Here is a 57671-nt window from a genome sequence, read left to right as displayed (position 1 = left end):
TTAAATGAGTTCAATTTATGGAAGAGAAAAGGGCAGAGCTAACTAGATTGCCAGCTCTAACATCATGAAATAGTTAGCTTTTAAAAACTACCCAAACTTCTCCTGAAAATAATCTTCAACATCTTCTTTGATGTCTTGGTAGTCATCTTCTTCTAATTCGAGAGCATTAAGCACTTTGTCTTTAATAAACGGCCAGTCAGGATCGGCAATAAAGCGTTTCTGCGTATGCACAAGGTTTTCGGCCATCTTTAGCGTCGCGAGGGTCATGTGCTCTTCGTCTGTGTGCTTTTCAGTGAAATACTCAGCATCGTGATGGCGTAAAATAAGCTGACAAGTGCTCTTTGGCAGGTGCCAACTGCTTGCTAAGAAATACCCAATCACCGCATGGTTGGTTTTGTAGGCTTCTTCTTCATGCTGCACTAGGTTTTTATCATAATCTCGATTAGCGGCGCCGAGTACTTTTACATAGTCGTTATACTTTACGGCAAGCGCAGGAATGCCGGCATCATGGAATAACCCAAGCATATGTAGGTTTTCGGTCGGTACTTTGGATTTTATTTTCTTGCCAATTAATGTTGCAACATCAGCAATTTCTGTCGCCGTATCCCAAAAGCGCTCAAGTTTAATACAGCAACTTTTTTGATCGAATGCTTGTTTTAGCAAGAAACCGCTAACAAGTGTGGCAATACTGTTTAAACCTAAAAACATCACTGCTTGGCGAATATCAGTAATGGTTCTAGCAAGGCCATAACTCGGAGAGTTAATCACTTTTAATACGGCCGCTGAAGTCGCAACATCGGTTGAGATTAAATTTGCGATGTCATTTAAATCTGGCTCTGGATCTTTGAGCGTTTGCTGAAGCTGAGTCAGTAGTTCTGGTTTAGGAGGAAGATTAAAACCAGATTTAATGTCTTTAAGCACTGAATCATCAATATCTATCATGGTAAGTCGGATCCTTTTAATGATTTGTGCGTATTGTAGTGGAATTCTTATTCTTAAATATTGCGATAACGCAAAAAAATAATTTTATGGTTATTAACTAAGCGGATCGTATGGCCTTTGGGGACGTTATCTTGCTTGAGAGTAGCAATCTAAGTTAAGGTTAAGTAATTTTGTTTTATTGGATGAAAGCATGACTCAACAAGCGAATACGGCTCAGCCAACCGGTGCTGTGGCCAAGTTTCTTAATGGCATTGAGCGGGTAGGTAATAAACTGCCAGATCCAGCCATTATCTTTTTATCTGCCATGTTACTTATATGGTTACTCTCTTGGTTATTTTCAAGTACGACTTTCGATGCAATCGATCCGCGTACTGGCGAAGCAATCGTTGTACACAACCTGTTAAGCGGTGATGCCCTGGCAGGTTTCTTAGCCTCAATGGTTAAAACTTTCACAGGCTTCGCACCATTAGGTGTAGTGCTAGTAGCTATGTTAGGTGTGGGTGTTGCTGAGCACTCAGGCTATATCAATGCTGGCTTAAAAATGATGCTTAAGCGCACGCCGCAGGCATTACTAACGCCGTCAATTATTTTAATCGCGATCGTGAGCCACACAGCCACTGATGCAGGTTATGTATTGGTTATTCCAATTGCGGGTGTAATTTACTATGCCATGGGCCGCCACCCTCTAGCGGGTATCGCAGCCGCATTTGCAGGTGTAAGTGGTGGCTTCAGTGCTAACTTCGTACCGTCTGGTATTGACCCATTACTACAAAGCTTCACGCAAAGCTCTGCACAAATCATCGACCCAACGATTGCGGTAAACCCACTAAACAACTGGTTCTTCACCTCAGCGTCGAGCGTATTTATCATCCTACTTGGTTGGTACATTACTGATAAAATCATTGAGCCTCGTTTACAGGCTACTAAAGTAGATGGCGATACTGACAACCTACCTTCTTTTGATGAAGTCACTTCTAAAGAGCGTAAAGCATTCTTGGTTGCATCTTCAGTGATGATTGCGGGTCTTGCATTATTAGCTTATGCATCAAGCGGTGAAGACTCAGCACTTCGCAGTCCGAATGGGTCACTGACTGATTTTAGTGCACCGCTTATGCAATCAATTGTGCCACTTATCTTCTTACTATTTTGGATCCCTGGTGCCATCTTTGGTTTCATGGTTGGTACTTTTAAGTCATCGAAAGACATGATTGATGCCATGAGTAAAGCAATGGGCAGCATGGCTTACTACATTGTTATGGCGTTCTTCTGTGCCTTGTTTATCTCTGCGTTCAGCCAGTCAAACCTTGGTGCATTATTGGCAATTGAAGGTGCGGAAGTACTTAAAGCACTTGCTTTACCAAGTTACATCACTGTGATTGGTATCATTTTCTTAACTGCATTTGTTAACTTATTTGTTGGCTCAAGCTCTGCAAAGTGGGCGTTACTAGGTCCAATCTTTGTGCCTATGCTAATGCAACTCGGTATTTCACCAGACTTAAGCCAAGCGGCTTACCGTGTTGGTGACTCAAGCTCAAACATCATCACACCGCTTATGCCTTACTTCCCGCTGGTGGTTGTATACTGTCAGAAGTATGTGAAAGACACAGGCATCGGTACATTGATTGCGATGATGCTACCTTACTCAATTGCTTTCTTAATCGGTTGGAGCTTGTTCTTACTGGCTTATTGGGGTCTAGGTATTCCACTAGGTCTGCAATCAAGCTACACCTACCCAGGTTAAAGTTTAAGAGATAAAAAAACGCGCCAATAGGCGCGTTTTTTGTGGCAATAATACTTAGAAAGTTTCAGGGCTATGCTAAGGTTAAGCAGAGAATAAAGGAAGGTGTATGTTTTATTGGATTTTAATTGTTATTTGCTGCGCATTGTCTTTCAAGAGCTTTGCAAGTACCCATAAAGTAGATGTAATAGCGATTGATTACCCACCCTTTATTACGCAGTCAGAGCAAAGCTATGGTATCACCAATGAGCTTTTAGAAAGAAAATTAGCAAACCTAAAACTTATTAAGTTACGTCCTCGATTTCTAGCACCTGCAAGAGCGCAAACTCAGCTGACTAAATCGGATTGGTGTCTAAGTTTTTACCCGCCGGCACCGAGCGAATTTATTGAACGCATTCCCCTCAGTGAAGATAAAGTTTTGCTCGGTTTTATTAGCAAACAACAGCAGGTTGCTTGGCAAGATTTCAAATACTTTAATCACAAACGTTTAGCCATGTTACGAACAACGATTACCGAAGGTATACAAGGGCAATTAAAGCAAGCTGGTGGGGTTATTGTGCCAGTAGAGACAGTCGAGCAGGGCATTAATTTGTTGCTAAAGGGACGTGTTGATTTTGCGTTTACAGACAATATGAGCTTTTTGGAAAAGCAAAAAACCAATAAAGAATATGCTCAGCTCGTTTTTGCAAAAACGGCCTTGCTAGAAGTGCAATTAGGCGTGTATTTCAATACCCAATGTAAATATGCGGGGCTACTTGCCCCACATCTTCGTAAATTAGAAATCAAAAATTAGAAATGCCAAACAACATGGAGTTGCGGTGAAGACTCAGTGATATCTGTGCCAAGTTTGTTACGCCACCATTGCCACTCAACGCCAAGCATAAGCTGTTTTTCTTTGCCCATTAAAGCATGGCCTATATCCCAGCGCACAGCAGGCTGAGCTAAGATCCAACCTTTTACATCATTGCCAAATTCATCTTCACGATTGGCAATGTATTCCACATGACCGGTAAAGTAAAACTTATGTTCTGCGATATTAAATGGCATGCCCCAAGCAACATCGAACATCCAGCTGTCACTTTGAGTAGGCGCGCCGCCTTTTGCAACGCCTTCACTGTCATCAATATACGCCGTAAAAGTCGTTGAAAGAAAATCAAATCCTGATGCCTTCCAGTTTAACTTTACGCCCGGTAAATACTTAATGACTTTAGCATCGCCAGACACATTAATACCCGCCACAAAGCTGGCACTTTGCATTGCTGAATTCACATTTGGTTGCCACGCTTTTGGCATTAAGAAGCTTGAATACCACTCGCCATAAAAGTCGTTGTTATTAAAGCCGTCATCTAAATCATCTTTAGTAAAGTCGATAAAAAAGAAGTTATCACCATAGTCATATCCAGATGCATGCTGCACGGAATAAATTTGTGTTTGCGCACTTTGCTGACTAAAAGGGTTTTTTACATCGCCAGAGTTAAAGTGAAATTGCGTGTCGCTCCAATTCGCCGCAGTAGCAGAAAAAGAACTACATAGTGTGAGTGAGGCTAATAAGCGGGTGTTTTGATTCATAATAAATTATTCGCAGAGGGTGGATGATGTGAATTATATACCCAAATTACTTCAAGTGACGAGGTTCAGCGAGAATTGATTGGCTTTAAGACAAGAAATCTATTTGATGATTCAGTGGTTCTCACTCAAAAATAGATGATGCAGTATGAAAGTCAATCAAACTCGTCCAAAGAAGCGCTTATTCACTTATGTTAAGTATAAAAAGAGTATTGAAAGTAGAGAGGCATTGCAATTTCTAGAGCTAATAAGAAGCGCTCTGAACATTGTTTTTGAGGTATTTTGGGTATACATATAGCCCCAAAGAAATTGGGGCTATAAATCAAGAAAAGTGGTTTTTATTGGTCTTTATGCTTTATTTCTGCGCAAGCAGATAACAGCGACTGCTGTGAATGCCAAAATGAAGCAATAGAAAGATGACGTTGAGACATCCCACGGACTGATCTTGAAGGTCGCGCCAAGTAATAATGCTTGCGCACCATAAGGCAATGACCCTTGCATTACACAAGCAAAAATATCGAGTAAGCTTGCTGAGCGTTTCGCAGAAATTTTTCCATCTTCAGCTAGCTTTTTAGCCACTGGGCCTGCAACAATGATACTTACTGTATTGTTAGCAATACACAGGTTAGAGGTAAGAACTAATGCAGCGATGCCTAATTGATCAGCTACTTTACGGTGAAACTTCGCGATAAACGCCGTTAAACCTTGGATCTTATGTGCCAGATAATCAAGACCGCCATTTACACGGATAAACTCAGACAGACCGCCAATGAACATAGATAGCAAGAAAATCTCTTGCATATCACTAAAGCCTTTATAAACGTCTTTCGCGAAACTGCCGACTTCATAATTAGCTGTAAAGCCCATCGCTGCGGCGAAAATAATGCCACTAAATAGCACCACGAATACATTTAGACCCGCAACAGCCAGCACTAAAATAAACGCATAAGGTAGTACTAACAACCAATCAAAGTCTTTAGTTTCTACAGCCTGTGGTTCAGGAGTTAAGAAAGTCAGTAGCGCGATAGTCAAAATAGCTGCAGGGATGGCAATCTTTAAGTTTTCTTTAAACTTATCTTTCATTTCACAGCCCTGCGTGCGCGTTGCAGCAATGGTAGTGTCAGAAATAATCGATAAGTTATCACCAAACATTGCACCTGAAACTATGGTACCCGCCATAAGCGCTGGGTCGATACCTGTTTTCAGTGATACGGCATACGCAATCGGACCGATAGCACCTATGGTACCCATTGATGTGCCCATCGCCGTTGACACTACGGCAGCAATTAAAAATAGACCGGGTAGTAACATTGAAGGTGGAATAAGCGATAAACCGGCATTTACAACTGCATCAACACCACCGGTTGCGCCAGCAACAGAAGAAAACGCACCTGCAAGTAGGTAAATTAAACACATGGTGATGATGTTTGAGTGACCTGCACCTTTTATAAAGGTTTCAACACTGTCATTGATTGGTTTGCGGTTAACCCAAAATGCGATAACGATTGCAGGTAAAATTGCTACAGGTGCAGGCAACTGGTAGAACGCATAATCTACGCCTTGCGATTGTAGGTATAAGCCTGCACCTAAAAAGAGTGCCACAAAGGTTAGTAAAGGCAGTAGCGACAACTTGGCTGCTACCTTGTTTACAGACGCCTGCATGTAAACCTCATATTAAGAAATAGTTATTTTTATTATGCAACCATTGTTCACACAATTACGTGCATAATTCAAGCGATAAAAAGGATGTGTGAATGTATAGATGGCTAGATGTTTTGTCAAACTTAATCCATGAAAAAAGCCCTAAGATGCGACTTTAATCTTTTATCTGTAAATTAGTGGATAGCTGCATAACAGATAAGGCTAGGAAGGCTTTTTGAAAAGCACAAATCTATTTAAATGAACCTTAACACTTATTGCTTATCTCGTTTTATGACTTAACTATTAACTTCTAAAACTTTATTGCATTCCATGCCGATTTCGTCAGTTAAAGTAGTTATTACTCTTTTTAGCATTATATGGACCTAATTTAAGTACGGAGGCTAACTTTAGTTTCAGCGAAAACATAATATATGAAATTTTTAAAGATGATTTATGGCTACAAACTCTGTATAAACACAGAAAATTTGAATGGGGATGAATATGACTAACATCGCAATTTTTGGCGCCAATGGCCGAATGGGCAAAGTGTTGTGTGAAGCAGCGCTTATTTCAGGTAATACTTCACTCGCGGCGGCTTATGTACGTGACCAAAATGATTTAATCGGCACTAAAGTGCAGCATTTTATTAATCAGGGTGAAACGGACGTTGCTTTCTCAACAGAAGCTGTGATTGCCGAAAACGTCGATGTAGCCATTGATTTCACTTTACCTGCGGGTATGAAAAAGCACTTAGCAACAGCGCTAGCGCGTAAAACGCCTTTAGTGATTGGCACAACAGGTTTAACCGCTGAAGATATGACAGAGCTTGAACAAGCGGCGAAACATATTCCAATCGTGTTCTCTCGTAATTTCTCTGTGGGTATTAACTTACTAGAAAACCTTGTAAAACAAGCTGCAAAAACGCTGAGCGATGATGTAGACATTGAAGTGTTCGAGTTGCACCACAGACATAAAATCGATGCCCCATCGGGGACTGCTTTGATGATTGGTGAAGCGATTGCACAGGCCAAAGGCTGGGATCATGATGAAGTTGCTATCTTTGATCGTAGTCAAGACGAACATGAAAAATCTCAAAAAGAGATTGGCTATTCAGTGATGCGTGGCGGTGACATAGTAGGTGAACATACGGCTTATTTTGCTGCAGAAGGCGAAAGACTTGAATTAACCCACAAAGCAAGCTCTAAAATGACCTTTGCTAAAGGCGCTGTAAGGGCTGCAGCTTGGTTAAAAGACAAGCCAGTTGGACTTTATACTATGCAAGATGTGCTAGGATTTAGATAGAAAAGTTACTTTTTTAACCGTTTCAAGTAAAAAAACAGTTAAAGGGGATATTTTTAATTTTTTAAGGTTTTATCATAGACCTTTCTCAAGTTTTCATCTAAAATACTTGGAATTTGCCAAATTTTCATAAGTGGCGTGTTACCAAGCGCTTTTTAAACGGGTATTCCGGCTTTGTTGGCTGGGTCCCGTTTTTTACCATTAGGAGGTTAACTTGACTAAATCCGCTCTGTTAGTCCTAGAAGACGGCACAGTGTTCCGCGGTACAGCTATCGGTGCTGACGGTATGTCAGTTGGTGAAGTTGTATTCAACACTTCGATGACTGGTTATCAGGAAATTTTGACTGATCCATCGTACGCAGAACAGATCGTAACTCTGACTTACCCACATATCGGTAATACGGGTACTAATAGCGAAGATGAAGAAGCGAACAAAATCTGGGCGAAAGGCCTAGTAATTCGTGACTTACCTTTGCTTGCTAGTAACTTCCGTAACGAGCAATCACTAGATGATTACTTAAAGCAGCGCAATATTTTAGGTATCGCAGATATCGATACACGTAAGTTAACGCGTATTTTACGTGACAAAGGCGCGCAAAACGGTTGTATCATCGCTGGTGATATTGACGAGCAAAAGGCACTAGAAGCTGCACAAGCTTTCCCGGGCCTAAAAGGTATGGATTTAGCCAAAGTTGTGTGTACAAAAGAGCAGTACACATGGAACGAGACAAGCTGGACGCTTGGCGAGGGCTTTAAAACACTTGCAGATGAAGATGCAAAATTCCACGTTGTTGCTTATGACTTCGGTGTGAAGAAAAACATCCTTCGTATGCTAGTAGACCGTGGTTGTAAACTAACAGTTGTTCCTGCAGAAACCTCCGCTGCAGACGTGTTAGCATTAAACCCAGATGGTATCTTCCTTTCAAATGGCCCTGGTGATCCAGAGCCGTGTACTTACGCTATCGAAGCAATCAAAACTTTCCTTGAAACAGACACGCCAATTTTTGGTATCTGTTTAGGTCACCAGCTTTTAGCCCTAGCTTCAGGCGCGCAAACGGTGAAGATGAAGTTTGGTCACCACGGTGGTAACCACCCGGTTAAAGACCTAGACCGTAATGTTGTGATGATCACTGCGCAAAACCACGGTTTCGCAGCGGATGAAGCAAGCCTACCAGAAAACTTACGTGCTACTCACGTATCGTTATTCGATGGCACATTACAAGGTATTCACCGTACTGATAAGCCAGCATTTAGCTTCCAAGGTCACCCAGAAGCGAGCCCAGGTCCTCACGACGCTGCGCCACTGTTCGACCATTTCATTGAACTAATGCAAGCACGTAAAGCGTAATTAGAGCGGAGTAACCATGCCAAAACGTACCGACATACAAAGTATTCTAATTTTAGGTGCAGGCCCGATCGTTATCGGTCAGGCGTGTGAGTTTGACTACTCAGGCGCGCAAGCTTGTAAAGCACTTAGAGAAGAGGGTTACCGAGTTATCCTAGTTAACTCAAACCCTGCAACTATCATGACTGACCCAGAAATGGCTGATGCGACTTATATCGAGCCAATTCACTGGGAAGTTGTTGAACGTATCATTGAAAAAGAAAAGCCAGATGCAGTCCTTCCTACTATGGGTGGTCAGACTGCGCTTAACTGTGCTCTTGACCTAGACAAGCACGGCGTACTTGCAAAGCACGGCGTTGAGCTAATTGGTGCAACAGCAGACGCAATCGACAAAGCAGAAAACCGTGAGCGTTTTGATGCTGCGATGAAGGCAATTGGCCTTGAGTGTCCTCGCGCAGAAATTGCACACTCAATGGATGAAGCGCGTGACACGTTAACGCGTATCGGCTTCCCATGTATTATTCGTCCTTCTTTCACCATGGGTGGTACCGGTGGTGGTGTTGCTTACAACATGGAAGAATTCGAAGAAATTTGTACACGTGGTCTTGACCTTTCACCTACAAGCGAGCTTCTTATCGATGAAAGCTTACTAGGTTGGAAAGAGTACGAGATGGAAGTTGTTCGTGACAAAAACGACAACTGTATCATCGTATGTTCTATCGAGAACTTCGACCCAATGGGTGTTCACACTGGTGACTCAATTACAGTAGCACCGGCACAAACGCTGACTGACAAAGAATACCAGCTAATGCGTAACGCATCGATGGCAGTTCTTCGCGAGATCGGTGTTGAAACAGGTGGTTCAAACGTACAGTTTGGTGTAAACCCAGCTGACGGCCGTATGGTTATCATCGAAATGAACCCGCGTGTATCTCGTTCATCTGCACTTGCATCCAAAGCAACAGGTTTCCCAATTGCGAAAATCGCTGCAAAATTAGCAGTAGGTTACACCCTAGACGAGCTTCAAAACGACATCACAGGTGGCGCAACACCTGCATCGTTCGAGCCGTCAATCGACTACGTTGTAACTAAGATCCCTCGTTTCAACTTCGAAAAATTCGCAGGTTCTAACGACCGTCTAACGACTCAGATGAAGTCGGTAGGTGAAGTTATGGCAATCGGCCGTAACCAGCAAGAGTCACTTCAAAAAGCACTTCGTGGCTTAGAAGTTGGTGCAACAGGTTTCAATCCAGTTGTCGCACTAGATGATCCTAGCGCGAAAGAAAAAATCGTTCGTGAATTACGTGAGCCAGGCGCAGAGCGTATTTGGTATGTTGCTGATGCAATGCGTCACGGCATGAGCGTTGAAGATGTATTCGAGTTGACTAAGATTGACCGTTGGTACCTAGTTCAAATCGAAGACATCATCAAAGATGAAGCTAAAATCGTTGAAGGCGGCATGGCTGGCCTTAACAAAGATTTCTTACGTCGCTTAAAGCGTAAAGGCTTTGCTGATGCGCGTATCGCGGAACTATTAGGTGTGAGCGAATCAGAAGTACGTAAAAAGCGTCATACGCTAGAAGTTCTTCCTGTATACAAGCGCGTAGATACGTGTGCGGCAGAATTTAGCTCAGACACAGCTTACATGTACTCATCATACGATGAAGAGTGTGAAGCGAACCCATCAGACAAAGACAAGATCATGGTTATCGGCGGTGGTCCTAACCGTATCGGTCAAGGTATCGAATTCGATTACTGTTGTGTACACGCAGCCCTTGCAATGCGTGAAGATGGTTACGAAACGATTATGGTTAACTGTAACCCTGAGACAGTTTCTACCGACTACGACACATCAGACCGTCTATTCTTCGAGCCTATCACGCTAGAAGACGTACTAGAAATCGTTCGTGTTGAAAAGCCAAAAGGCGTTATCGTGCAATACGGTGGTCAAACACCACTTAAACTAGCGCGTGAACTTGAAGCGAACGGTGTACCAATAATTGGTACTTCGCCAGATGCAATCGACCGTGCAGAAGACCGTGAGCGCTTCCAGCAAATGGTTGAGCGTTTAGACCTTCTTCAGCCAGAGAATGCAACGGTTACTTCACTAGAAGAAGCAGTGGCTAAGTCTCAAGAAATCGGTTTCCCACTGGTTGTTCGTCCTTCATACGTACTGGGCGGTCGTGCGATGGAAATCGTATACGACGAAGACGATTTACGTCGTTACATGACTGAAGCGGTACAAGCGTCTAACGAAGCGCCAGTACTACTTGACCGTTTCCTAGATGACGCGATTGAAATCGACGTAGATGCTATCTGTGACGGTGAGCAAGTTATCATTGGTGGTATCATGGAGCACATCGAGCAAGCAGGTGTTCACTCAGGTGACTCAGCATGTTCACTACCAGCTTACTCATTAAGCCCTGAAATCCAAGACCGCATGCGTGACCAAGTAACGCGCATGGCGTTAGAGCTTGGCGTTGTGGGTCTAATGAATACCCAGTTTGCTGTTAAAGATGGCGAAGTATACCTAATCGAGGTTAACCCTCGTGCAGCGCGTACTGTACCATTTGTATCTAAGGCAACGGGTGTTGCACTTGCTAAAGTAGCTGCACGTTGTATGGCGGGTCAGTCACTTGCAAGCCAAGGCGTAACGAAAGAAATCATTCCTCCTTACTACAGCGTAAAAGAAGTGGTACTTCCATTCGCTAAGTTCCCTGGCGTTGACCCAATGCGTGGTCCTGAAATGCGCTCAACAGGTGAAGTAATGGGTGTGGGTGACACATTCGCTGAAGCATTCGCTAAAGCACAGCTTGGTGCAGGTAACGTAATGCCACGTGGTGGTCGTGCGCTACTTTCAGTTCGTAACAGCGATAAGAAGCGTCTCGTTGAGCTTGCTCGAACGATGCGTGAATTAGGCTTTGAACTAGACGCAACTGGCGGTACTGCGAAAGCATTAGAAGACGCAGGTATTGAAGCTCGTCGTGTAAACAAAGTATTTGAAGGTCGTCCTCATATTCTTGACCGTATCAAAAATGGTGAATACAGCTACATTGTAAATACTACGGAAGGTCGTCAAGCAATCGAAGACTCTAAAGTACTTCGTCGTGGTGCACTACAGGGCAAAGTGAACTACACAACAACGCTTAATGCTGCATTTGCTAATTGTAAAGCAAACTCTGCAGATGACCGTGCAACGGTTTCTTCAGTACAAGAGCTACATAAGCGCGTAAATTAATTGTCGAAGCATTGCCTAGTCTATGCATCGTGATATAGACTTAGTCAATTAATTGAAATATTAAAGCCCGGTTTTACCGGGCTTTTACTTCTGTACTTCTGGGAAAGAATGACAATGCAACAAACTCCGATGACAGTACGTGGTGAACAACTACTACGTGAAGAGCTAAACGAATTAAAAACAGTTCGTCGTCCTAAGATCGTGGCTGACATTGCGGAAGCCCGTGAACACGGTGACTTGAAAGAAAATGCTGAATACCATGCTGCACGTGAAGAGCAGGGGTTCTGTGAAGGTCGTATTCAAGAAATTGAAGCAAAACTGTCGACTGTACAAATCATTGACGTTACTAAGATGCAAAATAACGGCAAAGTTATTTTCGGCTCAACAGTGACAATCGTGAATTGTGACACAGACGAAGAAACAACTTACAGAATTGTTGGTGATGATGAAGCAGACATCAAAAATAATCTTATCTCGTTTAATTCACCGATTGCGCGTGGCTTAATTGGTAAAGAATTAGATGATGCAGTAACTATCAAAACACCAAACGGTGACGTTGAATTTGAAATTATTGAAGTTGAGTATATCTAACTTTGATTACTTCTTGCTCTGCATACTTTCAAAAGCCAAGCATTCGCTTGGTTTTTTTACGCCTGTAATATCGTGTAATTGCAAAATTTGCATGATAATTTAAAGTTAAAGTACAAAAGAAAGGTTCAATCATTTTAGGGATTAAAGCTGTCACTTATAGTGTCGGAATTGCCTATTAAAGTCTGTATGGATACAGAAGATAGAGCAATGTAGCAGTATTTGCCGAGAACAACGAAATAGCAAAATTGTACTTTGCTAAAAATTGGTTTTCTTTGCTATGTACTGCTCACTTGATTAAAACAATTTGCGTAACAGGGAGCGTTAGTTATGGTTGCGAATACTCATCTTCGATTTACACTACAACATCAGTTTTTCGATAAGCTGCTCGACAAAATATCTAGTTTGATTTCATTTGAATCCCTTACTCACCCTCATCAAAATAGATTCATTAATCAACGCCAAGATAAAAATGGCTGTAGTAGTAGGGTACTTCATGGCGGGAAGTTTTATAAAACATTGCATAGTGCTGATGAGTCATATGAGGCTTTATTGATAAGCGATCAAACTGAACATTGGTTTGCTTCGCTTGATGAAATAAAGTCTTTTTTAAATCAGCATAATATGAATGCCACTTTTATTGAGCTTGCGCCAAACCAAACGGTGATACCAAGTTTTCAAAAAACGAATATGAATTTAGTGACAGCTTCTTTGCTGTTGCAATGGTTTAACTTTGGTCCATTTGGTTTTCATATTGAATGGCTTAAAGAAATGCCGAATTATAATGGCAGTTATATTACTAGGGCATTACTTTATCTAGATAAAAGCTTATCTGAAAAAGAATGGTTACTTGGTTATGGGCTACATTCGAACATAATGCCTATTTCAGGCAATCAGCCTGCAATACACCAAATCATGAACAGCTTAGACATATGCCGACCAGTTTGTATTTTGGATGCGCATTTACCGATAGCTTATATTAATGACATCACAGCAGCTCTGGTTTTTAATGAGCTAAAAAAGAAAGGGGATTCACCCTATACAGATTTCACTGCGTTTAAGAACCAATTAGATGAGCAAGGAGGGCTGTTTGATAAGGAATTACTGTGGCTGATTGATGTTTTTCCAGAAGAGCAGTTACAGCAGCAAGTATCTCATTTGCTCTCCACCATAGATGATACTTTGTGTAAAAGTGAAGAAGCAGGGTTCAGTTCGATATTGGTGAATGACACAAACACATTCTCTAGAGCGATTATTGATTATTACCAAGACGACTCATTGCCTGTAAAAATAGTGCGTGTTGAGCCAGCAACTGATAGCGACAACTATAAGGTTAAAATGGCCCCAGAGTATCCAATTGAGCCTTTATCCCCTTTTAGAGAACTTTTCTCGGTGATGAAAGGCAAAGGATGGAATAAAGAGCAACGCAGCAGTATGCAAGCCTTTTGTACTGCGGCTTCAGGGAGCGAGGGAGATTTTCAAAGTTACCTTGTTTTGAATGAAGACCCACTTGATGCCTATAAAGAAGATTTACTGTCAATTCAGGTACTAGGTAAGACAGATACATTTGAAGGGATCAGTTAACCCCTTCAAGTGTGTTGACGTTACCAGGTACCTGTATTTTCCATATCTACCCATGGCTGTTGAGGTGGTAAATAGTCACCTTTTTGTAAAAGCTCGATAGAAATACCATCTGGTGATTTAACAAATGCCATATGGCCGCAACGAGGTGGGCGATTTATTGTGACACCTGCATCCATGAGTTTTTGGCAAAGCTCATAAATATTCTCAACTGAAAATGCTAAATGTCCGAAATTCCTGCCGCCTGTATATTCTTCAGAATCCCAATTATAAGTTAGCTCAATCGTTGGGCTAAAAGTTTGTTTCGCTGTTTCAAGCTGGCTAGGTGCCGCTAAATAAACTAACGTAAACCTGCCAGCTTCACTGTCATAACGTTTCACTTCATGAAGGCCTAATAGATCACAGTAGAATGCGAGTGATGCGTCTAGGTCTTTAACGCGCACCATAGTATGTAAAAATTCCATCATTGCTCCTAATCAACTTTATGACAGACCTCATTAAACGAATAAAGTCTCAGGTTGGTTTGAAAAATCAGTTAAATGTTCTAAGTTAAATTAAATACGAAGCGTAGCTTAACGGACTATACTTATCTAGGGTAGCCCATATGAGTATGCAAGGGATATAAATGGCCAAATTAACCATTACCAGTGATAACAATGTCATAGATAGCATGACTGATATTGTTGCATGCTTAAATACCAGTGACTCAATTCAGAGATTTCTACTCGACATTCATTGTATTTTACAAAAAGTGACTTATGCCGATAATTTCTATGTGGTGTTATTCAAAAATAATGGTGAGCTGTCTTTTCCGTACTTTCATGATGTCAAAGACGATATTCGGGCAGAAGATTTAGAAGATATTAAGTTTGAACAAATTAAAAAGACACTTACAGCCTATGCGTTAGAGCAAAAGACAATCTGTAATTTTACTGATGTAGAAATACAGCAGTTAATTGATGCTGGCACATTACAAGTGCTAGGCACAATTCCTCAGCAGTGGCTTTGCTTTCCACTGAAAAATCGAAATCACTTTCTCGGCGCCTTCATAATTCAATCCTACCGTCGTAATGATGAATACTCTGGCGTTATTGTTGATGTACTTTACACCATTAGTCATGTCATATCTTCTGCGCTAGATGCATTTAATAACCAACAAGCGTTGCTCGAAGCCAATCAAACCTTGCAAGATTACCAAGCCGAATTAGAAAAGCATGTTGCAGCCAGAACACAAGAGCTTCAGCAAAGCTTAGAAGACTTGCAACATGAGGTCGAGAAAAGCGAAAAGCTGCAATCACAACTAGAATATGAATCTCTACATGACAACCTCACAAACTTGGCGAATCGGAAATACCTATTCAAAGAGCTGTCACGGTTAGCCTCTAAATCTGAACGAAACAAAATAGAAGTGTATGTGTTGTATCTAGACTTAGATGATTTTAAACCGATAAACGATGAGTTTGGTCATAAAAGTGGTGATTTGGTTTTAAGAACTGTTGCACAAAGGCTGACCAGTGAAGTGAGAGGGTATGATTTGGTTGCCAGAATTGGTGGTGATGAATTTGTGGTCTTACTGATGGAGCCGTTACACTTTGGTGTGCTTGAACAGCTTTGCCAACGATTACTACGTAGCATTCAACAGCCGATACAATTAGAGTCTGAACAAGTCGTTAATTGTGGCTGTAGCATTGGTGTGGCAGGGAATTATACTCAACAATTTACCGCTGAAAATTTACTTCATCAAGCTGATCAGTCTTTGTATGCAGCTAAGAACAAAGGCAAAAACCAAGTTCACTTTGCCATGAGTCATGAGCAATAGGTTTAACTTGCTTTATCTTTTAGTTGCTTTAGGATCAAACTCAAACGTTTTTTAAATACCTTGATATGATCCTAAGACTGTTACTTCTATGTTGTTTTCTCACTCCAAGCCTAGTTAAGGCGATAGAGGTATTAGACCTTTATGAGAGTACGCTCTACATCGATGATAAAACGCGTGCCAGTCGCGTTGATGCCAGTAAAGCGGCGCTTAATAATGTGATCAAAAAGCTTACAGGTAAGTCTGAAGTAAACTCTCACCCTTTAATCCGCCAAGCGATGCGCTCTATTTCTGACTATATGTTGAAGTATGAGTATCTAGAAACGCGTGATGGTGAACTACAGATCAAAGTAAAATTCGAAGCGCAAAAAGTCGAAGAGTTAGTTCAAGATGCAAATCTACCTTTATGGGGTAATAGGCGACCTAAAATTGCCATTTGGCTTGCGATTGAAGATGGTTTTCGTAGAGACTTCGTGACCCAAGAAAGCTACCCTCAATTAGAACGTCTTATTTATGATACGGCCCAGGATTGGGGCGTCCCAGTGGTTGTGCCACTAATGGATTTAGAAGATAGAAGCAAAGTCGGTATAGCTGAAGTGTGGGGCAATTTTTCAGAACCAGTTGAAATTGCGTCGATGCGTTATCAAGCCGAGCGCGTGATCACAGCAAGAATGTTCAAACCAGAAGCCAGTGATTTCTGGCAACTTGAGTGGCGCTATACCGATGCTGAATTATTTGAATCGAATCAATTGGTAGGCGACAAGCAGCAGGTACTGATTCAAATGGTTAATAATTTTTCTGATGCTTTGGTTAAGCAGTTTGCTATTGATCCAAATAAAACTTACGCATCAGCAAGCTCAGTACTTACAGTCGATAAACTCTCTGACTTTGTGACCATAGAGCAGGCGAGAAGGCAGCTTATTAGTATCAGTACCGTTGTTGAAGTGGACGTCATCGAACGCACGAACGATGCGGTAAAGTTTTTAGTTGAGCACACCTCTGATGTCACAGACTTAGTTAAAGCGATAAAACTCGAGCGAAGCTTTACACCGTTTGTAGACCCAAGAGCTTTTTATCAACTTGAAGATAGCCACAACCTCAAGTATTCATGGGTAGGCGAATAATGCAACTAGAGCCAATGCAAATGGCTTTGCCAGTAACTTTACCTGATGATGAAACATTCAGTGCCTATTTTGGTGGGGAAGAGTCTCTTGAGGTGAACCACTTAAAGGCGACATTAGAAAATCGCAATGAAGATTTTCAGTTTACTTATTTATGTGGCTTAGCTGATTCAGGAAAATCTCACTTACTCTATGCTACTTGCATTGCGGCACAAGAGTTAGGCTTATCGACTATGTTGTTGAGTCTTAGAGAAGTGATCAGTTTTGGCCCAGAAGTACTCGATGGTTTAGAGTCTTTAGATGTACTGTGTATCGATGACGTGCACTTAGTTGCTGGTGTTGATGTGTGGGAAAAAGCGCTATTTAACTTTTTCAATCGTTTTAATGAAAAAGGTAAGTGTTTAGTGGTCACGGCAGATTTACTGCCAGACATGCTACATATCAATTTGCCTGATTTAGAGTCTCGTCTAAAGTGGGGCACAACTTTCCAAATTCGCTCTATGAGTGATGATGATAAAGCAGAAGCATTAGTTAAACGCGCTAACATGCGCGGTCTTGAGTTAACCGATGAATGTGCGCGCTTTTTACTAACCAGATTAAGCCGTGATATGCGCACTTTACTCGATATTTTAGACAGACTCGATCATGCATCCATGGCTGCACAAAGAAAACTCACAATTCCTTTCATAAAAGCCACTTTAAAACTGTAGAAGGGCTAGAATCCAGCCCTTGCTTTCAGTTATCATTGTCGATTAATAAACAGCAAATTACCTCAATAAAGATCAGGTAGAAAATGAACTTAGAGAATATCTTAGCCGAAGCGCTTGAAGCCGTCTCGAGCGCGAGCGAAATTGCGCATCTAGAAGATGTACGTGTAAAATACCTTGGTAAAAAAGGTGAGATCACAGGTCTTTTAAAGACTTTAGGTAAATTAGCACCAGAAGAGCGTAAAGACGCAGGTGCTGTGATCAACAAAGCGAAAACGCAAGTACAAGACGCAATTAACGAAAAGAGAGAAGCACTGGTTGCTGCTGAGCTTGAGAAGAAACTAGCCGCAGAAACAATTGATGTGACTTTACCAGGTCGTGTAATGCCGACAGGGGGCATTCACCCAGTAACTCGTACAATTGAAAGAATTGAAACTTTCTTTGGCGAGTTAGGTTTTGCTGTTAAATCTGGTCCTGAAGTTGAAGACGACTTCCACAACTTTGATGCACTGAATATTCCTGAGCATCATCCAGCACGAGCTGATCACGATACTTTCTATTTTAACCCTAAGTTGGTTTTACGTACGCAAACAAGTGGTGTGCAGATCCGTACTATGGAAACTGAACAGCCGCCACTACGTATTATCTCTCCTGGCCGTGTTTACCGTAACGACTACGACCAAACACATACGCCAATGTTCCACCAAGTTGAAGGCCTAATGGTTGATACTGATGTGAGCTTTACTGAACTGAAAGGTATTTTGCACGACTTCCTTCGCAACTTCTTTGAAGAAGATATGGAAATCCGTTTCCGTCCATCTTACTTCCCGTTCACAGAGCCTTCTGCTGAAGTAGACGTAAAAGGTAAAAACGGTAAATGGTTAGAAGTATTAGGCTGCGGTATGGTGCATCCAAACGTACTAAAATCTGTTGGCATTGACCCAGAAAAATACACAGGCTTTGCATTCGGCATGGGCGTTGAGCGTTTAACTATGCTTCGCTACGGTGTGAACGACTTACGTGCGTTCTTCGAAAATGACATGAAATTCCTAAACCAATTCAGATAAGAGCGGAAGAAATATGAAATTTAGTGAAAAGTGGTTACGTGAGTGGGTAAATCCAGCTATCGATACCGAGGCTCTTTCTGAACAACTTTCAATGGCTGGCCTTGAAGTTGATGGTGTAGACGCTGTTGCTGGTGACTTCAATGGCGTTGTAATTGGTGAAGTGGTTGAGTGTGGTCAACACCCTGATGCTGACAAATTACGCGTAACAAAAATCAATGTAGGTGAAGACGAGCTGCTTGACATCGTATGTGGTGCAGCAAACTGTCGCCAAGGTCTAAAAGTTGCGGTTGCTAAGGTTGGTGCAGTATTACCGGGCGACTTCAAAATTAAAAAGGCAAAGCTTCGTGGCCAACCTTCTCACGGCATGTTATGTGCATTAGAAGAGCTAGGCATGGCTGAAAGCTCTGACGGTATTTTAGAGCTACCAGCAGACGCACCAATTGGCCAATGTATTCGTGAATACTTTAACCTTGATGACGTAACGATTGATGTTGATCTAACGGCTAACCGCAGTGACTGTTTAGGCATTAAAGGTCTTGCGCGTGAAGTTGGTGTATTGAACAGCCAAGACGTGACTGAAGTTACAATTACAGCCGTTGAGCCAACAATTGAAGACACGATTAAGATTGAGCTAGTAAACAGCCAAGCTTGTCCTCGTTACTTGGGCCGTATCATTAAAGACATTAACCTTGAAGCGACAACACCGCTTTGGATGGTTGAAAAGCTTCGTCGTTCAGGTGTACGTTCAATTGACCCGGTTGTTGACGTGACAAACTATGTGTTACTAGAGCTTGGTCATCCAATGCATGCATTTGATTTAGCAGCTATTGAAGGTGGTATTAAGGTTCGCAACGCAAACGAAAATGAAGAGCTAGTGTTACTTGACGGTAATATGGCAAAACTTAACCCTTCAACGTTACTTATCGCTGATGAAAATAAAGCGTTAGCAATGGCGGGTATTTTTGGTGGTGAAGGCTCTGGCGTTAAAGAAGGTACGCAAGACATTTTACTTGAGAGCGCTTTCTTCGCACCACTGGCGATTGCAGGCCAAGCGCGTAGCTATGGCTTACACACAGATGCATCACACCGTTATGAACGTGGTGTAGACCCTAAACTGCAACGCGATGCTATGGAACGTGCAACAGCACTACTACTTGAGATTGTAGGTGGTGAAGCAGGTCCAGTTGTTGAAGCTGTATCTGAAGCAAATCTTCCAGTTGAGAAGTCAGTAACATTACGTCGTGAGCGTTTAGATCGCGTGATCGGCTATCACATTGAAGATACTAAGGTAACAGATATCCTAACTCGCTTAGGATTAACGGTTGAATTTGCAAACGATACTTGGAATGCACAAGTGCCAAGCTACCGTTTCGATATCAGCATTGAAGAGGACTTAATCGAAGAAGTTGCGCGTGTATTTGGTTATAACAATATTCCAAATGTAGCACCGACTGCAGCGCTTAAAATGACGACGCACCAAGAAGCTAAGCTTCCAGTTGCTAAATTCAGAAATGAGCTAGTTGCACGTGGCTACCAAGAAGCAATTACGTATAGCTTCGTAGACCCTAAAGTACAGCAGCAGCTTCACCCACAGAGCGATGCATTAGTATTACCACACCCAATTTCGATTGAAATGTCGGCAATGCGTGTAAGCTTACTAACAGGTTTAATCAATACGGTTGTATATAACCAAAACCGTCAGCAATCACGTTTACGCTTCTTTGAGCATGGCTTAAAGTTCTTAAAAGATGAGACTGCAGAAAACGGTGTGAGCCAAATCGCGGTTCTTGGTGGTATCATTTACGGTAATACCCATAACGAGCATTGGTCAATCGAGTCTAAGCCAGTTGATTTCTTTGACGCTAAAGGCGATGTAGAAGCGCTTATCGCTTTAACAAATGATGTAAGTCGTTTCTCGTTTAAAGCTGAAGCAAATGATGGTCTTCACCCAGGTCAATCTGCTGCAATTTACCTTGATGACAAGAAAGTTGGTTTTATTGGTGCTGTACACCCTCAGCTTCAAAAGTCTCTTGGTTTAAATAATGCGGCGTTTGTGTTTGAAATTGAAGCAGATGCATTAGCTACTCGTAAGCTGCCAGAAGCGGTTAGCGTCTCAAAATTCCCATCAAATCGCAGAGATATTGCTATTTTAGTTGCGGATGACGTAAAAATAGGCGATATTTTAAATAGCATTGAGAAAGTTGGCGGAAATCAATTAGTTGACCTAAACTTATTCGATGTGTACAAGGGCAAAGGTATTGAGCCGGGCTTTAAGAGCCTAGCGATTGCTCTAACATTGCAAGCTGCTGATAAAACGCTCGAAGAGAATGATATCAATACGCTTGTAGAAAACGTGGTGGCAGAACTTGCCAACAAATTTAATGCATCGTTGAGGGACTAGATATGGCGCTTACTAAAGCAGACATAGCTGAACACCTATTTGAAAAATTGGGGATGAACAAAAAGGATGCCAAAGACATAGTTGAAGCGTTTTTTGAAGAAATCCGCTCAGCGCTGGAAAAAGGAGAGCAGGTAAAGCTTTCTGGTTTTGGCAACTTTGATCTAAGAGACAAAAAAGAGAGACCAGGACGTAATCCTAAAACTGGAGAAGATATTCCAATCTCTGCGCGTCGTGTTGTAACTTTCCGCCCTGGGCAGAAGTTAAAGACACGTGTAGAAGTTGGAACAAGCAAAGAATAGCTTATCTAGTCTCACCTGATTTATAAAGAAAACCCTAGCGAAAGCTGGGGTTTTTTATTTTTTAAAAGCTAGAAGCTAAAAGCTAGAACATAGAGTAACGAGCTATAAGAGTTAAATGACTAGAAAAGATCTAAAATTCGGACATAAAAAAACGCCCCATATAGAGGCGTTTTCAATATTTATTGATAAATTAATCAATCAGGTCTTCAACACCAACGATCAACCAAGGTGCATCACCTTGAGTCTGGCGCTCTAAGTGCCAAATCTCATGAATTGGCTCTTCTTGATTGTCACCAAGGTCACGGTATTTACCTTTAAACATAATGCTCACTTCCCAAACATGTGGGTGCGTGTCTGCACGAACAAGCTGTGCATCAACAAACATTACTTCAGTTGCAACACTGTCATGTTGTTCACGCTCAGCTTTAAATTCTTCAACTAATGCTGGGCTTAGGTACTCAGACATTTTGTTGTAGTCTTTGTCATTCCACGCTTGTTGTACTGTGTGGTAGTGGTCACGTGCGCCTTGTAAAAAGCCGTTAACATCAAAATCTTTAGGCAGGTTAAATGGCACATCATTTTGCTGTCCGAAACCACCTGAAGACTGAAGAGGCTGCTGCGATTGGAATTGCTGTGGCTGCTGTTGGAATTGTTGCTGCTGACCAAACTGAGGGCCACCTGCCATTTGTGGCTGCTGGCGCTTTGCCATCATGCCTTTGATCAGCTTGAAAATAACAAATGCGGCAATCGCTAGTAGGATCATTTCTAAGAACTGGAAGCCTTCAAAATCATCACCCATCATAGCAGCAATTAAACCACCTGCTAATAAACCACCAAGTACACCGGCCATGATGCCTTTTTTACTTGATTTACCAGCGGTTTTTGCAGGTAAGCTTTTTGTATCAACTTGTTGTTTTTGCTGAGTAGTTGAAGTGCTGTGCGTTTTTCCTGATTTCTTTTTACCGAACTTCTTACGGGCTTCAACATCGAAGCTAGTTGCGAATAAAAGTGAGATCAGTGAAAAAATAACGAGAAAGTTTTTCATACTATTCCTATTAAACTGAAATTTTGGTTAGTTTAAATAATGAATAGTTAAAGTTAAATAAAATTTTATAAAAAAGTGCTTAAAGACAGTTTTAATCGAATTAAATGTCAGCAAATATGGAATCTAGTAACACTCAGTGAGCCCCATATCGACGATCCGATCTGTTTCACCACTGTTGTTGAATTGATATAGGCTTTTATTGATGTCGCCCAGCAATGTTCGCCAGCGAGAAGATTGCTTGCTCAATGCAAAATAGAGGTTATTGTACTGAAGCGAATGGGTTTCTCGCTCTATATTTCGCAACAGAGTCGCTTTTTCTGGTCGTGGCAGTTCAGAGTAACTGACGGTGAATTTAAGCACTTTTGGGTCGCCAATGATGAGGTCAACACGTTTGCCAACTAATAGTTTGACCAATTGTAAGTCGTCGACAGCTTCAATTATAGTAAACTCATTGTTGTCCATCATGGCATCAAACTCAGGGGTATTTTGATACCCTCTGACAACTCCAATTTTTTGCCCTTTAAGTGACAGTAAGTTTCCGGTAAACCTATCAGCATCGCCTTTGCGTTTTAAAAAGCCAATCTCCCCGCCAGGAAAGGGGTTTGAAAGCGCGAGGAGTTCTCGCCTAGTTTTGCCCTCAACAGTGTCTGAAGGGGCTGAGTCTTCAATGTAGTACTCTGGCATGAGAATATCTGCTTTGCCAAGCTCTGCGGCTCTTACAGCCCTTGCCCAAGGTAAAAACTCAACATAAACGCTATACCCTTGTTCTACCAGCAAAGCCACTGTGAATTGGTACACCCAACCTTTATTGCACAACTGGCTACCAATATAAGGCGGCCAATCAAGTGTTACGATGTGAACAGGGTCTGAGTCATTAGCATTAAACAGCAGGCCATTTTTGTAAGTTTTGCCTTGTACCACCTGATAGATGTTATCTTTGAAATAGCCAACATTCATACTGGCTAAAGCACTGGCACTAAAAAAGAGAAATAAAAAAATCAATAGTCGCATGAAGGTGTTAGTTTGATAAAAACTTAATTCTAAGTTTAGGAAGCCAAGATGAAAACGCAAAGGCAAAAACGAAGAAAGCCGACAATAGTCGGCTTTCTTATGTGCTAAAGAGTCAGTAATTCGATTACTGAACTAATTCTTGATCGCTGAACTTGTCTGCAAATAGAGGGCTTGATAGGTAACGCTCTGTTGCACTTGGTAAAATAACAACAATGTTCTTATCAGCGTTTTCAGGCTTCTCAGCAAGGCGTTTAGCTGCAACAACAGCAGCACCTGAAGAAATACCCACTAGGATACCTTCATCACGCATTAGCTGATGTGCCATTTCAATTGCATCTTCATTTGAAACTAGCTCAGTACCGTCAATAAGTTCTAGATCAAGGTTACCTGGAATGAAGCCCGCACCAATACCTTGGATTTTGTGAGGACCAGGCTTAACTTCTTCACCTGCAAGTGTTTGCGTGATAACTGGAGAATCTACAGGCTCAACCGCGATAGCTTTTACATCAAGACCTTTCTCTTGCTTTAGGTAACGTGTAGTACCAGAAATAGTACCGCCCGTACCAACACCCGCTACGAAGAAGTCAACTTTACCTTCCATCGCTTCAAAAATTTCAGGGCCAGTTGTTTCGAAGTGAATTTTCGGGTTAGCCGGATTCTCGAATTGCTGAAGTAATACGTATTTTTCTGGATCGCTCGCTAGGATCTCGTTCGCTTTTTCGATAGCACCTTTCATGCCTTTAGCGCCTTCAGTCAGAACTAAGTTAGCACCTAACGCTTTAAGTAGCTTACGACGCTCAAGGCTCATTGTGTTTGGCATAGTTAGGGTTAATTTATAACCACGAGATGCGGCAACAAACGCAAGTGCGATACCTGTATTACCAGATGTTGGCTCGATGATTTCTTTGCCTTCAGTTAAAGTGCCTGCTTTTTCAGCTTCCCAGATCATTGAAGCGCCAATACGACACTTAACACTGAAGCTTGGGTTACGTGCTTCAACTTTAGCGAAAACGTTACCACCCGTTACACGGTTTAATTTAACGATCGGAGTGTTGCCAATAGTTAGGCTATTATCTGCAAAGATTTTAGACATTGTGTGCTCTTTCATGATCTAGATTAAATTAGTGTTCACTTTACTGAGGTCGGGCAAAAACAGAAGGAAAGATTGGCTATAAGATATATCAAATATGCTTATAGCCGAAAAGTATAAAAAGTTTGTTTTATATGCTTAACATTACATTAACCAAGCATAGCTAAACTTCATAAAGAAAGTCTTTGAATCCTTTGTAATTTCTTTTAATTCATCATCTTGATAGCCACTATCAGAGAAGCCGGCAAAGAACACGGTTTGAGGGTTTAACTTATAAGAATAAAGTAGCTGTGTGCTTAATCCTTTATAAGTGGCATCAACCGAGTCAATGTAATTACTTGGGTTGCGTTCAATGTCTGTTTTAATCACAGCTAATCTTAAATAGCTATTTAAATTAAACTGATAGGTCATTCGTACATCAGTCAAATTGGCAGTGAATACATCAGCCCCATCAGCTTCTAATGTTTGATAAGTATGTCTGAATCGCAGTTCAAAATGCTTGCCTAAATTCAAATTAATGACAGGACGTACCCTGAACTGTTCACCTAGACGGTTGTTAGCAAGGTCAACTTTGTTACCAGTGCTAATATTAAGGCTGGTAAACACACCAGATACCGGCTTCATTTCCATATAGGTCCACAGGTTGTTTTCGGTGAACAAGTCTGTGTTTCCGTCAATGGCAAGACTCGCTTCATTATGGCGAATACCGGTGCGTTTTCTGTGTTCTACACCTGTGTTAATACGGCTTTGCAGTGGACCATTGATAGAGAAGTTAGTTTGTACTTCTTTCTCTAACAACTCGTCATTGTCGTTATGCGTAATGTCCCAATCAGTGTACCAATTTGCACGGTTCCACCAAGTATTCTCATCGCCATACCAACGATACTCGTAGCCAGCTAAAAACTTATTGAAGTCGATTTGTGACATAAAACCTAAATCAGAACGCAGGCCTTTATCTCGGTATTGATAGCTGGTAAAAGCACGCCAATGCTTTTCGTTATGCTCATAATTTAATAAGTAACCCATACCTTTAGTATCTTCTTCATTAAGCACACGCAAAGTGCTTTCATTTAAATCACAGTCTGAGTCTCTGTCGCATTCTGGCTGAGATGGCTTTTGACAGTCACCTTGTTCACCATTACACAATTTATCAACAAAAGCTTGCGTATAGTCGGTATCAGAAAGCAACACCTGTGCTTTAAAAATATCGTTATTGGTAAGCTTATACTTGCTGTCTAAGCTAATCACTTGGTTACTGTAATCCTTGCTTTGCCTTGCCGTTGTTGTCGTACCAATGGATAACGCATTATTAAAGTCATAGCGGTATCTTAATGCTAGGTTCTCGCTTTTTTGGTCAAATGAAACAACGCGCGAGCCTAAGTTGCCCGGGATCATTACATTTAGTTTTTCATCGTTAGCGATGAAGGCACCAACAGTATGACCCTGCTTATTACTGGTAAACTTCACACCATAATCTGGCGCAGCAATATTTCTGGTATGGATCAGGTTTAAATGTGATGAGAAGTAGTCAGAATTATCTAAAAAGAAAGCACGCTTTTCTGGAAAGAACAAACTAAAGCTATTGTTGACGCTGAGCTGGCCTGTATCGGCTTCTACTTGAGAAAAGTCAGGGTTCAGAGTGGCGTTAAGTGTCATATCAGGGGTGATAGACCATTTTACATCTAAGCTTGGCTCGACATTATCCTCATCAATCCATTCACCAGTCTCATTACCATCTATATCTCTAGTTTGTTGTTTACTTGCAACCAGTGATGGAATAAGTGCAAAGTTGTTGCCTTGTTTGGCTTGCTCAAAGCCGGTGTACTCAGGCATTTGGCAGATCCAACAGTTATTGGCATGTTCAATCTGCATACTCGAAATACGAAGACGTTGATCTCGTGGGTAGAATCTTAAAAACTCCATAGCCATGGTTTTTGTGTCTATACTGTCATCAAAGTTCAAAACCCTTAAAGGAATTTCAACTTCCACGTAATAGCCACCATCATGGATGGTACCAGCGCTATCCCAAATGCCATTCCAAGAGCTGTTTTCGCTTTTCGTTAGTTCATTTTCGATAGAGTCTTGTTGCACACCAAGCGGATTAATAAATAATTGGTAAGCACTCAAGCTATTGTTGAATGAGTCAATTTTGATACCAACGAGGTCATCGTTCCATGCACTATCACGGTCTCGATAGAAGGCGCGGATAAGTTCAGGGTTTGGATCTTTTGCATCGAAAGCAATGAATAATGAGGTACCATTTTCAAATACGTAAGCCGTTGTTTCAATTGGACTCGCAATGTTTTCTTGCGGCCATGTAACATTGTTAATGGTTATTTTTTTAGCTTGTTGCCAAACGGCTTCGTCAAGTTTGCCATCTATTTCAGCCTTAGCGTTAATAAAAGGCAGTGATTCAGAAGCAATTGATTGACTAGAAGCAGCGAGAAATGCTGCACTGATAATAGGCAGAGAAGTTTTTAACATTATTGCGGTAATTTATAGCACCAGAAATTAGCATAAATTAAATAGCACTCGAGGTTTGTTAACAATGCATAATCGTTAGAGGCACCTTTTTTTAAGTTAAGTGCGTACAGAATGTACCTGATTTGGTAATAATGATGAAGAATAACGAATTTATAACAAATTCTCTGTAAAACATGTTAAAACGGCGCATCGTTTTTATCAGGGATAATTTATGTCGTTAATTTTGAAGTTACTTGCCGGTATCGCCGCAGGTATTGTGGTGGGCTCATATTTACCTTTACCGCTAGTAGAGCTACTTTACACATTTAAAGTGATTGTCGGTCAATTAATTAGTTTTACCATTCCTTTAATTATCTTGTTTTTCATTGCCTCAGGTATTGCAGGTTTACCTAAAGGTGCAGGGCACTTATTAGGTAAAACAGTCGGTTTTGCTTATGGCTCTACTATTTTAGCGGGTACTTTAGCCTTTTTGTTAGTAAACGCATTTGTGCCATTTTTTGAAGGTACAACGACTTATCAAGCCGTTCAGGCGACTGAATTAAAAAGCTTCATTAACATTGAAATTCCCCCTTTAATGGGCGTAATGACAGCACTGGCAGCTGCATTTATTTTTGGTATTGGTATTAGTCAACTTGCATTGAAAGACTTACAGAATGTGGTTGATCAAGGCCGTGATGTTATTGATGCCTTACTTGCGAAAGTGATTATTCCAGCTCTTCCTTTTTACATTGCGGGTGTATTTGCTGAAATGGCGGTTGCAGGCACCGTAGCTGATACTTTAAGCACGTTTGGTATTGTTTTAGTTGCCGCAGTTGTTATGCACTGGTTGTGGTTATCTGTTTTATTCATTGGTTCGGGTATTTTGTTAAAGCTCAGCCCAATTGAATTAGTCAAGAACATGTTACCGGCTTACTTTACTGCGATAGGTACTATGTCTAGTGCGGCGACAATTCCTGTATCTTTACGAGCGAGTAAGGCCAATGGCGTAAAAGATGAAGTTGCTAACTTCTCTGTGCCTTTATGTGCAACTATTCACCTTTCTGGCTCAACGATTACGATCGTGACTTGTGCGATGGCGGTGATGTTATTGTCACCAGAGATGTCAATGCCAAGCATTACCAGTATTTTGCCATTTATCTTTATGTTGGGTGTGGTGATGATCGCAGCGCCTGGTGCGCCGGGAGGAGCGGTAATGTCGGCTCTGGGTTTACTGACTTCAATGCTTGGTTTCTCAGAGGGGGCTGTTGCGCTTATGATTGCACTGTACCTTGCACAAGATAGCTTTGGTACGGCTTGTAATGTCACCGGCGATGGTGTGATTGCCTTATGGGTAAATAAGTTCTCAGAGCAGAGTAAATAATCTAACAATTATTCGTTTTTGAACACTAAAAGGTCAGGAGTCAAATTCTGGCCTTTCTTGGTTCTTTAGTATGGTTTTTTAACTAATACAAAAGTTTAATCGTTATTTTTTACATAATTATGTGTTAACCTCGAATTGCTATTTATACCAGCCCTTTTAATTAAGTGATCTATTTTGAGGCAAGGAAAATTGTCGATAGCGAGACTAAAATTTTGCTATTTAGTTGTTCTAAATAAGAAATTTTTAACGAAGCTAGCGTCAGTTTTAGTCCCTCAAAATCATTAAGCATTAATGAGGGTTGGTATTATGTGATTGCGATTACCAAATTTTCTGTGAGGGTGTGCCATTGATTAATGTGTTATTAGTTGATGATCATGAGTTAGTTAGAACCGGCATCAAACGAATTCTCGATGATGTTCGTGGCTTTAAAGTCATCGGCGAAGCTAAGACGGGTGAAGAGGCAGTTAAATTCTGTCGTGATAATAACCCTGATATTGTATTAATGGACATGAATATGCCGGGGATTGGCGGTCTTGAGGCGACGAAAAAGATTTGTCGATACAACCCTGATATTAAGGTAATTGTATTAACGGTTCATTGTGAAGATCCGTTCCCAAGCAAAGTGATGCAAGTGGGTGCACAGGGCTACTTGACCAAAGGGACGGGCTCTGACGAAATGATCAATGCGATCCGTGCAGTAAATTCAGGGCAGCGCTATATTGCGCCTGAAATTGCACAGCAAATTGCGCTTGCGCAGTTTAGTGGTCGTAATGATGAGAACCCATTTCAGTCTTTGTCTGAGCGTGAACTGCAAATCATGCTGATGATCACCAAAGGCGAAAAAGCCCAAGATATTGCAGACAGACTTAACTTAAGTTCGAAAACAGTGAACAGCTATCGTTATCGAATGTTTGAGAAATTAAATGTTGGCGGTGATGTAGAGCTGACACATTTGGCCATTCGCCATAAAATGATCGATATAGATACATCGAACTAATCATTTTTAATGGCAGTATTTGATTCAAAAGCCTTTTTAAAAACATTATCTACAGAGCCTGGTGTTTATCGTATGTACGATGCGCAGCATCAGGTTATTTATGTTGGTAAGGCGAAAAATTTAAAAAAACGTGTTTCGAGTTACTTTCGTAGCAACATTCCCGACGCTAAAACCCGAGTATTGGTAAGTAACATTGCCAATATAGAGGTAACGCTCACCAATACTGAAACCGAAGCACTGCTTCTAGAAAATAACCTCATTAAACAGTATCAACCTAGATACAATATCTTGTTAAGAGACGACAAGTCTTATCCTTATATTTTCTTAAGCGGGCATAAGCACCCTAGATTGGCTTTTCACCGAGGTAGTCGAAAACAAAAAGGGGATTACTTTGGCCCTTACCCGAGCAGCGCAGCTGTGTCTGAAAGTTTGCGCTTAATGCAAAAGATTTTTCCTGTTCGTCAATGTGAAGACGCATATTATCGAGCCCGCAGTCGTCCGTGTCTGCAATACCAATTAAAGCGTTGTTCTGCGCCTTGTGTGGGTAAAGTCTCTGATGGTGAATATACAGAGCACGTTGAACTGGTAAAACAGTTCTTGTCAGGCAAATCACACCAAGTTATCGCGACTTTAGTTGAAAAGATGGAACAGGCCAGCATGGCCTTGAACTTTGAGCTCGCGGCAAAAGTGCGAGATCAAATTGCGATTCTAAGGCAGATGCAAGAACAGCAGTTTGTGGCGGGTAACCTAGGTGAAATAGACATTATTGGTTTCCAGCAGCAAAACGGCATTTGTGCCATTCATTTATTAATGGTGCGAGACCACAAAGTACTGGGGAGCAAGACCTACTTCCCTAAAGTGCCTATAGATTCGCAACAAGACGAAATCGTCACTTCATTTATTGGGCAATATTATGTAGGCGCGGGCACGCAACGACAGATCCCAAAAGAAATCGTGTTGCCTTTTGAATTACAAGATCAAAACGAACTCATCAATGCGCTATCGCAACTGGCAGATAAAAAAGTGGAGCTAAAGGCATCGGTGCGTTCTGAACGTGCACAATACCTCGCACTTGCAAATAAAAATGCACTCAACAGCATTGTTGTAAAACAAAACGCGCAAGATTCGATAACTAAACGCTATGCACTTTTAAAAGAAGCATTACAGCTGAGCGATATCAATCGTATGGAGTGTTTCGATATCAGTCATACTATGGGTGAAAACACCATTGCTTCATGTGTGGTATTTGATGGCAGTGGACCAAATAATAAAGAATATCGTCGCTACAACGTCACGGGGATCACACCTGGTGATGACTATGCTGCAATGGCATTTGCCTTGAATAAGCGCTATGGCAAGTTAAAAGATGAAGAAAAAATTCCGGACGTTATCTTTATAGATGGCGGTAAGGGGCAGCTCAACAAAGCAGAAGCATTTTTTGAAGATTGGCCGTACAGCAAAATGCCATTATTAGTTGGTGTTGCGAAAGGCACAAGCCGAAAGCCCGGTCTTGAGACCTTACTAATAGATGGCGGCAGACGAACCGTAAATCTGGATTCTGATTCACCTGCTTTACATCTAATTCAGCATATACGTGACGAATCACACCGGTTTGCCATAGCAGGACATAGAAACAAACGGCAAAAACAGAGAACTCAATCTCTGTTAGAAGAAATAGAAGGAGTAGGGCAGAAACGCCGACAAGCCTTGTTAAAATACTTAGGTGGTATGCAAGGTGTAAAATCGGCTACTATAGCGCAGTTAAATCAAGTGCCTGGGATCAGCCAAGATATGGCTGAAAAGATATTTAATCATTTGCATGACAAAGCCTAATTGTTCATGCAACACTATAAAAAAAGATACACAAAGTAGTTATGTGGAATATTCCTAATACCTTAACAACATTTAGATTGTTACTTATCCCTGTTTTTGCAGTGGTGTTTTATTTGCCTTACTCATGGGCTTTTTTTGCTGCCGCCTTTATTTTCTGGCTAGCATCGGTAACCGATATTCTTGATGGCTACTTGGCACGAAAACTCGATCAATCAACGCCTTTTGGGGCGTTCTTAGATCCTGTTGCAGATAAAGTTATGGTCAGTGTGGCTCTGGTTGTTTTAGCCACTCACTATCAAAACATCTTTATTACTTTGGCTTCGCTTATCATTATAAGCCGCGAAATTGTGATATCTGCACTGAGAGAATGGATGGCCGAGCAAGGCAAGCGAGGCAATGTGGCAGTGAGTAATATGGGTAAGTTTAAAACCGCCGCACAAATGTTAGCCATTATTGGTTTGATTTGGCAATATGCGCCTTGGATGACCATCTTAAGCTATGCCCTTTTGGCAATTGCAACGCTATTAACTGTGACGTCAATGCTGGCATATTTGAATGCGGCAAAGTCTGAATTGATTAAATCTTGATATTTTACGGCTATATAGGCAGCAGTTTAGATAAAAATTGAGCAAACGATTAAAAACATTCATTTTTTATATTGACGCATTATTAAAGATCTGTAGAATGCGTCCGTGTTGAGAGGGCAGTATGCCTCAAAACGATAAAAGAAGTGAGTGAATAGCTTGCTTTGGAATGCGAGTATAGCTCAGCTGGTAGAGCGCGACCTTGCCAAGGTCGAGGTCACGAGTTCGAACCTCGTTACTCGCTCCAACTTTTATACGTCGGCGGAATGGCAGAGTGGCCATGCAGCGGATTGCAAATCCGTCTACCTCGGTTCGACTCCGGGTTCCGCCTCCATTTCTCAACACTCCACATGCGTAAGCAGCCCGATGCCCGGGTGGTGGAATTGGTAGACACAAGGGATTTAAAATCCCTCGTCAGTAATGACGTGCCGGTTCAAGTCCGGCCCCGGGCACCATTGGTTTTAGAATCAATTGATGCGAGTATAACTCAGCTGATAAAGCGTAAAGGCGAGACCTTTATTTCTTTCAGTTGAATTAAAAAGCAACATGGAACGCGAGTATAGCTCAGCTGGTAGAGCGCGACCTTGCCAAGGTCGAGGTCACGAGTTCGAACCTCGTTACTCGCTCCAATTTGATTTTATCTGCAACGCAAAACCCGATGCCCGGGTGGTGGAATTGGTAGACACAAGGGATTTAAAATCCCTCGTCAGTAATGACGTGCCGGTTCAAGTCCGGCCCCGGGCACCATTGATTTTAGAATCAATTTGATGCGAGTATAGCTCAGCTGGTAGAGCGCGACCTTGCCAAGGTCGAGGTCACGAGTTCGAACCTCGTTACTCGCTCCAAATTGGTTTTAATGTTAAAGATTTATGGAACGCGAGTATAGCTCAGCTGGTAGAGCGCGACCTTGCCAAGGTCGAGGTCACGAGTTCGAACCTCGTTACTCGCTCCAACCTATCTTTAGCTTAAAAATGTTAAACGGAACGCGAGTATAGCTCAGCTGGTAGAGCGCGACCTTGCCAAGGTCGAGGTCACGAGTTCGAACCTCGTTACTCGCTCCAACTTAACATTTACTCTAAATAATTTAATGCGAGTATAGCTCAGCTGGTAGAGCGCGACCTTGCCAAGGTCGAGGTCACGAGTTCGAACCTCGTTACTCGCTCCAATTTATTTGGAACATTCAGGCGGAATGGCAGAGTGGCCATGCAGCGGATTGCAAATCCGTCTACCTCGGTTCGACTCCGGGTTCCGCCTCCATTATCGAAAGATAACTCTCCACATGCGAAAGCAGCCCGATGCCCGGGTGGTGGAATTGGTAGACACAAGGGATTTAAAATCCCTCGTCAGTAATGACGTGCCGGTTCAAGTCCGGCCCCGGGCACCATTTATTCTCTCAAAGCTTTTATTTTTAATCCTTATAGAACTATTACTTTCTAACTTTCTAACTTAATCTCTATCGCATTTTAGACAATAAAGAAGGCGCTTAACGCACCTTTTAAAACTTATTCAAAGTTATCAATTATTCGGCATCGGCCATAATACCCCAACCATCGCCATAGCCTTCATGTGAATTGGCAATGCTTTCTAGGTATTGTTCAGTTTGGCTTAACAGCTGATGATCTGGCACCATTTCAACCGTTGTTACAACTTCCCATACACCTGTGTCTTTACACTTTTGTAGTTCGGTCTTTGGCGCAAGCTCATCTTCAGTAATTGCCTTAGCAAAAGACTCAGCTTGATCTTTTTGTTCAAATAAAATGAAAAAGTCGACCATGTGCATTTGGTTTAAATTAATGCCTTCAGCAGCCATTTCAGCTAATAATTGGCCGTTATCGTCATCAGGAAATTGCATAGTGTTACCCAGTATTTTTAACTATGTGTATTGTCGGTGAAATTAGCAAAAATAAAAAGCTTTAAAGCGAGATTTATTGTTCATCTGTTGTTGATTTGAAATATGCTACACTGGCGCTTCGGTATGGGAGGGAAGTATTTGAAACTGTTTGCGATTGTTGTTATTTATTGGTGTTTAACTTTTTCTTTACCAACACAGGCTGAACCCCAATGGCAAGTTGAGGTCATTGAATTTGGCGAAATGCCCGATGAGCTTAGTAAAAATATCAATGGCACGTTGAAGCCGTTACTCAATCAACCTTTTACACAGTCGTTAGAAAACAAATTACTTTCTCAGACCGAGCGAGCTTTACAGGCGCTTGGTTATTACCAAGCAAATATTACCTTATCACGTGTAGAGCAAAGCAGTACCCTCAAAATCGATGCAGAGATTGGCGAACCTATTCGTTGGAAATCGATTCAAATTGAAATAAAAGGCGAGGCCAATAAAGACTCATTTTTGCAAAAAGTGTTATCTGGCATTCCTATAAAAGCAAATGACATCGTAAATCATGACAATTATGAGCAAACAAAAAGTGTTCTTGAATCAAACCTGATCTCGAAAGGGTATTTTGATTTTAAATGGCTTAGTCATCGCCTAGAAATTCATAAACAAAAAAACTTTGCAGCAGCTAAGCTAAAACTAGACTCGGGCAATCGTTATCGTTTCGGCAAAATTGAAGTGAGCAGGCAAAGTCTGGCAAAAAAATATATTCAATCACTCGCACCATTTGATGAAAACACCTTATACGATGAAACTTTACTGTCTGAATATAACCTAGCACTCAATAAGACACCGTATTTCAGCGCCATTAAAGTGTATCCACAGTTACAAAATCGCAAGAATAATCTAGTGCCTATTCGCATTGAAGTGGTCGATAAGCCCGCCAATACGTTTGAAGTGGGGGGCGGTTTTAGTACCGAGATAGGGGCAAAAGCACGATTTAAATGGTCAAAGCCTTGGATCACCGAAGATGGCCACTTTTTTGATGGCAATTTATTTGTTGCTGAGAAACAACAGCGTGTCACAGGCAGTTATAGTGTTCCCGTGAGTAACCCTAACGATGATTTATGGCGAGTGACATCCGGTTATGCCCTCGAAGATGAATTGACAGAGGGGGTTAATAGTAAAATTTGGAATTTACAGCTGCAACGACAATGGTTAACTAGCAGTAATTGGGTACGCACCGCTTTCTTAAAAAGAGAGCATGAAACCACAACACAAGATGGCGAAACCGATAAAACAGAGATGTTAATTCCAGGTATTAGCTATGCTAAAAAGCAAGCGATAGGTGGTGTCACGCCTTCTTGGGGGCAACAAACCTTGATCACGTTAGAGTTTGCCAGCGATGATTTAATTTCTTCCACAACTTTGTTTAAAGCACACTGGGAACAAGCATGGCTGAGAAAGTTTGCACTTAAGCATTGGTTTATTGCAAGGCTAGATGCGGGTGCCATTGTCACTGACGACATTAACGAGGTGCCATTTAACTTACGATTTTTTGCCGGGGGCGATCAGAGTATTCGAGGTTTTGCCTATCAATCTGTCGCGCCTTATGAAAAGGGCAAAATTGTCGGTGGTAAATACCTTGCAACGGCTTCGGTAGAATATAACTATCAATTTATGCCAAATTGGCGACTGGCTTTATTTGTTGATTCGGGCACTGCAACCAATGACTTCTCAGAGTCATGGGCCGTGGGTGCGGGTTTTGGTTTTCGCTATATTACACCTGTAGGGCCTATTCGGTTAGATCACGCTTGGGGGCTCAGTAAAGAAAGTAAAAGCACACGTCTAAGTATTATTATTGGGCCGGAGATTTAATGCGCTTACACCCCATAACAAAAAGAATTTTAAATATTGGTTTAGGCACGCTGGTTTTTTTATTTTGCTTAGTGTTTACCAGTGTTGGACATCAAAGCCTTTTATGGGTTTTGAATAAGTCGGTCGATGGCTTAAATATTAAACTCGAGCAAGGTCGTTTACTCGCAGGTGAAAGACTCGATATCACTTGGCGCAGCGAAGGGCTAAATTTATCACTGAGCAATTTTAGGCCGAAGCTCAATTGGTTTACTTGTGCCACAGTGTGTGTAGAAATAACCGCTGACATAATAGATGTAAAACTTGCTAACTCGCCTACAGATAAAGCCTCTGAAGAAATTGCAGTAGAAACAAAAACAGAGCAAAGCGAAGAGCAAGAAACTGGCTTTGCATTACCTTTGAATGTCGCCATCGCTAAGTTAAATGTGGCTAATATCAAGTTTCAGCAAGGCGACTTGAACGTTCAAATATCGGACATAAAATCATCAGCTCAATTAATCGACGCTGCAGCAAGGTTGCATGAGACTTCAATAAAGCGCATTCATATTATTGATAAAAGAGAAAAAGAACAAGAAAGCCAAGCGCTTACTGAGTTGGCGGCCTTGCCAGCTATTGTTTTACCAGACGGTCTCGATGTTCGAGTATCACAACTGGCTCTGGGGTCTTTTGAGTACGAAACGCCAGTTGGCTCACAACACATTAAAAATTTTAATGTCGCGGCAAATATCACCTCTCAACAACTTGAGTGGCAAAATCTATACTTAGAATATCAGCAGTTCGTTTTACGCAGTTTTGGTGAGCTGAAAGCCGAAGCTATCAAGCAGCCGTTAGCGTCAATAAAATCAATTACTACGCTGACCACAGAAGAAGAACTCGTCAGGTTACATTTAAGTGGCAACTTTTCAGATTTAAATATTGATTTAAAGGCCGAAGGTCAACATCAGGCTGCCGTGTTAGGTAATCTAAATCTTAACCAAACAAACTGGCCGTTTGATGTATCGGCGCAGGTCAACAATCTTCCTTTTTCGTACAAAATTCGCGGACAAGACTACGATGCCTTGATGGAACAGGCTCGAGTTCAGCTCATAGGTAATGCCGATGATTATCAGTTGAAGCTTGATGTCATTGCCGAGCAAAAAGAGCTTACAGAGCTCAGTGCAAAAGTGTCGGGAAAAGGCAGATTAACGGCAATTTCAGAGCTTGCTGGTCGTTTGAACGCGTCAGAAGGCAGCGCCAATTTGACCGGCAAGCTGGCGTGGGCCGAGGGCGTTGATGCGCAATTACGCATAGTGATGGACGCGTTGCCGCTGTTTTTTATCGACCAGCAGTCAGTGTTAAACGGCTCAATGAGTGTGTTGGCTAAACAGCAAACTGAGGGGTGGCAAATTGATATCCCCGATGTTGATGTCGATGGCAAACTTTCAGAGCTCCCTTTAGCACTCGATGCTAGTTTTAGACTGAACGAACAGCTGTTTGGTCAAGTCGATAAGCTAAAAATGCAACTCGGTTCGAGCAATTTGCAGTTATCGGGCTCACTTCAACAAGAGCTAGATTTATCTGGGCGCTTTGCTATTGCACATAACAGTCTTTCACATAACACCAAGGCTTTTCTGCCTTTTGATGTTGATGCGCGAGGCGAGTTGCAGATTAAAGGCGACCATCATCAACCTAAAATCAGCTTTAACTCAACGATTTCAAAGTTCGAAAATAACGACATTAGCCTCAAAGGGGGCAAGCTCGATACCAGCGTTGATTTGGCCAATAACTGGCAAACAGAGACTTTATTATCCATTGAGCAACTCGCAGTCCTAAAACATCAACTAAATCATATCGAGTTGCGTTTCACGGGCAATCAAATTTCACATCGTGCTCAGTTATCAAGTCGCGGAGACGTAAACTTAGAGCTAGATATTCTAGGAGGTATAAACGCACAAGCCTGGCAGGGCGAAATCGCATCAGGGCAAATTATTTATAAGCAACTTGAGACAAGTTTAAAGCATCATTCAAAGCTGAAATATGCCAGTGCGCAGCAATGGCAAACCGGTAAAATATGTGGTGAGTTAAATCAGTCACCTTGGTGCTTGCAAGCCGAGCAAAAGGCTAAGCAAGGGCAGTTTGATATGAACATCCAAGGCTTTGATTTAGCATCACTACAAACCTTTTTACCTGAACATCTGAAACTAGATGGTAAAACCAGCATCAATTCAGCACTGTCATGGCGTGGTAAAAAGCTCAATGCGATCAATGCAAAAGCGAGTTTGCAAACCGTTGCTGTCGCCCTAACTGAAGTTAATTCTGAAGCCAATAGCGATTTTCAAGGTGAAGCAATAGTCCCGATAGAACAAATCGAGATTAACCTTAGTGGAGACAGCCAAGCTATTTTAGGGCGCTGGCAACTCGTCTCGTCATTATTAGGTGATGTGTCTGGTGAAGTGGCTGCACAAGTGCAAGACAATCAATTGCATTCACCAACTGCAAAAGTTGAACTGCATGCACTGGCTTTAAAACCAATTGGCGAATTGGCAAATCGCTTTTTACCGCAACCAATTAGTCTTGACGGGCAGTTATCTTCAAAACTGGCCTTATCGGGTGATATAAAACAACCCAATGTCGTGGGTGAGATAAACATATCTTCATTTGGCATAGAACAGGCAGCACTGCCAGTCAGTTTTGTCGACTCTTCACTGAAACTCGATTTGAATGGCCAAACAGCCAGTTTAAATGGCGCATTAAATACCAATGAAAATGGCTTACTCAATCTTGTCGGTAAGCTCGATTGGCAACAGCAATTAAGTGCTGATGTATCTGTTTCTGGCGAGCAAATAAGAGTCAGTCCGCAACAAGATATGAGCTTCGCCATCTCTCCAGACTTGTCTTTAAAGTTTAAAGATACGCACTTGTCGTTAACGGGGCGTGTCGATATACCACAAGGTCGCATTAAAATTTCGCAACTGCCTAAACAAGTGACTACGGTTTCGGATGATCAGGTTATTGTTGATGCACAAGTTCAAGAGCAGGGTAGTCTTCCGTTTTCCTATACTCTTGATTTAGATGTCGCGCTTAAAGACGATTTTAGAGTGTATGCTTTCGGCCTCGATAGCTATGTATTTGGCCAGATAAGTTTAGATAAAACCCCTGATACCCCTTTACTTGCCAGTGGTGAGTTTGGCTTGCGAGAAGGCGTTTATCAAGCGTTAGGTCAAGACTTACTCATTCAACAAGGCCAAATTGGCTTTAATGGGCCGCTATCGCGTCCTTATCTGAATGTAAAAGCAATACGTAACCCTGAAGTAACCGCCGATGATGTTATTGCGGGAATAGAACTAACGGGTAGTGCGAGTAACCCAAGTCTTAACATATTCTCACAACCATCTATGGACCAAGCCCATGCGTTATCGTATTTATTAAACGGCCAGCCACTCGATAAAAGTGAAAACAATAACAACGCTCTACTGTCTCAGATATTGCTGGCGCAGAGTATTAATTTTAGTGAAAGCTTTATTAACAAAGCGGGTAAAAAAATCGGCATTGAAGATGTCAGCGTGAGTGCTAAAGGCAGTGGTGATGACACGCAAGTTGAATTATCCGGCTACATTACCCCAAGCGTGCAAGTAAGTTATCGCGTAGGAGTGTTCGAAGCCATGAATGAAATTGCCATTCGTTACAGGGTGTTCACAAAATTATATATTGAAGCGACTAGTGGTTTATACGATAGTATAGATCTACTCTATCAATTTGATTGGGATCCTGAATGAAGTGGATTGTAGTCCTATGTTTTAATGCCTGTTTTTGTTTCTCAGCCTGTGCCGAGCAAACCGTGCGTATTACTTCTGGGGCTGATCCTTATGTCATTGAACTTTTGAAGCATGCTTTAAGCTATCAAAGAGAAGTACATACGCTAGACTTTGTTGAAAATATCCCGACTCAAAATCGCGCGATCCGTTTATTAGGTGACAAAAATGGCATTGACGTATTCTGGTCAGTCACCTCTGATGAGAGAGAAAAGCAAGCGTTAGCTGTTAGAGTGCCTATAGTTAAAGGGCTACTTGGGTATCGTCTTGGGGTAATAAAAAAGTCTCGTTTAGACTATTTTGCAAAATTAAAAACGGATGGTGAGCTTCGGGGGTTAAGTTACGGTCTTAGAGCGGACTGGCCAGATACGGTTATTTTCAAAGACAATGATTTCAATGTTTTAGAGTATTCCCAAGAAAATGCAGGCTATGAGTTACTAGAAGCCTCACGTATTGATGTTTTGCCCATCGATGCCTTATATGCCAACGACATTTCTAATATGACAAACTTAACAATCGCTCCAGCGCATGTTTTCTATTACACTTCAGCAGTTTACTTCTTCGTTAATAAAAACAATAAAGCTTTATATCAAAAGCTTAAGTCTGGCTTAGACAAAGCCATCGAAGATGGTTCGTTTGATACTTTATTTAATCACTACTTCGAGAGCGAGTTGACAGAATTAGCATTAGATAAACGACAAAAAATTACCCTCGTAAATACTTTACTCCCTGCCAGTGCTCCTATTCATACAAAAAAATACTGGTATAACCAAAATCAAGGAAAATAAAAACATGCTTTTACGCGCTTTTGGCCTAACAGCTTGTGTATTGCTCGCTGGTTGCAGCAGCACGCAAAATACAGACTCTGCAACGAACAAACCTGAAGTTCGCTCACCAAGTACCATTATTAGCTCTGCATCTGCCGATGTATGGCAGCAAGTAAGCAACGACGATGTGTTAAGAATTGATTTACCAACAGGCCATGTTTACGTACAACTTAACCCACAACTTGCACCGGGCCATGTCGACAATATAAAAAAGCTTGCGCGAGAAGGGTTTTATGATGGCTTGAATGTGTATCGTTTTGTTGAAAGCTTTGTGGCACAAGGCGGAGATCAGTCAGGTGAAAAACAGCCAACTCAAGGCAGTAAAGGCATTACAGGCGAAATGTTCTTAACCACTGAAAACCCAATTGAGATCACCCCAATTAATGCGGTTGATGGGTACGCAGATAAAACGGGTTTTTTGAATGGCTTTGCAGTGGCGCAAAATAGCGATGGCAAAAAGACTTGGATGACTCACTGTACAGGCACATTTGCGATGGCAAGAAGTAATGAAATCGACAGCGGTGGTACAGAGTTCTATATTACGTTAGCACCTCAGCGTTATCTTGATAAAAACACCACGGTATTTGGCCGAGTGCTTGAAGGTATGGAGCATGCTCAGCGTTTATTACGCACACCTGAAGAAGGGCAGCCGTTTAACCCAATCAGCCAAGTGCGAGTGTTAAGTGATATTGCGGGTGAAGATAACAGTGCTTTTACGGTGTTTGATACCAGCTCAGAAGATTTTAAAGAGTTGATTGAATCTCGTAAAAACCGCCCAAGCGACTGGTTTATCGATAAGCCAAATCATACAGACGTTTGCTCGGTATCTATCCCGACCAAACGCCTGAATTAAAGGTGATTAACCTGAACTTTGGTTAAGAGATTTACGAATACTTTGATAATCAGAGGTAACTCTTTTCTAAGTCTGCAGCCGGAGACTTTTAGGGATAACAAGGCGAATTTACGCGTCAATAGCTGGCCTATTGCAAGTGAATTCAACAATGTTAGCGTTAAAAGTAGCGCTGGAGATAGATTTATTATCCAGAGTCCAGGTTAATTTTTTACTGACGGTTTGTACGAATGTGATAAGCCGTCTTATCGTTTTCGCTGCTGCGGTAAGGGTTAATGTCTAAACCGCCACGTCTTGTGTAGCGTGCATATACTTCTAACTTGCTCGGCTTTAATTCACGCATCAAGTCACAGTAAATTCGCTCCACACACTGCTCATGAAACTCATTGTGATCTCTAAAAGAAATCAGATACTTAAGCAGTGATTCTTTGCACACAGGCTTACCCGTGTAACTTATCACTATACTTGCCCAATCAGGCTGAGAAGTAATTAAACAGTTCGATTTAAGTAAGTGACTATGCAGTGTTTCGGTCACTTCATTACCATCTTTTACCACGATTAAGCCATCTTGTGGGCTGTAGGTATCAACTTCGATATCAAGCTCATCAATACACTCGCCCGGCATGGCCGTGAATGGAATACAGGCAAAGTCGTCAGCTTTGAATAACGTCACTGCGACGTCAGTCTGAGCTGCTTTGCTTAAATCTTTGGTTAAAATAGTTTGTACTTCGTCAAAGCTGGCAAACTTAGTTTGATTAAAACTATTTAAATATAGCTTGAACGACTTAGACTCAATAATATGCGAGCTTTGGCATGGGAACACAAATGTTGCCACAGCCACTTGCGGTTTACCTTTGGCATTCAGCCAAGATAGCTCATAGCCAGTCCAAGTATCTTCCCCTTTAAATGGCAAGTTCTGCTCATCTACCGCGATTTGGTCACGGTTTAGCTTTCTTGCAATCGGGAATAATAAACTTGCATCGTATTGCGACGCGTATTCAGTCGTTTTACCTAACACTGACGCTTTCAGCTCAGGTGCATTGTTGTAATCTGTCATGTTTTATCAATAGTGGTTACAATGGTGCGTATTATAGCGTATCGCACACAGGTTAACAGTATGACAATTAAGCCGCTTTTATCAGAGCTTCACGACAAGTTTCAATCTCACTATCAGCAACAACATGGCACTTTACCGTGCATGTATCACGACGCTGACTGGCCAAGCCCTTGTGAAGTTGGCGAAGTGCTCAGCGAGCAACAAATTCAGTGGCAAGCCGCCCCACAGCCAGCAAAAAATAGCCTAAGTGATTTAGCAAGCGCGTTAGAGTGCACTTTTCCTGAAGCGTTGAAAGAGTTCTACAGCAGCTTTTATGCGGGCAACATCATTGGCAACGTAGAAGGCCACCAAATCGAGTTATTACAAGCGTGGAATGAAGATGACTTTGTGCGTTTACAGCAAAACATCACAGGTCATGTATTAATGAAGCGCAAACTCAAACAAGCTGATACGGTGTTTATTGGGTTAACTGAACAAGATGACTTGTTGATCACCGTTGAACTTGAGACTGGCAAAGTCTGGTTAGAGTATGTCGGAAAAAGGCCACACCATGTTTTGGCTGATAGTCTGGAAGCATTTTTGCAAGCGGTTGAGTTTTAATACTCATACCTTAATCAATAAATAAGCGCTCATTTAAACATTCTGAGCGCTTTTTTATTTTTAGCGAACGATCACTGAAAATCCCAAGAGATATTCGACACCAGCTCACAGCTGTCACAGCGAAAATCAAATAAACCAAACCAGGGTTCATCTAACTTCCAATCACCGCCACAGCTTGGACATTTACGCGCTTGTTCTGCTGCTAAGCTCTCACCGCCAACGCGATACAAATAGTAATACACCGGCTTTTTGGTGAGAAAACGAATGCGTTTAGACAAGTCCATACCGCGACGGAACAAATCACTTTCGGTGCTAGAAATTTCTTCTAATGCCGCAAACTCACAGCGGGTTGCACCGTTGATCTGAATCTGATCGCATGCCTGCCAATCCTCTTGCCACTTAATCAAAGCTTTGTAATCGCCATTGGCAATGGCTGGAATTTTATAAAGCGGGACGGGCTGAAAGTCATCGCCACAATACAGCGGGCTACATGTATGCACATAGGTGGTATATAAAATATATGAAGACGGTGCGTCACACAAATCGGCGCCGTTGGCATGAATATCCTGACCGATCACCTTTACTTTCGGTGTCAGCAAGCCTGCATCTTGTAAAAGCTCAATGGCTTTTTTTACAAACGGGCTGTGATTAAGTGGGTGTAGTGCATCCTCAAGCGGGCACATAACACGGGTAATAAAGTAGCCGTCTTTTAATACGGTCGGAAACTCATCCCCGATGATCTGTCCGTTAAAACGTAGGGCATTCACCACGCGATTAATGGCACGCTCAGCATCATCTAGGGTGGTGTCTTGGTAACAATCAAAAGTTAAATCTACAACGAACATAATTAGTTATCTTTTTCTAATAGCGCGAGTAAGCGGTCAAGTTTTTGTTCAATGCGGTCAAGCTGGCTTTGCTCTGTAGCCTTGGCTTTTGGGGCTGCTGCAGGCTGAGTGTTGATGCAATTTGGATCATTTTTGTAGGCGGTCAACCCAGCAATAACCAAAGGCATTGGCACTGGCTCTGATAATTTAGATTTAGTTAAAGCAACAGTGGGTGTTTTGTTTTCAGCGACTAAGGCTGCAATAGCAGAATGAACAGCGGGATGCATGCGTTTTACTCAACAAAATAAAACGCATTCTAGCATAAATCTTTAAAGCGCATAGCTGAGCTCATAACCATCCTAAAAGGTTTGTTTTGCATAATGCGTAGTGTTCAGTTCGCTCTCTTAATACCTATGTAGATAATGAGGGGCTATATTGTACTGATGACATTAACTTGTCTTTTTGCTTAAAAAACACTCAGTAACTATAGTTGACTAAGTTTTCTAGTAAAAATTAGGTAACAGGAAAAATAATGAAAATAGTAGAAGCAGATCAACTGAGCCTAAAGTATTTGGAGCCGGAAGAAATAAACATTGCAGCAAGCCTGCTGTTTCAAGCTTATCAGAGTGATGAATTACTAAAGCAGGTGTTAAATGCAGATTCTGATGACGACTTTGCTAAAAAGTTACGCGCACTTATTCGCGAAGAGTTACAGACTTTTTCGCAAAGTGGTCAAGCCATGTTAGGCGCGTTTATAGACGAACAGCTGGTGGGGGTTGCGTGTGCAATCGCGACCAATGGACCTTTGTCTGCACAACGTTTTTGGCATTGGCGTTTAAAACTGATGCTCAGCGCCGGGTATGTTCAAACCAAGCAACTGGTTGCTAAAGAGCAAGCGATTAGAGCGGCCTTAGAGCAATATGGCGAGTGCTTTTATTTATCGTTAATTGCCATTCATCCGAATGCGCAGGGGCAAGGCCTTGGTCATTATTTATTGAACGGGGTTGAACAACTTCATTTAGCCGAAGAAGAGATCACTGGCGTGGCTGTATTCATTACACAAACAGCGCAAAAAGCCTTTTTCTTAAAGCACCAATATGAGGTGATTGAGCAAATGACCTTCGGTGAAGTGTCGGGTGAGCTGATGTATAAAAAGTTAGATGCGGACGGATCGGAAAGTTAGCTGTGAGATATTTCCCACATGGTTGTGGGTTTTGGTGTTTTAAACATTTTGTTTTGGCTGTGATTTGCTTTTAAGTTCATGAAAAATAACAAATATCTTATTTTTAAAATAATATGACATTAAATAAATTGCTGTAAGTCGCTTTTGCACATGGCAAATTACCGTAAACTTAGTCATGTCAGGAAGGCAAAGGGATAGGAAAAACGGAATAAGCACAAGGTTATGGATAGGTGCTAGGGCAAGAAGCTCAACAGGATACTCAGGATGAGGTGTAACGGAGTTGCACACAGGAATAGGAAACACACAGGAGTGTGAGGATTGCCCAAAGATGGGTGAAGCGGAAACTAGGATGGTAAGAGGTGTTAGGAAAACACCTAGGATGAGGATGGAGTACAGGGTGTACTAGGAGCGCATAGGGTTTTTGCGAAGTGGATTAAGGATATTAAGAACACATGACGTGTATAGGATTTTAAATGGAGTTTTGGTTGTCGATGGAAGACGACCATTCAGCGGAAGATAAAACAGGATACAGGCTTTGGAAGCTATCATGGATGTTGTCAACTTTAGGCGCGACTTATGTTGCGCCTTAGTTCTTTCTGGCGTTTGGTTTTTCTTTTCTTAACTTTTCAATTGTGTCGGGTTTCTCACCTCAAATGACTTTTCGGTAGTACCGACTTATCCTGCAAAATACACGTTGCGAAGCAAGGTTACTTTTGAGCAAGGTGAAATGGGCAATTTTAACCGTTCTTGTAGGTCGTTATTTATGGCGACATTTTGAGTTTTGGCTCTGTGCTTTGTCGGGCTAAAGCCACTACCTACATTTAATGTAGGTACTTTTGTAGGCGCGATTTTATATCCCGCTTTTAATGTTGTCTTTTTGAAGCTGGCCTTCAATTTTACACTTTGTCGCTTTGGCGACGGCAATCAAAGGGCGGCTAAGCATTTCAATTTTTTATTGGGAAGAAATTTATTCCGAAGCTTACGTCTTTCGGTATTCATGTCGTTATTATTGAGTAATTAATTTGTAATTTTGTAGGTCGTCATTTATGGCGACATTTTGAGTTTTGGCTCTATGCTATGTCGGGCTAAAGCCACGACCTACATTTAATGCAGGCACTGTTGTAGGCGCGATTTTATATCCCGCTTTTGATGTCGCCTTTTTTATACAGGCTTTCAATTTGACTGTTTGTCGCGTTGGCTACGGCAACCGATGGGCGGCTAAGCATTTCAATTTTATACTGAGCAGAAATTCATCCATGAAGCTTCTGCCTGTCGGCATCCATGCCTCCACTTCCTCGCGCTGCGAAACTTCGTTTCGGTCACTCGTCACCCCACGGCGCCCCTCTATCTCACTGTTTCTTCAAATACGCAATTGTTCTGAACGTAAACGGCTGAATAGTCCATCCATGGACTAAATCAGCCTTGCAGCGCATTGCCTAAATGGATTTAGGTACTTGGGATTTGTCGGGAACAAAAATCCCGCCATGCGCTGACATTACTCATCAATTGCTTATTTTCAGGCTCGATAGAAGGGGAGAGGGGGGCTACCTGTTGGTTTTGTACACAGGGCTGCAATGTGCATAATATACATTGCGAAGCAAGGTTACTTTTGCGCAAGGTGAAATGAGCAATTTCAACTGTTGTTGGAACATCGTTGGTAGCACCGACTTATCGTGCAAAATATACATTGCGAAGCAAGGTTACTTTTGCGCAAGGTGAAATAAGCAATTTTAACTGTCGTAACTAAATCAGCAATCTCCGAACCTGACAGAACGGAAAATTAGCTGTGAGATATTTCCCACATGGTTGTGGGCTTTGGTGTTTTAAACACTTTGCTTTGGCTTTGATTTTTTTTTAAGTTAATGAAAAATAAGAAATATCCTATTTTTAAAATAATGTGACATTAAATAAATTGCTGTAAGTCACTTTTTCACTCGGCAGATTACCGTAAACTTAATCGTGTCAGGAAGGCAAAGGGATAGGAAAAAGGGATATAGCATAAGGATAAAGGACTAATGCTAGAGCAAGAAGCTCAACAGGATCCTCTGGACGAGGCGTGTAACGGAGTTGCACAAAGGAAATAGGATGCACACAGGAGTGTGAGGACTGCCCAAAGAAGGGTGAAGCGGAAACCAGGAAGGTTACAGGTGTTAGGATAACATCTAGGATGAGGATGGAGTACAGGGTGTACTAGGAGCGCATAGGATTTTGCGAAGTGGATTTAGGATATTAGGAACACAGGACGTGTATAGGACTTTAAATGGATTTTTGGTCGTCGATGGAAGACGGCCAGTCAGCGGAAGATAAAACAGGATTATAGGCTTTGGAAGCTATCATGGATGTTGTCAACTTTAGGCGCGACTTATGTTGCGCCTTAGTTTTTTCTGGAACTTTTGTTTTATTACCCCAAACGATGCGGTGGAATATCAGCTTGCACTAGCTTCTCATTTTCAAGATACAAATAACCTTGATATAAACTCTCGCCGTCTGAGCTAAATTCAAACAAAAACTGACTTTTTATTCCCAAACGACCATTTTTTAAAATGCCGGGTAGCACTTTTTTACAGGCGACACTGAGCAACTGCACTTGTAATTGCTTTGCTTGTCTTTGTGCATGTTCGTTTGCGGCTTCTGCGATTTTACGGCTATACCAAAAAAAGCCGATAACGCTACCGATAACAATAAAAAGCCAGAGAGATGCCATTAAGAGAATAACCTACCAATCGCACGAGATAGTGTGTCGCTGCGATTTTCTGCTCGAAGAATACCTAGTACGTGTGGGCGAAGTGACGGAATTGCAACTAAGTCCGCAAAAATACTTGGGAATAACTCAGGCATTTGCTCATTATTAGCAGCTAAATCAAGCAGCTTGAATAGGGCTTCTGGTTTTTCAAAGCATAACCAATAACGGCCAGCTAAGGTCAGTAACACGTCTGGTTGGCTACCTAACTCGCTTGCTAGTACTTGCTCGACTAACTGAGATTTTAACCCTTGTGCTTTGCTACCTGAAAGCGCGCGCATGTTATTAATTAATAGGGTTAGGTTGTTTTCTGCAATGGCTTGCTCACATTGCGCGAAGAATAATTCTGCAAGTTGTGTGTTAATTTCAACATGTTCAAGCATGGCACTTAAAGGTTGTTGAACTTCTTGCGGTAAGTTTGTCCACACTTTAGCGAGGTTTGCGCTGTTTTGGCCGTGGTCGAGTCTAAAGGCAAAATCAGCTAAGCCTTGTACCGCAATACTTTGCCACGCATCGTCTGTTAAGTTGCCAGCAAAAAATTGCTCGGTAAATTCATAATACTGAGATGCAGGGCGCTTTAATTCAGTTTTTAATAGTGCATTGAACGCGGCAAGTTTATTGGCATTAGGCGTAAATACATACGGGTTATTGTCTAGCTTGCCATCAGCTTGCTCGCCCGTTAGCTCAGTGCCTAATGCTTCAAGTACCATATTTGCGAAGTGGTCACGGCTTGCAAGCACTAACTTACTTTGTTCATCAAGAGGCATTTTTAAAAACCACACATACGGATCAGCAGTGGCTTGGTTATCCCAAAATTGAATGGCGATCAGGGCATGACCAGCAAGCGGGTAAGGGTAAGGTACCTGACCATTTTCAAGTTGATTGAATAGGGCTTTATCAATTTTAGTGATTTTTCGACCCATGTCGTAAACACGCCACTGTGTGCCAGCTGTGTTAAGAAGATCACCTAAAGTAGAAATATGCGCAGTCATAGTTCGCTCATGCAAATTTTAAATTAGCCGAATTATACGGATTTTCTCGGCACTTGATAAGCGAAGCCGTAAAGCTACTGTAAAGAAGTTAGCTGGGCTATAATTCGCGAGTTTTAAATAGTCTATTAAGAGTCGGTTTGATGAGTCACGCCCAATATCAAGCAGTTTATACCTTATTGAAAGAGCTCGAAGCGGTATTACGCATCGCCAAGCTTTGGCAAAGTGAAAGCATTGAGGCTGAAAAGCTAAATTCTACCGCGCCATTTTGTTGTGATGTGATGACATTTGAGCAGTGGTTGCAGTTTGTTTTTATTCCTAAAATGTCCTTGATGATAGAGCAAGGTATGGCACTACCAGCCAATATGTCGATTGCGCCTATGGCTGAGATGAGCTTTGCCACTCACCCGCAATATCCGCAGATTTTAAGTCTACTGACCAAGTTAGACGAAAGCTTACAACAGAATTAAAAGAGAAAGACCATGCTTGAGATTGTCTATCAAGACGAAAACTATGTGGCGATTAACAAACCTTCGGGCTTATTGGTACATCGTTCATTTTTAGATAAACGCGAAACCCAATTTGCCATGCAAATGTTGCGTGATCAGCTCGGGCAGCACGTATTTCCGGTGCATCGATTAGACCGTCCTACCAGTGGTATTTTGTTATTTGCACTGAGCTCAGAAGCTGCCAGAGATATGAATCAAGTATTCATTGAGGGTAAAATCGAAAAACGTTATTTGGCACTGGTGCGAGGTTTTGCGCCTGAGCATGTTTACCTAGATAGGCCTTTAAAAGAGCATTTAGATAAAATCGCCGACAAATTTGCTGACCAAGATAAAGCACCGCAAGAAGCGCAGACAGAGTTTAACTGTTTACATCAGGCAAGCTTGCCAATTCCTTTTGGTAAGTTTCCGAGTATTCGCTATTCGCTGGTGGAGTGCTTTCCTAAAACTGGTCGTAAGCATCAAATTCGGCGTCATTTAAAGCATTTAGCCCATCCTATTTTGGGCGATGTGAACCATGGTGATAACAAGCATAATCACTTTTTTTATGAGCATTTTGGCCTGCAGCGCTTAATGTTATTTGCAACTCGGTTAAAGTTTGTTCATCCTTATACAAAACAAGAAATTACCATTCGGGCAAACCTAGGCGAAGAGATGCTAAATATCTGTGCGCAGTTGGGGTGGCCCAGCAGCGAACAGGATTATCAATAATGGCATCAATTTCAATTTTTGTAGGCAGTGTGTATGGCAATGCACAGAATTTAGCAGAACAGGTGCAAACGGCTTTGTCAACATCGCATCAAGTGAGCTTATTTGAAAGCGCAAGCATCGATGATGTAAAAGCCGCTGAAGTTGCTTTGTTTATTACCTCGACCACAGGCTCTGGCGACCTGCCAGATAACATTGAGCCATTGATTATGCAGTTGCGTAGTCAGTCTCCGAGATTAGCAGGTAAAAAAGCGGGGGTGATCTCCTTGGGCGACTCAAGCTACGGTGACACCTATTGTGGCGCGGGCAAGCAAGTCGATGCCCTGTTACAAGAATTGAATGCAGAGCAAACTTCACCGCGTCTAGATGTGGATGCGTGTGAGTATTTTGAACCATGGGAAGTGGTTGAAACTTGGCTAACGGACTGGCAAAAAACACTTTAATATGTCGAGATTACAACAATTTAAATGGGTATTATTACTCAGCAGTATTTTAATTGTGCTGCCAGCAATTGAGAGTAGCTGGTTTGAAAATTCATTTGGCTTAAAGTGGGGCAGTGAAAAGCTCATGTACTATTTCAGCGTGTTTTTGGTGCCGCTGAAGTTAGTCATGGTCATTGCCGGTTGTTGGTTGCTGATTTACTTTGTGAAACACAATGAGGTGAGCAGTAAGGTGAAACTGGCAGTATTGCCATTAATGTTCGTTGCTTCTGTGCAAGTCATCATGCTCAGTACCACATCGGTTTATTATGTGTTTAATGGCACCAAGGCAGATAACTACATTGAGCAAGACAATATCAGTATCCAAAGCCAAGCACCGGGTAAGTTACTGACTGCATATCACGCTATTAATATTATGTGCGATAGAGGACTTGGGTTTTACGAATTGTTACCGGTCGTAAAAGAACCTTGGCTTGGTAAAGCATTAGCCATTGAAAGTTATGAGCCGTTAGAGCAACTCACCATCAGCTTTACAGCAGATAACCAAAGACAGTTTAAGCAGTATGATCTTCAAGGTTTAAGTTGCGAGAATTAGGCATAAAAAAGGCCGCAAATCGTCATTGATTGCGGCCTTTTAAATTCTTTATTGATTACTCATCGACAGAGCGAAGTAGGGCGTTGATACCTACTTTTTCACGTGTTTGCTGGTCAACTTTCTTCACGATAATTGCTGCGTAAAGGCTGTGTGAGCCATCTTTGCTAGGCAATGAACCTGGCACAACTACCGCACCTGCCGGTACGCGACCATAGTGGATTTCGCCTGTTTCACGGTCGTAAATACGTGTACTTTGAGAAATGTATACGCCCATTGAGATAACCGCGCCTTCTTCAACAATGACGCCTTCAACGATTTCGGAGCGTGCACCGATAAAACAGTTATCTTCGATGATGGTTGGGTTAGCTTGTAATGGCTCTAATACACCACCGATGCCTACACCACCAGACAGGTGCACGTTTTTACCAATCTGTGCACATGAACCAACAGTAGCCCATGTATCAACCATAGTGCCTTCGTCAACGTAAGCACCAATGTTCACGTAAGAAGGCATAAGTACCACGTTCTTACCTACAAAGCTGCCCTGACGTGCTACAGCGTTTGGTACAACGCGCATTCCGCCTTGTTGGAATTGCTCTGGCGTGTAGTCAGAAAATTTAAGTGGCACCTTGTCATAAAACTGGTTTACGCCATCGTTCATTGGCTGGTTATCACGAATACGGAAAGACAGCAGTACCGCTTTTTTAAGCCACTGATGCACAACCCACTCACCGCTGATTTTTTCTGCAACTCTTGCAGCACCAGAATCTAGCAATGAAAGAGATTGAATGATCGCATCTTTAACTTCGTCGCTCACTTGTGTAGGAGTAATGCCATCACGTTGCTCCCATGCTTGTTCGATGATGGTTTTTAAATCTGACATAGTTTCCTCTAATTTGTTTCTGCGTTTAATTTTTTCATTAAGTCTCGTTGAAGTGTTACTTTATGCTCTTCATTGAGGGCTTGATAATCTTTATTTGAAATAACAAAAAAGTCTTCTGCACGCTCGCCGACCGTTGTAATACGTGCGGCATGAATATGCAGTGAATTAGCCTGAAATACTTCGGCTATTTTAGTTAAAAGCCCCGGAATATCGATGGCTTGAATTTCAATTAGGCTACGATTTTCACGCGCATGCGGGCGCACAATCACCTTGGGCTTGATATTAAAATCTTTAAATCGGTGAGAGCGGTTCTTCTTCACTCTGATCTTTTTCTTCGGATCTTGAAGTAAAGACTCAATGCCTTTACGGATAGAGCGGGCACGATTCACTGAAACCGGATCGCCGTCCTGTTCGAGTATTACGAAGTTAAAGACCACAAAGCCATCTTTAGTCGTCATGACCTGTGCGTGTTGAATTTGTGCTTTTTTAGAGCCGATAACACTGACTAATTTGCCAAATAAACTGGCTTCGTAAGGGCTATAAACAAAGACTTGTGTGCCCCCATGAAGCGGTTTCTCACCGACAATCACACTAAAGTCATTGAGGTCTTTCACCTTGAGTAAGTGCTCGGATTGCCATGAAATTTGCTGCTCACTGAATCCAGTAAAATAGTTAGCTTTAAAACGAGACCAAATGAAGTCAATCTGGCTCTCTTCAAAACCCAGTTCAATGAGGCGCTGTTTGGCTTGTTGCTTTTTATCGCGAATTTGGTCACGCATGTCCATTGGGTTTTCAAGACCCGCTCTCAAAGCGCGTTGTGTATGCAAATACAGTTCACGTAGCAGGGTATTTTTCCAATCATTCCAAAGGTTGTCATTGGTGGCCCGAATATCGGCAACAGTTAAGCAATATAAATAATCTAGTTGGCGTTCATTTTTAACGCGAGATGCAAACTCTGCAATCACATCAGGGTCATTAATGTCTTTTCGTTGCGCCGTGACCGACATTAATAAATGATTTTCAACCAGCCAAGCGACTAAACGCGCCTCTGAATTACTAAAGCCATGTACTTTACAAAAGGTACTTGCATCAACAGCGCCTAGCTCTGAGTGGTCGCCACCGCGGCCTTTGGCAATATCATGAAAAATACCAGCAAGGTAAAGTAACTCAGGTTTGTCCATGCCAGTGACAATTGCTGAGCAAATAGGAAAATCTTTTTGCTTACTTTTATCGAAATACTTATAGATATTATTTATTAGTTTATGAGTATGCTCATCTACGGTGTAGGCATGAAATAAGTCGAATTGCATCTGCCCAAAGATATTACGCCACTGAGGCAAATAGGCCGCAATAATACCGTGCTTGTGCATCAGCGTGAAGGCTCTACCCATACCGTTCGGGTGCTTGATTAAGCGTAAGAAAGCATCTCTACACCCTGCATAATCTTGTAAATCACCCAGAAGACGGCGGCGGACTTGGCGCATGGTTCTTAATGTGTTGGGCTCAATATCAGTGATTTCAGGGTTATCAGCAATATGCTCAAACAACACAAAAATATGTTCACGCTTGAAGAAAACAGAAGGATCGGTGACTTGAATACGATTACCCACACGCTCAAAGTTTTTATCGAGCGGTTGAGGTTGATGGTTCACTTGGTCAACCAAGATACTTTGTTCAAAATATGACAGAAGCATTTGGTTCATTTCGCGAACACGGCTCATGATCCTAAATAGGCGCTTCATCATTCGCTCTACAGAGGCTTTACCCTCAGAGCCAAAGCCTAATAATTCTGCTGCATGAGGTTGGTAGTCGAACAATAAGCGGTTTTCGTTTCTGCCTGCAGCAAGGTGAAGAGCAAAACGAATATTCCAGAGATTTTCGATACATTCGAGTAGCTCTTGATATTCTTCATGGGTTAGATAACCGTGGCTGATGAGTTCTCTAAGTGTCTCTGCATGGAAGTGTTTTTTTGCCACCCAGAATATAGTTTGCAGATCGCGCAGACCCCCCGGGTTTTCCTTCACATTCGGTTCGAGGTTGTACGCCGTACCATGACATTTTTTACGACGAATTTTTTGTTCATCTACTTTGGCTATAAAGAATTCTTCTGAGCGCCAGATAGGTGTTTCAATGATGTGACTTTTTAGGCGTTCAAATTCTAATTCATTACCACTGATTAAGCGGCACTCAAGTAAGCTGGTGGTGAAGTGCACGTCTTGTTTTTTTTGTTCTAATACTTGTTCATGTGTACGAACACTATGGCCTATCTCTAAGCCCAGATCCCATAAATGGGTAACAAACTGACCAAGCGACTCTTTTAGTTGGTCGTTGGGCTCATCTTGAACTAAAACCAAAAAGTCGATATCCGAGTAAGGATGCAGCTCGCCTCGACCATATCCGCCAACTGCTATCAGCGCGATATCATCATGTTTGTTTAAACAAGTAATGATATAAAGCTTTTGTAGCATTAAGTCTACAAATTCGGCACGGGCGCGAATGAGGTGTTTAACCGGTTGCTTTGAGAATTCATTGCCGAGCCATTTATAAAAAAAAGCGGAGCAGTCTTTAAAGTCGTCGAGTGTGTTAGCTGAATCAAGAAGCGTTTTTAATTTATTGGGTAATGCCACGGAATATCCCTGATTTTTTTATCAAATGAATTGATGAGCGCTTAATAAGTTTTACACTAAGTTGCTGTGAATTGCGAGTGGAGGAGCATATAACAAGATCGAACGTTTAGTTCTTAAACGGGCTTGAACTCTTGTGTTTGTTCTGTGTGTTTGCTTTGGGTATTTTTGTTTTCCAGTTGTTGATGCGGTGTAAATTATGTGTTTTTATAAGCTTGGTTTTATTAACAACAAGGAAAAGATATGAAAACCATGATTAAAACAACAATGTTTGCACTTAGTACTTTAATACTTGCAGCAAGTATAACAAAACCAGTTCAGGCAGAGGTGCTAATGGGTGGTTATATTTGCCAGAACTCTCAAGCTTATTATGTGTATTTGGAAAATGGTGAGTGGAAAAAAGTACCTGTTTCACGCTCTTGCCAAGGAACAGGCTTCTTAGATTGGTAATCTGTAAAAAGCAAAATGCCAACTTTTTAAGTTGGCATTTATAGTATTAGAACAATAAATCTTAATTGTGTTCTATTACACGATCTATCGTCTCATCATTACGGAGCGTTAAAATTTCAACACCATTGTCAGTAACAAGTAAAGTATGCTCCCACTGAGCTGACAAGCTACGGTCTTTAGTGACAACCGTCCAACCATCTTTAAGTAGTTTACATTGACGCTTACCGGCATTCACCATAGGTTCAATCGTTAAACACATACCTGCTTTCAGTGTTTCACCTGTGCCAGGTTTACCATAGTGCATAACCTGTGGCTCTTCGTGGAATTCAGCGCCAATACCGTGGCCGCAGTATTCACGAACAATAGAATAACTAAAGCCTTCAGCATATTTTTGAATCGCAGCGCCGATATCACCTAAACGCACGCCTGGCTTAACCATTTTTATTGCAAGGTATAAGCTTTCTTGTGTGATCTGGGCTAAACGTTTGCCTTGAATATTCGGCGTACCTACATGAAACATTTTTGAGGTATCGCCGTGGTAGCCATCTTTGATCACGGTAATGTCGATATTGATGATATCGCCGTCTTTTAGAGGCTTGTCATTCGGGATACCGTGACAAATTACATGGTTTACTGAAGTACAAATTGATTTTGGAAAACCATGATAGTTTAAAGGTGCAGGCACCGCATCTTGAACGTCAACAATATAATTGTGACAAATGGTGTTTAGCTCTTCAGTTGTTACCCCAGGCTTAACATGAGGTTCAATCATTTCTAAGACTTCAGCCGCTAAGCGACCGGCAACACGCATTTTTTCGATTTCTTCAGGGGTTTTAATCACTGCACTCATTGAGGCTCCAATCGTTAATTTTTCATTTGCAATAACGCACAAATTTTAGTCGTATCGTTGAATCTGGCGCTTTAATATGGTATAAAGCGCGCCGTCTTTTTACAAATTTATCTTACGAGATAGTTTGTAGTTAAGACAAACATACTTTTTATATTAACACACACACATATCGACACATACACTTGGGTGCAGGTAATTATATATTACGTGTTGGTGCTATGGGATATGTGGAGGCCTAACCCTAAATATTAGAGGAAATTAAAATGGCAAACGTTTCAATGCGCGATATGCTTCAAGCTGGTGTTCACTTCGGTCACCAAGCACGTTACTGGAACCCTAAGATGAAGCCGTTCATCTTCGGTGCACGTAACCGCGTTCATATCATCAACCTAGAAAAAACTGTTCCTATGTTCAACGATGCACTTAAGTTCTTACAGAACGTTGCATCTAACAAAGGCAAAATCCTTTTCGTAGGTACTAAGCGCGCTGCAAGCGAAGCAGTTAAAGAAGCAGCTCTTCAAAGTGAGCAGTTCTACGTAAATCACCGTTGGTTAGGTGGTATGTTGACTAACTGGAAAACAGTTCGTCAATCAATCAAGCGTCTTAAAGACCTTGAAGCTCAAAGCCAAGACGGTACTTTCGAAAAGCTTACTAAAAAAGAAGCGCTAATGAAGACGCGTGAAATGGAAAAGCTTGAGAAGAGCCTTGGTGGTATCAAAGACATGGGCGGTCTTCCTGACGCTATCTTTGTAATCGACGCTGACCACGAGCACATCGCTATCCGTGAAGCAAACAACCTAGGTATTCCAGTAGTATCTGTAGTTGATACTAACTCAAACCCAGACGGTGTTGACTTCATCGTACCAGGTAACGATGACGCGATCCGCGCTATCCAGCTTTACACTGGTGCTGTTGCAACTGCTATCACTGAAGGTCGTGAAAGCAACATCGTTGCACAAGCTGAAAACGACGATTTCGTAGAAGCTGAGTAATTAGCTGTCATCAAGCCTTCATCAAAATAAGATGAAGGCTTGATATTCTTGAAGAGCGGTCATTCCGCACCCCGAAAAAAAACTTCATATTTGAGGATATACTAATGGCTGTAACTGCTGCCCTAGTTAAAGAATTACGCGAGCGTACTGGCGCTGGCATGATGGATTGTAAAAAAGCACTAACTGAAACTAACGGTGATATCGAGCTAGCGATCGAAAACATGCGTAAGAGTGGTGCTGCTAAAGCTGCTAAGAAAGCGGGTAACATCGCTGCAGAAGGTACAATCTTAATCAAGCAAGGCGAAGGTTTTGCTGCACTTCTAGAAGTTAACTGTCAAACTGACTTCGTTGCTAAAGACGAAAACTTCCTAGGTTTCGCTAACACTGTACTTGACGCTGCTGTTGAGTCAAAAGGTGATATCGAAGCACTTAAAGCTCAGTTCGAAGAAACACGTGTTGCTCTAGTTGCTAAAATCGGTGAAAACATCAACGTTCGTCGCGTTGAGTACATCGATGGTGACAAGCTTTCTGCATACCGTCACGGCGACCGTATCGGTGTTGTTGTTACTGGTGATGCTGACGAAGAAACACTTAAGCACGTTGCTATGCACGTTGCTGCTTCTAAGCCTGACTTCGTTAACCCTGAAGACGTTCCAGCTGAAGTTGTTGAAAAAGAAAAAGCAGTTCAAGTTGAAATCGCTATGAACGAAGGTAAGCCTGCAGAAATCGCTGAGAAGATGGTTGTAGGTCGTATGAAGAAGTTCACTGGTGAGATCTCTCTTACTGGTCAAGCGTTCATCATGGAACCTAAGAAATCTGTTGGCGAATTCCTTAAAGAGAAAGGCGCTTCTGTTTCTAACTTCATCCGTTTAGAAGTTGGTGAAGGTATCGAGAAGAAAGAAGAAGATTTCGCAGCAGAAGTTGCAGCGCAAATCGCAGCAGCTAAAGGCGAGTAATTTTACTCATGAAGCAGAGGCAAAAAGCCACATTTAGGCAGCATTTGCTTTTGCTTCAATGCTGAAAATTCTTTAGAATAACCGCGCATTTATGAGTTTCATAAGCGCGGTTATTTTTATCCCCACTTTTACATATGGCCCTGAGATTATGACTACGAATAGAAAACCTGTTTTTAGACGCGTTCTTCTTAAATTAAGCGGTGAAGCTTTAATGGGAGATGAAGGCTTTGGTATCGATCCAAAAGTATTGGATCGTATGGCGCAAGAAATCAAAGAGCTTGTAGAACTCGACGTAGAAGTAGGTTTAGTTATCGGTGGCGGTAACTTCTTACGTGGTGGCTCAT

48 protein-coding genes and 11 tRNA genes (1 of these 59 cut by a window edge) are annotated in these 57671 nt (G+C 41.8%); 42 read left to right on the top strand and 17 right to left on the bottom strand.

Annotated features, from left to right (window positions below):
- Positions 1-87: 87 nt before the first annotated feature.
- Positions 88-942 (bottom strand): HDOD domain-containing protein, encoded by an 855-nt coding sequence (locus ABMY35_RS12195; protein WP_349286439.1) that lies wholly within the window; start codon positions 940-942, stop codon positions 88-90.
- 190 nt (positions 943-1132) lie between these two features.
- Between ABMY35_RS12195 and ABMY35_RS12190 the strand changes: the two genes are divergently transcribed.
- Together ABMY35_RS12190 and ABMY35_RS12185 are read left to right on the top strand one after the other, a co-directional pair.
- Positions 1133-2683: an AbgT family transporter gene (locus ABMY35_RS12190; RefSeq protein ID WP_058030575.1), complete on the top strand. Its 1551-nt coding sequence runs from the start codon at positions 1133-1135 to the stop codon at positions 2681-2683.
- A 106-nt stretch (positions 2684-2789) separates the two neighbouring features.
- Entirely contained in the window at positions 2790-3473 is a 684-nt protein-coding gene (locus ABMY35_RS12185) for a hypothetical protein (RefSeq protein WP_349286438.1), read from the top strand.
- On the opposite strand, the gene ABMY35_RS12180 is transcribed toward ABMY35_RS12185, so the two are convergent.
- Both ABMY35_RS12180 and ABMY35_RS12175 read right to left on the bottom strand, forming a co-directional pair.
- Positions 3470-4249 (bottom strand): nucleoside-binding protein, encoded by a 780-nt coding sequence (locus ABMY35_RS12180; protein WP_349286437.1) that lies wholly within the window; start codon positions 4247-4249, stop codon positions 3470-3472. The genes ABMY35_RS12185 and ABMY35_RS12180 overlap by 4 nt on opposite strands.
- A gap of 345 nt (positions 4250-4594) precedes the next feature.
- Complete coding sequence (locus ABMY35_RS12175) at positions 4595-5908, bottom strand: Na+/H+ antiporter NhaC family protein (protein ID WP_349286436.1); 1314 nt, start codon at positions 5906-5908, stop codon at positions 4595-4597.
- Positions 5909-6388: 480 nt separating this feature from the next.
- Here ABMY35_RS12175 and dapB point away from each other — a divergent pair, with 480 nt between their 5' ends.
- From dapB to ABMY35_RS12150, 5 genes are all read left to right on the top strand, one after another.
- Positions 6389-7189: a 4-hydroxy-tetrahydrodipicolinate reductase gene (dapB, locus tag ABMY35_RS12170; protein WP_349286435.1), complete on the top strand. Its 801-nt coding sequence runs from the start codon at positions 6389-6391 to the stop codon at positions 7187-7189.
- A 211-nt stretch (positions 7190-7400) separates the two neighbouring features.
- A complete protein-coding gene (carA, locus tag ABMY35_RS12165; RefSeq protein WP_058030558.1) occupies positions 7401-8534 on the top strand; it encodes a glutamine-hydrolyzing carbamoyl-phosphate synthase small subunit in 1134 nt (377 codons plus the stop codon).
- A gap of 16 nt (positions 8535-8550) precedes the next feature.
- Positions 8551-11769 (top strand): carbamoyl-phosphate synthase large subunit, encoded by a 3219-nt coding sequence (gene carB / locus ABMY35_RS12160; RefSeq protein WP_349286434.1) that lies wholly within the window; start codon positions 8551-8553, stop codon positions 11767-11769.
- Between the two features lie 114 nt (positions 11770-11883).
- Positions 11884-12360 carry a transcription elongation factor GreA gene (gene greA / locus ABMY35_RS12155; protein WP_349286433.1) on the top strand — a complete coding sequence of 159 codons (477 nt, stop codon included), beginning with the start codon at positions 11884-11886 and terminating at the stop codon, positions 12358-12360.
- A gap of 327 nt (positions 12361-12687) precedes the next feature.
- Positions 12688-13941: a hypothetical protein gene (locus ABMY35_RS12150; protein ID WP_349286432.1), complete on the top strand. Its 1254-nt coding sequence runs from the start codon at positions 12688-12690 to the stop codon at positions 13939-13941.
- A gap of 20 nt (positions 13942-13961) precedes the next feature.
- Here ABMY35_RS12150 and ABMY35_RS12145 read toward each other — a convergent pair whose 3' ends face one another.
- Complete coding sequence (locus tag ABMY35_RS12145; protein ID WP_349286471.1) at positions 13962-14402, bottom strand: VOC family protein; 441 nt, start codon at positions 14400-14402, stop codon at positions 13962-13964.
- Between the two features lie 161 nt (positions 14403-14563).
- On the opposite strand from ABMY35_RS12145, the gene ABMY35_RS12140 reads away from it, so the two are divergent.
- The 6 genes from ABMY35_RS12140 to ihfA all read left to right on the top strand — a co-directional run bounded on the left by ABMY35_RS12140 (position 14564) and on the right by ihfA (position 21349).
- Positions 14564-15757, top strand: a complete 1194-nt coding sequence (locus ABMY35_RS12140; RefSeq protein WP_138478047.1) for a GGDEF domain-containing protein — start codon at positions 14564-14566, stop codon at positions 15755-15757.
- Positions 15758-15822: 65 nt separating this feature from the next.
- Positions 15823-16878, top strand: coding sequence for a DUF2066 domain-containing protein (locus ABMY35_RS12135; RefSeq protein ID WP_349286431.1), 1056 nt, complete (start codon positions 15823-15825; stop codon positions 16876-16878).
- A complete protein-coding gene (hda, locus tag ABMY35_RS12130; RefSeq protein WP_349286470.1) occupies positions 16875-17585 on the top strand; it encodes a DnaA inactivator Hda in 711 nt (236 codons plus the stop codon). The genes ABMY35_RS12135 and hda overlap by 4 nt, the downstream gene beginning before the upstream one ends.
- Before the next feature lie 83 nt (positions 17586-17668).
- Entirely contained in the window at positions 17669-18649 is a 981-nt protein-coding gene (gene pheS, locus ABMY35_RS12125; protein WP_058030551.1) for a phenylalanine--tRNA ligase subunit alpha, read from the top strand.
- Between the two features lie 13 nt (positions 18650-18662).
- Positions 18663-21050, top strand: a complete 2388-nt coding sequence (gene pheT / locus ABMY35_RS12120; RefSeq protein WP_349286430.1) for a phenylalanine--tRNA ligase subunit beta — start codon at positions 18663-18665, stop codon at positions 21048-21050.
- A 2-nt stretch (positions 21051-21052) separates the two neighbouring features.
- A complete protein-coding gene (gene ihfA / locus ABMY35_RS12115; protein ID WP_058030549.1) occupies positions 21053-21349 on the top strand; it encodes an integration host factor subunit alpha in 297 nt (98 codons plus the stop codon).
- Between the two features lie 190 nt (positions 21350-21539).
- Here the strand turns inward: ihfA and ABMY35_RS12110 are convergent, their stop codons facing one another.
- From ABMY35_RS12110 to ABMY35_RS12095, 4 genes are all read right to left on the bottom strand, one after another.
- The gene (locus ABMY35_RS12110; RefSeq protein WP_349286429.1) at positions 21540-22394 is read right to left on the bottom strand and encodes a TIM44-like domain-containing protein; all 855 of its coding nucleotides are present in this window, start codon (positions 22392-22394) and stop codon (positions 21540-21542) included.
- Positions 22395-22517: 123 nt separating this feature from the next.
- Positions 22518-23405, bottom strand: coding sequence for a transporter substrate-binding domain-containing protein (locus ABMY35_RS12105; protein ID WP_349286428.1), 888 nt, complete (start codon positions 23403-23405; stop codon positions 22518-22520).
- A gap of 124 nt (positions 23406-23529) precedes the next feature.
- Complete coding sequence (cysK, locus tag ABMY35_RS12100) at positions 23530-24498, bottom strand: cysteine synthase A (protein ID WP_130256988.1); 969 nt, start codon at positions 24496-24498, stop codon at positions 23530-23532.
- Between the two features lie 141 nt (positions 24499-24639).
- Positions 24640-26979 carry a DUF5916 domain-containing protein gene (locus tag ABMY35_RS12095; RefSeq protein ID WP_349286427.1) on the bottom strand — a complete coding sequence of 780 codons (2340 nt, stop codon included), beginning with the start codon at positions 26977-26979 and terminating at the stop codon, positions 24640-24642.
- A gap of 211 nt (positions 26980-27190) precedes the next feature.
- Here ABMY35_RS12095 and ABMY35_RS12090 point away from each other — a divergent pair, with 211 nt between their 5' ends.
- The 15 genes from ABMY35_RS12090 to ABMY35_RS12020 all read left to right on the top strand — a co-directional run bounded on the left by ABMY35_RS12090 (position 27191) and on the right by ABMY35_RS12020 (position 33137).
- Positions 27191-28339 (top strand): dicarboxylate/amino acid:cation symporter, encoded by a 1149-nt coding sequence (locus ABMY35_RS12090; RefSeq protein ID WP_349286426.1) that lies wholly within the window; start codon positions 27191-27193, stop codon positions 28337-28339.
- Between the two features lie 346 nt (positions 28340-28685).
- Positions 28686-29336 carry a UvrY/SirA/GacA family response regulator transcription factor gene (uvrY, locus tag ABMY35_RS12085; RefSeq protein WP_058030543.1) on the top strand — a complete coding sequence of 217 codons (651 nt, stop codon included), beginning with the start codon at positions 28686-28688 and terminating at the stop codon, positions 29334-29336.
- A 9-nt stretch (positions 29337-29345) separates the two neighbouring features.
- The gene (gene uvrC / locus ABMY35_RS12080; protein WP_349286425.1) at positions 29346-31169 is read left to right on the top strand and encodes an excinuclease ABC subunit UvrC; all 1824 of its coding nucleotides are present in this window, start codon (positions 29346-29348) and stop codon (positions 31167-31169) included.
- Between the two features lie 41 nt (positions 31170-31210).
- A complete protein-coding gene (pgsA, locus tag ABMY35_RS12075) occupies positions 31211-31756 on the top strand; it encodes a CDP-diacylglycerol--glycerol-3-phosphate 3-phosphatidyltransferase (RefSeq protein ID WP_349286424.1) in 546 nt (181 codons plus the stop codon).
- Between the two features lie 168 nt (positions 31757-31924).
- Positions 31925-32000: transfer RNA gene (locus ABMY35_RS12070), tRNA-Gly, on the top strand.
- A 13-nt stretch (positions 32001-32013) separates the two neighbouring features.
- A tRNA-Cys gene (locus tag ABMY35_RS12065) sits at positions 32014-32087 on the top strand.
- Positions 32088-32121: 34 nt separating this feature from the next.
- Positions 32122-32208 (top strand) — tRNA-Leu (locus ABMY35_RS12060).
- Positions 32209-32306: 98 nt separating this feature from the next.
- Positions 32307-32382 (top strand) — tRNA-Gly (locus ABMY35_RS12055).
- Positions 32383-32413: 31 nt separating this feature from the next.
- Positions 32414-32500: transfer RNA gene (locus ABMY35_RS12050), tRNA-Leu, on the top strand.
- Between the two features lie 22 nt (positions 32501-32522).
- Positions 32523-32598, top strand: a tRNA-Gly gene (locus ABMY35_RS12045).
- A gap of 31 nt (positions 32599-32629) precedes the next feature.
- Positions 32630-32705: transfer RNA gene (locus tag ABMY35_RS12040), tRNA-Gly, on the top strand.
- A gap of 33 nt (positions 32706-32738) precedes the next feature.
- Positions 32739-32814: transfer RNA gene (locus tag ABMY35_RS12035), tRNA-Gly, on the top strand.
- 28 nt (positions 32815-32842) lie between these two features.
- Positions 32843-32918: transfer RNA gene (locus tag ABMY35_RS12030), tRNA-Gly, on the top strand.
- Positions 32919-32936: 18 nt separating this feature from the next.
- Positions 32937-33010, top strand: a tRNA-Cys gene (locus tag ABMY35_RS12025).
- Between the two features lie 40 nt (positions 33011-33050).
- Positions 33051-33137 (top strand) — tRNA-Leu (locus ABMY35_RS12020).
- Positions 33138-33272: 135 nt separating this feature from the next.
- Here ABMY35_RS12020 and ABMY35_RS12015 read toward each other — a convergent pair.
- Complete coding sequence (locus ABMY35_RS12015; RefSeq protein ID WP_349286423.1) at positions 33273-33605, bottom strand: ribonuclease E inhibitor RraB; 333 nt, start codon at positions 33603-33605, stop codon at positions 33273-33275.
- A gap of 138 nt (positions 33606-33743) precedes the next feature.
- Between ABMY35_RS12015 and ABMY35_RS12010 the strand changes: the two genes are divergently transcribed.
- The 4 genes from ABMY35_RS12010 to ABMY35_RS11995 are packed head-to-tail and all read left to right on the top strand — an operon-like array spanning position 33744 to position 40933.
- Positions 33744-35465: an autotransporter assembly complex family protein gene (locus tag ABMY35_RS12010; protein WP_349286422.1), complete on the top strand. Its 1722-nt coding sequence runs from the start codon at positions 33744-33746 to the stop codon at positions 35463-35465.
- Complete coding sequence (locus ABMY35_RS12005) at positions 35465-39217, top strand: translocation/assembly module TamB domain-containing protein (protein ID WP_349286421.1); 3753 nt, start codon at positions 35465-35467, stop codon at positions 39215-39217. The genes ABMY35_RS12010 and ABMY35_RS12005 overlap by 1 nt, the downstream gene beginning before the upstream one ends.
- Positions 39214-40041 carry a transporter substrate-binding domain-containing protein gene (locus ABMY35_RS12000; RefSeq protein WP_349286420.1) on the top strand — a complete coding sequence of 276 codons (828 nt, stop codon included), beginning with the start codon at positions 39214-39216 and terminating at the stop codon, positions 40039-40041. Before ABMY35_RS12005 ends, ABMY35_RS12000 begins: the two co-directional genes overlap by 4 nt.
- 4 nt (positions 40042-40045) lie before the next feature.
- A complete protein-coding gene (locus ABMY35_RS11995; RefSeq protein ID WP_349286419.1) occupies positions 40046-40933 on the top strand; it encodes a peptidylprolyl isomerase in 888 nt (295 codons plus the stop codon).
- A gap of 208 nt (positions 40934-41141) precedes the next feature.
- Here the strand turns inward: ABMY35_RS11995 and queF are convergent, their stop codons facing one another.
- Positions 41142-41987 carry an NADPH-dependent 7-cyano-7-deazaguanine reductase QueF gene (gene queF, locus ABMY35_RS11990; RefSeq protein WP_349286418.1) on the bottom strand — a complete coding sequence of 282 codons (846 nt, stop codon included), beginning with the start codon at positions 41985-41987 and terminating at the stop codon, positions 41142-41144.
- 60 nt (positions 41988-42047) lie between these two features.
- Here queF and syd point away from each other — a divergent pair, with 60 nt between their 5' ends.
- Complete coding sequence (gene syd, locus ABMY35_RS11985) at positions 42048-42587, top strand: SecY-interacting protein (RefSeq protein ID WP_349286417.1); 540 nt, start codon at positions 42048-42050, stop codon at positions 42585-42587.
- A 71-nt stretch (positions 42588-42658) separates the two neighbouring features.
- On the opposite strand, the gene ABMY35_RS11980 is transcribed toward syd, so the two are convergent.
- The gene (locus tag ABMY35_RS11980; protein WP_349286416.1) at positions 42659-43432 is read right to left on the bottom strand and encodes a Zn-ribbon-containing protein; all 774 of its coding nucleotides are present in this window, start codon (positions 43430-43432) and stop codon (positions 42659-42661) included.
- A 2-nt stretch (positions 43433-43434) separates the two neighbouring features.
- Positions 43435-43698, bottom strand: a complete 264-nt coding sequence (locus ABMY35_RS11975) for a hypothetical protein (protein WP_138633930.1) — start codon at positions 43696-43698, stop codon at positions 43435-43437.
- Between the two features lie 245 nt (positions 43699-43943).
- Here ABMY35_RS11975 and ABMY35_RS11970 point away from each other — a divergent pair, with 245 nt between their 5' ends.
- A complete protein-coding gene (locus ABMY35_RS11970) occupies positions 43944-44594 on the top strand; it encodes a GNAT family N-acetyltransferase (protein WP_349286415.1) in 651 nt (216 codons plus the stop codon).
- 2401 nt (positions 44595-46995) lie between these two features.
- Here the strand turns inward: ABMY35_RS11970 and ABMY35_RS11965 are convergent.
- Positions 46996-47298, bottom strand: a complete 303-nt coding sequence (locus ABMY35_RS11965) for a DUF3301 domain-containing protein (protein WP_349286414.1) — start codon at positions 47296-47298, stop codon at positions 46996-46998.
- The gene (locus tag ABMY35_RS11960; protein ID WP_349286413.1) at positions 47298-48326 is read right to left on the bottom strand and encodes a DUF3549 family protein; all 1029 of its coding nucleotides are present in this window, start codon (positions 48324-48326) and stop codon (positions 47298-47300) included. Before ABMY35_RS11960 ends, ABMY35_RS11965 begins: the two co-directional genes overlap by 1 nt.
- Positions 48327-48466: 140 nt before the next feature.
- Here ABMY35_RS11960 and ABMY35_RS11955 point away from each other — a divergent pair, with 140 nt between their 5' ends.
- Genes ABMY35_RS11955 through ABMY35_RS11940 form a run of 4 tightly spaced genes read left to right on the top strand, consistent with a single transcriptional unit; the run spans position 48467 to position 50572 of the window.
- Positions 48467-48793, top strand: a complete 327-nt coding sequence (locus ABMY35_RS11955) for a YqcC family protein (RefSeq protein WP_349286412.1) — start codon at positions 48467-48469, stop codon at positions 48791-48793.
- A gap of 12 nt (positions 48794-48805) precedes the next feature.
- The gene (gene truC / locus ABMY35_RS11950) at positions 48806-49540 is read left to right on the top strand and encodes a tRNA pseudouridine(65) synthase TruC (RefSeq protein WP_138562599.1); all 735 of its coding nucleotides are present in this window, start codon (positions 48806-48808) and stop codon (positions 49538-49540) included.
- Positions 49540-49980 (top strand): flavodoxin, encoded by a 441-nt coding sequence (locus tag ABMY35_RS11945; protein ID WP_349286411.1) that lies wholly within the window; start codon positions 49540-49542, stop codon positions 49978-49980. Before truC ends, ABMY35_RS11945 begins: the two co-directional genes overlap by 1 nt.
- A 1-nt stretch (position 49981) precedes the next feature.
- Positions 49982-50572, top strand: a complete 591-nt coding sequence (locus ABMY35_RS11940) for a hypothetical protein (RefSeq protein ID WP_349286410.1) — start codon at positions 49982-49984, stop codon at positions 50570-50572.
- Positions 50573-50627: 55 nt separating this feature from the next.
- On the opposite strand, the gene dapD is transcribed toward ABMY35_RS11940, so the two are convergent.
- Together dapD and glnD are read right to left on the bottom strand one after the other, a co-directional pair.
- Complete coding sequence (gene dapD / locus ABMY35_RS11935; protein ID WP_138481242.1) at positions 50628-51455, bottom strand: 2,3,4,5-tetrahydropyridine-2,6-dicarboxylate N-succinyltransferase; 828 nt, start codon at positions 51453-51455, stop codon at positions 50628-50630.
- Positions 51456-51463: 8 nt separating this feature from the next.
- A complete protein-coding gene (glnD, locus tag ABMY35_RS11930; RefSeq protein ID WP_349286409.1) occupies positions 51464-54082 on the bottom strand; it encodes a [protein-PII] uridylyltransferase in 2619 nt (872 codons plus the stop codon).
- A gap of 240 nt (positions 54083-54322) precedes the next feature.
- Here glnD and ABMY35_RS11925 point away from each other — a divergent pair, with 240 nt between their 5' ends.
- Complete coding sequence (locus ABMY35_RS11925; RefSeq protein ID WP_349286408.1) at positions 54323-54529, top strand: hypothetical protein; 207 nt, start codon at positions 54323-54325, stop codon at positions 54527-54529.
- A gap of 61 nt (positions 54530-54590) precedes the next feature.
- Here ABMY35_RS11925 and map read toward each other — a convergent pair whose 3' ends face one another.
- Positions 54591-55379 carry a type I methionyl aminopeptidase gene (map, locus tag ABMY35_RS11920; protein ID WP_349286407.1) on the bottom strand — a complete coding sequence of 263 codons (789 nt, stop codon included), beginning with the start codon at positions 55377-55379 and terminating at the stop codon, positions 54591-54593.
- 263 nt (positions 55380-55642) lie between these two features.
- On the opposite strand from map, the gene rpsB reads away from it, so the two are divergent.
- From rpsB to pyrH, 3 genes are all read left to right on the top strand, one after another.
- Complete coding sequence (gene rpsB, locus ABMY35_RS11915; protein ID WP_349286406.1) at positions 55643-56371, top strand: 30S ribosomal protein S2; 729 nt, start codon at positions 55643-55645, stop codon at positions 56369-56371.
- A 104-nt stretch (positions 56372-56475) separates the two neighbouring features.
- Positions 56476-57327 (top strand): translation elongation factor Ts, encoded by an 852-nt coding sequence (gene tsf, locus ABMY35_RS11910; RefSeq protein WP_058030521.1) that lies wholly within the window; start codon positions 56476-56478, stop codon positions 57325-57327.
- 148 nt (positions 57328-57475) lie between these two features.
- Positions 57476-57671, top strand: the start of a protein-coding gene (gene pyrH, locus ABMY35_RS11905) for a UMP kinase (protein ID WP_138481234.1). 542 nt of this gene lie beyond the right edge of the window; 196 of the gene's 738 nt are visible here — the first part of the coding sequence; the start codon lies at positions 57476-57478; the stop codon falls past the right edge of the window.

Source organism: Pseudoalteromonas sp. BZB3, from assembly GCF_040104455.1.
Taxonomy (GTDB): domain Bacteria; phylum Pseudomonadota; class Gammaproteobacteria; order Enterobacterales; family Alteromonadaceae; genus Pseudoalteromonas.
Note: the sequence above shows the minus strand (reverse complement) of the source record. Positions and strands in the feature narration are given on the sequence as shown.

Coding starts and splice junctions, on each gene's coding strand:
- ABMY35_RS12195 (WP_349286439.1), bottom strand. CDS start 942: ATGATAGATATTGATGATTCAGTGCTTAAAGACATTAAATCTGGTTTT.
- ABMY35_RS12190 (WP_058030575.1), top strand. CDS start 1,133: ATGACTCAACAAGCGAATACGGCTCAGCCAACCGGTGCTGTGGCCAAG.
- ABMY35_RS12185 (WP_349286438.1), top strand. CDS start 2,790: ATGTTTTATTGGATTTTAATTGTTATTTGCTGCGCATTGTCTTTCAAG.
- ABMY35_RS12180 (WP_349286437.1), bottom strand. CDS start 4,249: ATGAATCAAAACACCCGCTTATTAGCCTCACTCACACTATGTAGTTCT.
- ABMY35_RS12175 (WP_349286436.1), bottom strand. CDS start 5,908: ATGCAGGCGTCTGTAAACAAGGTAGCAGCCAAGTTGTCGCTACTGCCT.
- dapB (WP_349286435.1), top strand. CDS start 6,389: ATGACTAACATCGCAATTTTTGGCGCCAATGGCCGAATGGGCAAAGTG.
- carB (WP_349286434.1), top strand. CDS start 8,551: ATGCCAAAACGTACCGACATACAAAGTATTCTAATTTTAGGTGCAGGC.
- greA (WP_349286433.1), top strand. CDS start 11,884: ATGCAACAAACTCCGATGACAGTACGTGGTGAACAACTACTACGTGAA.
- ABMY35_RS12150 (WP_349286432.1), top strand. CDS start 12,688: ATGGTTGCGAATACTCATCTTCGATTTACACTACAACATCAGTTTTTC.
- ABMY35_RS12145 (WP_349286471.1), bottom strand. CDS start 14,402: ATGGAATTTTTACATACTATGGTGCGCGTTAAAGACCTAGACGCATCA.
- ABMY35_RS12140 (WP_138478047.1), top strand. CDS start 14,564: ATGGCCAAATTAACCATTACCAGTGATAACAATGTCATAGATAGCATG.
- ABMY35_RS12135 (WP_349286431.1), top strand. CDS start 15,823: ATGATCCTAAGACTGTTACTTCTATGTTGTTTTCTCACTCCAAGCCTA.
- pheS (WP_058030551.1), top strand. CDS start 17,669: ATGAACTTAGAGAATATCTTAGCCGAAGCGCTTGAAGCCGTCTCGAGC.
- pheT (WP_349286430.1), top strand. CDS start 18,663: ATGAAATTTAGTGAAAAGTGGTTACGTGAGTGGGTAAATCCAGCTATC.
- ihfA (WP_058030549.1), top strand. CDS start 21,053: ATGGCGCTTACTAAAGCAGACATAGCTGAACACCTATTTGAAAAATTG.
- ABMY35_RS12110 (WP_349286429.1), bottom strand. CDS start 22,394: ATGAAAAACTTTCTCGTTATTTTTTCACTGATCTCACTTTTATTCGCA.
- ABMY35_RS12105 (WP_349286428.1), bottom strand. CDS start 23,405: ATGCGACTATTGATTTTTTTATTTCTCTTTTTTAGTGCCAGTGCTTTA.
- cysK (WP_130256988.1), bottom strand. CDS start 24,498: ATGTCTAAAATCTTTGCAGATAATAGCCTAACTATTGGCAACACTCCG.
- ABMY35_RS12095 (WP_349286427.1), bottom strand. CDS start 26,979: ATGTTAAAAACTTCTCTGCCTATTATCAGTGCAGCATTTCTCGCTGCT.
- ABMY35_RS12090 (WP_349286426.1), top strand. CDS start 27,191: ATGTCGTTAATTTTGAAGTTACTTGCCGGTATCGCCGCAGGTATTGTG.
- uvrC (WP_349286425.1), top strand. CDS start 29,346: ATGGCAGTATTTGATTCAAAAGCCTTTTTAAAAACATTATCTACAGAG.
- pgsA (WP_349286424.1), top strand. CDS start 31,211: ATGTGGAATATTCCTAATACCTTAACAACATTTAGATTGTTACTTATC.
- ABMY35_RS12015 (WP_349286423.1), bottom strand. CDS start 33,605: ATGCAATTTCCTGATGACGATAACGGCCAATTATTAGCTGAAATGGCT.
- ABMY35_RS12005 (WP_349286421.1), top strand. CDS start 35,465: ATGCGCTTACACCCCATAACAAAAAGAATTTTAAATATTGGTTTAGGC.
- ABMY35_RS12000 (WP_349286420.1), top strand. CDS start 39,214: ATGAAGTGGATTGTAGTCCTATGTTTTAATGCCTGTTTTTGTTTCTCA.
- ABMY35_RS11995 (WP_349286419.1), top strand. CDS start 40,046: ATGCTTTTACGCGCTTTTGGCCTAACAGCTTGTGTATTGCTCGCTGGT.
- queF (WP_349286418.1), bottom strand. CDS start 41,987: ATGACAGATTACAACAATGCACCTGAGCTGAAAGCGTCAGTGTTAGGT.
- syd (WP_349286417.1), top strand. CDS start 42,048: ATGACAATTAAGCCGCTTTTATCAGAGCTTCACGACAAGTTTCAATCT.
- ABMY35_RS11980 (WP_349286416.1), bottom strand. CDS start 43,432: ATGTTCGTTGTAGATTTAACTTTTGATTGTTACCAAGACACCACCCTA.
- ABMY35_RS11975 (WP_138633930.1), bottom strand. CDS start 43,698: ATGCATCCCGCTGTTCATTCTGCTATTGCAGCCTTAGTCGCTGAAAAC.
- ABMY35_RS11970 (WP_349286415.1), top strand. CDS start 43,944: ATGAAAATAGTAGAAGCAGATCAACTGAGCCTAAAGTATTTGGAGCCG.
- ABMY35_RS11965 (WP_349286414.1), bottom strand. CDS start 47,298: ATGGCATCTCTCTGGCTTTTTATTGTTATCGGTAGCGTTATCGGCTTT.
- ABMY35_RS11960 (WP_349286413.1), bottom strand. CDS start 48,326: ATGACTGCGCATATTTCTACTTTAGGTGATCTTCTTAACACAGCTGGC.
- ABMY35_RS11955 (WP_349286412.1), top strand. CDS start 48,467: ATGAGTCACGCCCAATATCAAGCAGTTTATACCTTATTGAAAGAGCTC.
- truC (WP_138562599.1), top strand. CDS start 48,806: ATGCTTGAGATTGTCTATCAAGACGAAAACTATGTGGCGATTAACAAA.
- ABMY35_RS11945 (WP_349286411.1), top strand. CDS start 49,540: ATGGCATCAATTTCAATTTTTGTAGGCAGTGTGTATGGCAATGCACAG.
- ABMY35_RS11940 (WP_349286410.1), top strand. CDS start 49,982: ATGTCGAGATTACAACAATTTAAATGGGTATTATTACTCAGCAGTATT.
- dapD (WP_138481242.1), bottom strand. CDS start 51,455: ATGTCAGATTTAAAAACCATCATCGAACAAGCATGGGAGCAACGTGAT.
- ABMY35_RS11925 (WP_349286408.1), top strand. CDS start 54,323: ATGAAAACCATGATTAAAACAACAATGTTTGCACTTAGTACTTTAATA.
- map (WP_349286407.1), bottom strand. CDS start 55,379: ATGAGTGCAGTGATTAAAACCCCTGAAGAAATCGAAAAAATGCGTGTT.
- rpsB (WP_349286406.1), top strand. CDS start 55,643: ATGGCAAACGTTTCAATGCGCGATATGCTTCAAGCTGGTGTTCACTTC.
- tsf (WP_058030521.1), top strand. CDS start 56,476: ATGGCTGTAACTGCTGCCCTAGTTAAAGAATTACGCGAGCGTACTGGC.